At 39.4% G+C, this 57,671-nt stretch carries 38 protein-coding genes; 24 read left to right on the forward strand and 14 right to left on the reverse strand.

Translation table 11 applies throughout. The annotated features are described in order from the left end of the window. Positions 1-69: 69 nt before the first annotated feature. From J2746_RS07140 to J2746_RS07155, 4 genes are all read left to right on the forward strand, one after another. Entirely contained in the window at positions 70-528 is a 459-nt protein-coding gene (locus J2746_RS07140; RefSeq protein ID WP_209618404.1) for a universal stress protein, read from the forward strand. A 149-nt stretch (positions 529-677) separates the two neighbouring features. Next, the gene (locus tag J2746_RS07145; RefSeq protein ID WP_209618407.1) at positions 678-1,604 is read left to right on the forward strand and encodes a replication factor A; all 927 of its coding nucleotides are present in this window, start codon (positions 678-680) and stop codon (positions 1,602-1,604) included. Between the two features lies 1 nt (position 1,605). Further along, on the forward strand, positions 1,606-2,172 hold the full coding sequence (locus tag J2746_RS07150; RefSeq protein ID WP_209618409.1) for an RPA family protein: 567 nt from the start codon (positions 1,606-1,608) through the stop codon (positions 2,170-2,172). A gap of 106 nt (positions 2,173-2,278) precedes the next feature. Then, positions 2,279-2,512: a hypothetical protein gene (locus J2746_RS07155; protein WP_209618412.1), complete on the forward strand. Its 234-nt coding sequence runs from the start codon at positions 2,279-2,281 to the stop codon at positions 2,510-2,512. Positions 2,513-2,526: 14 nt separating this feature from the next. Here J2746_RS07155 and J2746_RS07160 read toward each other — a convergent pair whose 3' ends face one another. Genes J2746_RS07160 through J2746_RS07170 form a run of 3 tightly spaced genes read right to left on the reverse strand, consistent with a single transcriptional unit; the run spans position 2,527 to position 4,366 of the window. Continuing rightward, the gene (locus tag J2746_RS07160) at positions 2,527-3,057 is read right to left on the reverse strand and encodes a metallophosphoesterase (protein WP_209618415.1); all 531 of its coding nucleotides are present in this window, start codon (positions 3,055-3,057) and stop codon (positions 2,527-2,529) included. 8 nt (positions 3,058-3,065) lie between these two features. After that, positions 3,066-3,854, reverse strand: coding sequence for a DUF7839 domain-containing protein (locus J2746_RS07165; RefSeq protein ID WP_209618418.1), 789 nt, complete (start codon positions 3,852-3,854; stop codon positions 3,066-3,068). Then, the gene (locus J2746_RS07170; RefSeq protein ID WP_209618422.1) at positions 3,851-4,366 is read right to left on the reverse strand and encodes an ArsR family transcriptional regulator; all 516 of its coding nucleotides are present in this window, start codon (positions 4,364-4,366) and stop codon (positions 3,851-3,853) included. Before J2746_RS07170 ends, J2746_RS07165 begins: the two co-directional genes overlap by 4 nt. 463 nt (positions 4,367-4,829) lie before the next feature. On the opposite strand from J2746_RS07170, the gene J2746_RS07175 reads away from it, so the two are divergent. The 3 genes from J2746_RS07175 to J2746_RS07185 are packed head-to-tail and all read left to right on the forward strand — an operon-like array spanning position 4,830 to position 6,731. Continuing rightward, complete coding sequence (locus J2746_RS07175) at positions 4,830-5,441, forward strand: hypothetical protein (protein ID WP_209618425.1); 612 nt, start codon at positions 4,830-4,832, stop codon at positions 5,439-5,441. Positions 5,442-5,479: 38 nt separating this feature from the next. Continuing rightward, complete coding sequence (tsaA, locus tag J2746_RS07180) at positions 5,480-5,878, forward strand: tRNA (N6-threonylcarbamoyladenosine(37)-N6)-methyltransferase TrmO (RefSeq protein ID WP_209618429.1); 399 nt, start codon at positions 5,480-5,482, stop codon at positions 5,876-5,878. A gap of 46 nt (positions 5,879-5,924) precedes the next feature. After that, a complete protein-coding gene (locus J2746_RS07185) occupies positions 5,925-6,731 on the forward strand; it encodes a nitrilase-related carbon-nitrogen hydrolase (protein ID WP_209618432.1) in 807 nt (268 codons plus the stop codon). A 23-nt stretch (positions 6,732-6,754) separates the two neighbouring features. Here the strand turns inward: J2746_RS07185 and J2746_RS07190 are convergent, their stop codons facing one another. Together J2746_RS07190 and leuS are read right to left on the reverse strand one after the other, a co-directional pair. After that, entirely contained in the window at positions 6,755-8,449 is a 1,695-nt protein-coding gene (locus J2746_RS07190) for an ATP-binding protein (protein WP_209618434.1), read from the reverse strand. Between the two features lie 152 nt (positions 8,450-8,601). Further along, positions 8,602-11,490 (reverse strand): leucine--tRNA ligase, encoded by a 2,889-nt coding sequence (gene leuS, locus J2746_RS07195; protein WP_209618437.1) that lies wholly within the window; start codon positions 11,488-11,490, stop codon positions 8,602-8,604. 615 nt (positions 11,491-12,105) lie between these two features. Between leuS and cgi121 the strand changes: the two genes are divergently transcribed. From cgi121 to J2746_RS07210, 3 genes are all read left to right on the forward strand, one after another. Beyond that, entirely contained in the window at positions 12,106-12,615 is a 510-nt protein-coding gene (gene cgi121, locus J2746_RS07200) for a KEOPS complex subunit Cgi121 (RefSeq protein WP_209618440.1), read from the forward strand. Positions 12,616-12,743: 128 nt separating this feature from the next. Further along, a complete protein-coding gene (glpX, locus tag J2746_RS07205) occupies positions 12,744-13,835 on the forward strand; it encodes a class II fructose-bisphosphatase (protein ID WP_209619051.1) in 1,092 nt (363 codons plus the stop codon). A gap of 20 nt (positions 13,836-13,855) precedes the next feature. Further along, on the forward strand, positions 13,856-15,148 hold the full coding sequence (locus J2746_RS07210; protein WP_209618443.1) for a tRNA (N(6)-L-threonylcarbamoyladenosine(37)-C(2))-methylthiotransferase: 1,293 nt from the start codon (positions 13,856-13,858) through the stop codon (positions 15,146-15,148). Between the two features lie 55 nt (positions 15,149-15,203). Here the strand turns inward: J2746_RS07210 and J2746_RS07215 are convergent, their stop codons facing one another. Beyond that, positions 15,204-16,955 (reverse strand): chloride channel protein, encoded by a 1,752-nt coding sequence (locus J2746_RS07215; protein ID WP_342451813.1) that lies wholly within the window; start codon positions 16,953-16,955, stop codon positions 15,204-15,206. A 488-nt stretch (positions 16,956-17,443) separates the two neighbouring features. Here J2746_RS07215 and J2746_RS07220 point away from each other — a divergent pair, with 488 nt between their 5' ends. From J2746_RS07220 to J2746_RS07240, 5 genes are all read left to right on the forward strand, one after another. Further along, positions 17,444-22,186: an Ig-like domain-containing protein gene (locus tag J2746_RS07220; RefSeq protein ID WP_209618448.1), complete on the forward strand. Its 4,743-nt coding sequence runs from the start codon at positions 17,444-17,446 to the stop codon at positions 22,184-22,186. 282 nt (positions 22,187-22,468) lie between these two features. Further along, the gene (locus J2746_RS07225; protein ID WP_209618450.1) at positions 22,469-24,907 is read left to right on the forward strand and encodes a PGF-pre-PGF domain-containing protein; all 2,439 of its coding nucleotides are present in this window, start codon (positions 22,469-22,471) and stop codon (positions 24,905-24,907) included. 235 nt (positions 24,908-25,142) lie between these two features. Beyond that, the gene (locus J2746_RS07230; protein ID WP_209618452.1) at positions 25,143-34,070 is read left to right on the forward strand and encodes an Ig-like domain-containing protein; all 8,928 of its coding nucleotides are present in this window, start codon (positions 25,143-25,145) and stop codon (positions 34,068-34,070) included. Between the two features lie 111 nt (positions 34,071-34,181). Further along, positions 34,182-36,281 carry an acetate--CoA ligase family protein gene (locus tag J2746_RS07235; protein WP_209618454.1) on the forward strand — a complete coding sequence of 700 codons (2,100 nt, stop codon included), beginning with the start codon at positions 34,182-34,184 and terminating at the stop codon, positions 36,279-36,281. Between the two features lie 13 nt (positions 36,282-36,294). After that, the gene (locus tag J2746_RS07240) at positions 36,295-37,374 is read left to right on the forward strand and encodes a phosphotransacetylase family protein (protein WP_209618457.1); all 1,080 of its coding nucleotides are present in this window, start codon (positions 36,295-36,297) and stop codon (positions 37,372-37,374) included. Between the two features lie 54 nt (positions 37,375-37,428). Here J2746_RS07240 and acs read toward each other — a convergent pair whose 3' ends face one another. Both acs and J2746_RS07250 read right to left on the reverse strand, forming a co-directional pair. After that, on the reverse strand, positions 37,429-39,372 hold the full coding sequence (gene acs, locus J2746_RS07245) for an acetate--CoA ligase (RefSeq protein ID WP_209618460.1): 1,944 nt from the start codon (positions 39,370-39,372) through the stop codon (positions 37,429-37,431). Between the two features lie 156 nt (positions 39,373-39,528). Beyond that, positions 39,529-40,092 carry a flavodoxin family protein gene (locus J2746_RS07250; protein ID WP_209618463.1) on the reverse strand — a complete coding sequence of 188 codons (564 nt, stop codon included), beginning with the start codon at positions 40,090-40,092 and terminating at the stop codon, positions 39,529-39,531. 195 nt (positions 40,093-40,287) lie between these two features. Between J2746_RS07250 and J2746_RS07255 the strand changes: the two genes are divergently transcribed. Next, entirely contained in the window at positions 40,288-41,523 is a 1,236-nt protein-coding gene (locus tag J2746_RS07255) for a phosphoglycerate kinase (RefSeq protein ID WP_342451823.1), read from the forward strand. 51 nt (positions 41,524-41,574) lie between these two features. After that, entirely contained in the window at positions 41,575-42,210 is a 636-nt protein-coding gene (locus J2746_RS07260) for a TIGR00296 family protein (protein ID WP_209618467.1), read from the forward strand. A gap of 48 nt (positions 42,211-42,258) precedes the next feature. Here J2746_RS07260 and J2746_RS07265 read toward each other — a convergent pair whose 3' ends face one another. From J2746_RS07265 to J2746_RS07285, 5 genes are all read right to left on the reverse strand, one after another. After that, positions 42,259-42,687: a nucleoside 2-deoxyribosyltransferase gene (locus tag J2746_RS07265; protein ID WP_209618470.1), complete on the reverse strand. Its 429-nt coding sequence runs from the start codon at positions 42,685-42,687 to the stop codon at positions 42,259-42,261. A gap of 95 nt (positions 42,688-42,782) precedes the next feature. Next, complete coding sequence (locus J2746_RS07270) at positions 42,783-43,412, reverse strand: GbsR/MarR family transcriptional regulator (RefSeq protein WP_209618473.1); 630 nt, start codon at positions 43,410-43,412, stop codon at positions 42,783-42,785. A gap of 170 nt (positions 43,413-43,582) precedes the next feature. Continuing rightward, positions 43,583-43,864, reverse strand: a complete 282-nt coding sequence (locus J2746_RS07275) for a carboxymuconolactone decarboxylase family protein (RefSeq protein WP_209618476.1) — start codon at positions 43,862-43,864, stop codon at positions 43,583-43,585. A 2-nt stretch (positions 43,865-43,866) separates the two neighbouring features. Continuing rightward, positions 43,867-44,202 carry a winged helix-turn-helix domain-containing protein gene (locus J2746_RS07280; protein WP_209618478.1) on the reverse strand — a complete coding sequence of 112 codons (336 nt, stop codon included), beginning with the start codon at positions 44,200-44,202 and terminating at the stop codon, positions 43,867-43,869. 295 nt (positions 44,203-44,497) lie between these two features. Further along, entirely contained in the window at positions 44,498-47,974 is a 3,477-nt protein-coding gene (locus J2746_RS07285) for a PAS domain S-box protein (protein WP_209618481.1), read from the reverse strand. Between the two features lie 346 nt (positions 47,975-48,320). Between J2746_RS07285 and J2746_RS07290 the strand changes: the two genes are divergently transcribed. The 7 genes from J2746_RS07290 (at position 48,321) to J2746_RS07320 (ending at position 56,792) form a co-directional block, all read left to right on the forward strand. Beyond that, the gene (locus J2746_RS07290; protein WP_209618485.1) at positions 48,321-49,502 is read left to right on the forward strand and encodes a PQQ-dependent sugar dehydrogenase; all 1,182 of its coding nucleotides are present in this window, start codon (positions 48,321-48,323) and stop codon (positions 49,500-49,502) included. A gap of 151 nt (positions 49,503-49,653) precedes the next feature. After that, the gene (locus J2746_RS07295) at positions 49,654-53,037 is read left to right on the forward strand and encodes a PAS domain S-box protein (protein WP_209618488.1); all 3,384 of its coding nucleotides are present in this window, start codon (positions 49,654-49,656) and stop codon (positions 53,035-53,037) included. A gap of 154 nt (positions 53,038-53,191) precedes the next feature. Beyond that, positions 53,192-54,244 carry a GTP-binding protein gene (locus tag J2746_RS07300; RefSeq protein ID WP_209618491.1) on the forward strand — a complete coding sequence of 351 codons (1,053 nt, stop codon included), beginning with the start codon at positions 53,192-53,194 and terminating at the stop codon, positions 54,242-54,244. A 114-nt stretch (positions 54,245-54,358) separates the two neighbouring features. Continuing rightward, positions 54,359-54,907, forward strand: a complete 549-nt coding sequence (locus J2746_RS07305; protein ID WP_209618494.1) for a ferredoxin domain-containing protein — start codon at positions 54,359-54,361, stop codon at positions 54,905-54,907. 193 nt (positions 54,908-55,100) lie between these two features. After that, entirely contained in the window at positions 55,101-55,547 is a 447-nt protein-coding gene (locus tag J2746_RS07310; RefSeq protein ID WP_209618497.1) for an arsenate reductase ArsC, read from the forward strand. 61 nt (positions 55,548-55,608) lie between these two features. Then, on the forward strand, positions 55,609-56,070 hold the full coding sequence (locus tag J2746_RS07315; RefSeq protein WP_245250039.1) for an arsenate reductase ArsC: 462 nt from the start codon (positions 55,609-55,611) through the stop codon (positions 56,068-56,070). 263 nt (positions 56,071-56,333) lie between these two features. Further along, positions 56,334-56,792 (forward strand): hypothetical protein, encoded by a 459-nt coding sequence (locus tag J2746_RS07320; protein WP_209618503.1) that lies wholly within the window; start codon positions 56,334-56,336, stop codon positions 56,790-56,792. Between the two features lie 235 nt (positions 56,793-57,027). On the opposite strand, the gene J2746_RS07325 is transcribed toward J2746_RS07320, so the two are convergent. Beyond that, complete coding sequence (locus J2746_RS07325) at positions 57,028-57,660, reverse strand: hypothetical protein (RefSeq protein WP_209618506.1); 633 nt, start codon at positions 57,658-57,660, stop codon at positions 57,028-57,030. Between the last annotated feature and the right edge of the window lie 11 nt (positions 57,661-57,671).

Here is a 57,671-nt window from a genome sequence, read left to right on the forward strand (position 1 = left end):
CCTTTGTGTTTTCGGTAGCAGATAATGCTAAGGGGACTAATCCTTTTTAAATTATTATGTTAAAATAAAATGGAAAGTAGGTTTTCTACAAAGCCGGATAATTCAAACTATGGATTGTATCTTTCCAAAAGATTATCAAAGAATACTGGTGCTGAATTACATGTGATAAGGGTCATACAACCAGATATTGATAACGAAATGCATGAACTTATTGAGGATGACCTTGAGAAAGTTTCAGAAGACAAGTCTATCTATGGTATATCGACTCACCTGATTGAAAATATCTCTGTTGAAAATGCAATACAAGACTTCCTTGAAAAGGATGACATATTGGTAATAGGTGATTCTGGAAGACGTTTTAGTTTCTCTTTAATAGGTGATTTACCATGTGTTCTGGCTAAAAGTCATAAAGGTCCTGTGTTGATAATCAAAAAACACAGGCCAATTTCTTCCGGAGGGCTGATGTATGTGGTCATGAAAAAAGTAAGGCGTATTATGTCATATGTCATGCATGTTTTCAAAAAGTAATATAATATTCGGATAACTGATTATGCATGATGCTTTATATTCTTTATATATTACTTTCACCTAGCTTAGGGTTAGGTTATATAGGCTGAATACATACTGAGTATTGCCTCTCCATAAGAAGAAACAAACAAGAGGCTTGAGGATTTGAAATGAAAGAATTAGCACATGAAATTAGTGCCAGGTTCAGCGAACTTGGAGTGGAGATCCCAATCGGGGAAATTGAAGAGCGTCTTGACAAAATGATCAACAAGTTCAAGGTGCCAAAGGACGAAGCACGCAGAAGCGTTGTGAACTACTTTTTGAAATCATACAACATCAAGAGGAATGAGTTCTACACAGGACAATCAGAATCACCTCTTATCAATATCTCCGACGTGGATGATGGTAAATGGGCAAATATCAGGGGAAAAATAGTCCAGCTATGGGATAACACCCATGAATCCATATCACAGGTAGGTCTTATTGGAGATGAAACCGGAACTATCAAATTCACAATATGGGAAAGTGCCGGATTGCCCCAGGTTGACGAAGGAAAGAGCTACTTTCTGAAGAATATAGTTGTGAACGAGTGGAACGGTAAGTTCCAGATCAATGTTAACAAAAGCAGTTCCATAGAATCTCTTGATGAGGACATAGAAGTTGGAAATGCAACTGTGGAATTTAAAGGTGCGATGGTGGACATACAATCAGGGTCTGGTCTGATAAAGAGGTGTCCTGAGTGTAATCGTGCTCTTACTAAGGGTGCATGCATGGAGCATGGTAAGGTAGATGGGGTATATGATCTTCGTATAAAGGCTGTCATGGATGATGGAAGCTCCATACAGGATGCGATTCTTAAAAAAGAACAGGTTGAAGAAATAACAGGTACGACTCTGGAAAATGCAATTGCAATGGCTGCAGATGCTCTTGATCAGGGAGTTGTCCTTGAGAAGATGAAAGATTCACTGGAAGGAAGATATTATTTAGTAACCGGTTCGAGGGTTGACAGATATCTTATCGTTGAGTCAATTTCTCCTATATTTGAATATGACTCTTCCGAACTTGATGAACTTATTGCAGCAGCAGAGGTGATCTGAAATGGCCGGATACACAAGGGAAGTTGCCAGAAGGATCTTTGCACAGGAGTTCAGAGAATCAAACCTGACCTTTAAGGACGGGGATGATCAGTATGCTCCCCAGTATTTGCTGACACCAACCGGTGCAAAAGTTAATAGAGTATTCATAGTGGGCACTCTAATAGAAAAAGAGGATATCGGTACGGATTCCGAGTACTGGCGCGGTCGTGTGACTGATCCAACAGGCTCATTCCTGATATATGCAGGTCAGTATCAGCCGGAAGCTGCACAGGTGCTTGCAGAATGCGAAACTCCTGCATTTGTTGCAGTGGTTGGTAAACCAAGTACATATACAACAAATGAAGGCGATGTCCTGACCTCAGTAAGACCGGAATCTCTCCATGTAGTTGATGGGGAAACAAGGGATATGTGGGTAATTGAAACTGCAAGATGCACTCTCGATAGGCTTAGATCACTGGAGGATTTGTCCCCTAATGCTCAGAGGGCAAAGGAATATTATGATCCTGATGTAAAACATTATTCTTCAATGGTTTCTCAGGCATTGAAGTCCCTGAAGGAAACCTACTGAAGTATCTGAGCTGATATCAGGGTTTTTCCCTGATTTTCTTTTTATGTATTAAGTTTCAACCAAAAACTCCATAAATAACATAATCATTGATTATAAATGGGGTTTTATGAAAACTTATTTAGTACTCTGGTTCAATAGTGATGGTGCCATGCCTTCAGAAATAGACAGGAGCCTTATGTCCCTGGGATTTAATGCAGTTCAGGGAAATTATGATTATGTCTATGACTGGGGAGATAATGTTAATCTGGATGAGATACTTCGTTTCACTGACAAGATTCAGATGACTCTGAAGGGCACCGGTGTAATGTTTAAAACAGAAACTGTAAATGGCCAGAAATAGATTCTTGAATGTTATTATTCGTTCTCTCCGAGACTGCGGGAAAAATCAATATATTCACAGGACTGGCCGGTTATAGGGATAACATTAGTTTTGACTGAACCATTCTCTATCTCAAGTTCTACTGCACATGGATCAGACATACGTGGTTTTGTAGGTGAACCCGGACATATCAGAAGAACATCACTTTTCTCGATAACAGGTCTGTGTATATGGCCAAAAACAAGTATATCGACTCCCATTTCAAGGGCCATGTACCTGGTTGCCGTATTGTCGACAATTGAAAGGGATGCCTGGTGTATAACTCCTATCTTCACACCTTCAACTTCAAATATCAGTTTTTCAGGAAGGATGTCTCTTACGGCAGGTTCATCTGAATTTCCATGGACCGCTTTAAGCTTTCCTGTTGATTCAAGTGCTTTATAAAATGGGAAAGTGTCAAAATCACCTGCATGAATAATCATTTCATACTTCTCAAAAAGCTCAGACAGGTAAGATGGGATTTCTTCCGAATCCAGATGTGTATCAGATATAACAATGATTTTCATAGTTACTATTATTGTATGCTGAGGTCGACAAGTTCATATTCAAGATTCTCAGTCTCAAGTCTGCTGAGTATAGAAGGTACTTCTTCATCGATGGCAAGAACAAGCGATGACAGGCCATGGTAAGCCGCTTCGATAACGGATTCTTTAGCTCCGAACATCACATGTGGTTCACGATCTATTTTACGAAGCGCGATCAGGGATTCAACTCCTATAATGGCAATATATTCTTTAGATTTTGCCAATGATCTGAGTCTTTCCACATCGACATTATTAGACCCTCCTCTTTCTACCCTTGGAATTCTGCAAACAGTAATACTGGCATTCTCAAGGTCTATAAGTCCCATGAGGTCAGTAACACCAACATCTTCACCCTGCTTTGCAGCAGATATCGTTGTTCCTGTGGCGTTTGTAACATCCGTGCTACTTACATAAAGGAGACCATTCTCCATTTTAAGATAGACTTCTTTCCCTTCTTCAAGGTCTTCTCTAGCAATTGCAGTCCAGGTGGAAACATGACTGATTATATCACTCATTACATAGCGTGCATATCTCTTCATGTCTGCAGCATTCTCAAGTACCCATTCAACGCCCTGTTTTGTGATTCTGTATCGTACTCTGCCTTCGGAATAGATCAAACCTTCAGCTACCAGTTCTTTGATGTACTCAGAAACTGCCTGAGGCGTGACACCAATCTTCTCAGCTATTTCTTTTTGTCTTACATTAGGCTGATGTGCAGCTACTTCTATCAGAATCTGAAATTTAGTAATACCGCTTTTGCTATGAAGAAGTTCTATCATTCCGCCTCACCATTCTGGAGTAATTTGAGCCTTTGACCCATGACAGAAAGCTTATCGGATCTGCGGGCAACCGCACGTATATACAAAGGACTCTTGTTCAATGCTCTTGTAAGACTGCTCATAGAGTCATTGCCCTGCTCCACCAATATTTCGAGTTCTTCAATGGCATCCTTTACTTCTTCATACGGCATGAAAGTAAGCATAATAATGTCGCTCATGTCCTCAAAGGAACACTGGAAGTTAGTCTGGACTTTAGAATATGATGTACGATACTCTTTTTCAGGTGTCTTACCAGGTTCAGGCATGTGCCACTGGCTCTCTATAAGACCACTTTTTTTGAGTATATTAATGCTCCTGGTGACATCTGTTCCCAGAAGTTCCTCTAGTTCTTCCTTTGTCATCCAGAGGTTCAGAAGTGCATCAAATACTTTTTTGTGTCTATTGGATCCAAAAACCTGAAGTAGAGGTACGAGTTCGGAAGGGTCATTAATAATTCTTGTTCGTTTACTCATCTAATTACCTCGTATACGCCAACGGACCAGGTGCAAATAGTCACATTCAGGCTCTCAACTACGTTTAATGCAAAGAGCATAGCCTGCATGCCTTCTATTTTAGCACCTATCATATGGAGGTTAAACTTAATAAATGTGTTGTGATTTCATGTTGTTTTGAAATAGATGCTGGCTTTTTCAAGTCCTGATCAGAAGTTCGGCACAAGTCTTAGCTTTTTACTGATGCCATGAATGCATAGGCTAATCTCCACTATCCAATGTATGCTGATCTCAGAGCAGAACCGTTTTTATATGCCAAATCAAAACCGCATAAACTACGACTTTACAGTTATCTATTTCTTCATTTTGAGAGGGACTCCTATAACGTCATTATTCTTATTAAATCTACCTGTTTTCTGCTAAATATTATTTGGGGGATACCGGTAAATATATCAGGTTTGTTATCAATTATGATACAGTCATTATGTCTGATAATATCTATTTACTCATTAATGATGTTCTTAAAGGAAGGCAGCTTTCAATAAGCGGTGTTACCCGTGAACTTAAGGAGAAAGGTATTGATGAACACCGTCTTGTTATGACTGGTTATCTGCGTGCTTTGAAAGATCTCAGAAAACTTAGTGAGGTAGAGATTCCTCCATCGAAGGTTTACAGTCTCCTAGAAGCCGAACAAGCGGATACCAACGACATATATTCTCTTATAGGCGAACACATTAAAAGTGTAGATCCCGAATATATGGTTCCTGTGGCAGCATATGTCCTTTCAAAAACTCTTGAAAGGCCCGTATTTAAAGAAGAATTTGCACGCATGGGTATCAGCTCAAAGATTCTGAATGATTATCTTACAACATCGGGTTGTATCCTGGAACCTGCAGACAAAAGTCCAAAAGAGTATGCGACAGGTATAACTAAACTGAAGATAAGTTCTGGAGAAGCTGCTTTTGAGCTGGGGGGAATAAACGAAAGTATACTTAAGCATTCAAATTGCATACTTCTCAAGATAGTTAGAAACTCGGTTGATCTAAGTGGTCTGATACCAAAAACAAAGTCCACATCATTGCAGGATTTCAGCTGATTATGTGTGAAATAGAATAATATTCCGAAGTGTTTCTTATGTCTGAAAATAATAATGAGACTATTATAATGCATCCAATTGGTTTTGTTAGCAATGATATTTCCGATCCTGCTTATGCCAGAGAGAAAAAGGACACGGTTTCCCAGATTGTTCTGAAAGATGAATATATTGAAGCTCTGGAATACATAACAGATTTTGACAGGATAGAAGTTCTTTTTCATTTCCACCTTTCTGCGGGTTATTCCATGATTCAGAAACGCAGATATGATGGCAAACTGGCCGGTGTCTTTGCTTCACGAAGTCCTAAAAGGCCAAACGGGATAGGAGTTACTCTGGTCGACCTCCTGCAAGTGGATGATAATATTCTGTATGTAACGGGGCTTGATGCAATAAATGGTACCCCTGTTCTGGATATTAAACCTTATATTTCTGAATAGTTTCAGTTTAAGCGGATATGAATTTTGTTTTTGAGGTTTGTCTTTAATGAATAATGAATCTATTATCAAAGTAGCCTGCATCCAAATGGGCATATCAGATTGTGATAAAAAAGCAAATATCACAAAAGCACTGGCTATGGCAAAAGAAGCTTTATCCAGGGGTGCAGAAATTCTTGTGTTTCCTGAAGTTTTCTCCACCGGTTTCTGTTATGATAATATGGAACTGGCCGGTGAAGACGAAAATGGTGAAACTGTCAGAGAAATGTGTGATTTTTCAAAGGAACATAAATGTGTAATGATTTTTTCCATAATTGAAAAACAAGTTTCTTCAACAGGACCTGATTATTTCAATCTGGGTTTTTGCATGGAAAATGGTTCTGTTGAGGGGATATATCGAAAAACACATCCTTTCAAAAAAGAAAAGCAATATTTTTCAGCAGGAGATTCTCTATTTCCCATTGTACTTGAGAAAAGAGGGATTACAATTGGTCTTCAGATATGCTATGAGATACGTTTTCCAGAGGTATCCAGAAAACTTGCTTTAATGGGATCTGATATTCTTGTAACAATAGCAGAATTCCCAAGTCCCAGGGGACATATCTGGAGAACACTTGCGATTGCAAGAGCAATTGAGAACCAGATTCCTCACATTGCATGCAACCGGGTAGGGAGTAGCTCAGATTCATCGTTCTTTGGAGGTTCACTGGTCGTGGGTCCATCAGGCAATGTGATTGAAGAAGCTGGTGATAATGAATCTATTATTATTAGCACTCTTGATCTTGGAGCAACTGGTAAGATCAGAAATGAGATTCCTGTATTTGAAGATAGACGGACTGATCTGTATTTGAAATAATGATATAAGTTAGTGCCGTAATTTTATATCTTAGTTTTTTGCAAAGTTACCCTGAATGTTGTTCCTTTCCTATCGTCCCTGTCAAGAACGTCAACTGAACCTTCATGAAGGTCAACTATACGCTTCACGATTGCAAGACCTATTCCGGTTCCTTTTATGTTGACTTTATGTGCCCTTTTAAAACGATCAAAAATAAATGGCTTTTCTGCATCAGGGATTCCTTCACCTTCATCTGAAATCAATATCTTCCAGGCGTCATCAACGTCTTTGACACTTACGTAGATATTACTTCCTGTTGGGCTGTATTTAATGGCATTGCTGATTATGTTGGAAAACACATCTTCTATTGTTGTATTTACATCAGCCGGGTAGTTGCCTGTGGGATTAAAGGTAATTGTCATATCCTTTTCTTCAAGTTTTGGCTCTAAATGATTAATGACATCTTCTATTATGTCTTTAAGGTCGAATGTTTCAAAGGTCATTTCATCTGTGTTCTCAAGTTTGGCAAGATGTGCAGCATTCTCAATAAGCTCTATCAGTTTCTTGTTATTTCTTTCGATTGCTTCCAATGCTTCTTTTTTTCTGGACTCTTCTTCAACTTCAATAAGGAACTCGACATAACCTTTGATGACAGTTGCAGGATTTATCAGATCATGTCTGAGTATGTCAGTGAAAAGATCTTTAAGTTCATTGGAGGTTTTAAGGTCCAGTGAATACTGCTTCAATTTTTCTTCTGCTATCTTCCTCTCCCTGATTTCAACTTCAAGTTCACGGTTCTTGGAATTTAGTTCGTATGTCTTTTCTTCAACCTTGTTTCTGAGTGTAAGACTTAATATGACAAATATAAGAAGAAGTCCTCCACCAATACCGACTGAAAACTTAAGCCACGAAGGACTTTCCCATGTAGAAAGATTATTTTCAGTATCTTCCTCTGCAGTGTTGTCCTGCATGTAGTGTATGGTTCCGTTCTCAGTGATCATCTGGGATATGTCTGCATCAATCTGCCTGGCAATCTCCGAATCGGTATAATACGATAATGCAAAAACCATGTCTGTAGGTGATATTACAAAAGGGATTTTTTGCAGTTCAAATTGATCCTCATGTACTTCTCCATATGACCTTGGTATTATTCCTGCATCAACTTCCCTGTTATCCAGAAGCTCGAATATCTCAACATAGCTACCAGCGCTTATGAATGAATAATTGCTGTTTGAATTTCCGGGACTTGTGTTGAAATTTTCATAGAATAGATCATCCACATGGGCGATTCTTTTCTCGTTAAGGTCATTCATGGAATTGATTCCTGAACCTCTGTAGGTGTAAACGATTCCCCAGTCAGTATATACTGCTTCAGAGGTCAACAAGTAACGTTGTTCCATTTCAGGTATGTAGGGAACTGCAGGGAGAATATCTATGCTGCCATTATCAAGCCTTTCATAGTTCTGGTTGAGTGTTCCGGGTATGTATTCAAGTTCCCATCCCTCTTTTATGGCTATACTTCCCAGTATGTCTGCATAAAGGCCAACAGGTATTCCGTTCTTATCCTGCGAGATGAGAGGCTCATTTGGGTAAATTCCCACTTTGAGCTCCATGGTGGAATTGGCACCAGCGCATGTGATAAGGAGGAAGCTGAATAATATGAAAACAACGAAAGGTCTGAATGGGATCTTTTTCTTTATTTTGATGCTTTCATCTGATCTTGGGTATCTTCCGTTCATTTGATGCTCAATAAGTGATGCTCAATAGCTAGTCTTATTTTATTGGCTTCAAATTTATATTTATCGTTTATTTTTCTTTAAATAGGTCATCAAACTGACACAGAAGTTTAAATAGAAAAAAGAAAAAGAAAAGCCAGTCAGAGACCAGCTTTTTACTCAAGGTATATAGCAGGCCTGAGTGGTGCTGCAAATCTCGATTTATTCTCCGGATCGTATTCCGGTTCATCGGCATTGTATACTTGTATCGGGCAGCCGATCTCATTTGCAAGGCACTCTATATTCTCTTTGATTATTGTCATCTCATCAAGACTCATTCCCAGCAACATTTCAAACCTTTCTGTCTTCATACTGCACATATCAGGCACAAGTTTCTGGACATACTTTGGTATTTCTTTTCCATACTTGCGGTTCTCAGGATCTGACATCAATGTTTTGATAAGCTTTCCCGGGTTCAGGTCTTCATCATTCTTCATTTCAAGAGCCATCTTGAAAGCTTTGATCTTCCATTCCGGTGCAGTGTAGAGGGCAACCATCTTTGGCTCCATCTTTGTGACCTTGATAATCTCCTCTATATCTGAAAGTGTATTGCACATGAGCTCTTCTGCAAGCTCTGCATCATTATCGATGAACCTTGGACAGAATATCGGATATGGCGCCTGAGATACAAAGTCTCCGTCACCATGACCAATTTCAGTCCACAGTTCTTCACAGATATGTGGTGTGAACGGAGCCATGAGGCGTACCCATACATCAAGTACATCGTAAAGAAGTGCTGTGCCACCTCTTCTCTGATACCATTTTACATCGTTGTAGAGCAGGAAGAACGCATTCTGGAGTGCACTTCTTGTCCTGATCGATGTCATGTCATTGTTTGTTTCCCTGACACACTGCTGCAGTCTGCTGAGCATCCAGCGGTCAATAAGTTTCAGTTCTCCGTCAATTCCTGACTGTGCACCTGAATCAATTATCTCTTTTGCAAGTTTGTAGAATCTTTCAACCTGCTTTTTTGCACTTTCAACACCAACATTTCTCCAGTCGGCATCCTGGGTCTGTTCTGCACTTGACAGGATGTACATACGGGAAATGTCTGCACCATAGGTATCCACGGCTTCCCTGAGAGTAAGTATCGGTCCCTTGGACTTACTCATCTTCTGTCCTTCAAGAGAAACAAATCCATTGACTGCAAGGCTGCGTGGCCATTTATTCTCATCAAATATCGCAACATGGTGGAAAAGGAAGAACAACAAATGGTTTGGTACAAGGTCTTTTCCTGAAGATCTCAGATCAACCGGATACCAATAGTCAAAGTCTGATTTTATGTTTGCAATAAATTGCTCGGAAAGTCCGGTATCGATAGCTGTCTGTTGGACCGAACCTTTTCCAAGAAGCACATAATCAAAGAGCGAAGGTTTCAGTTGTTCGACATCAACACCCTGTGCAAAGAATTTGTTTGTAATGTAATATGACATGTAGATGGTCGAATCACCAAGGGATTCGATGAGCCAGTTCGTGTCAAACGGGAGTTTTGTTCCAAGACCTTTTTTCCTGGCGCATGCCTTGTCCTTAAGCCAGTCTACCTTGTTATTGAACTCAACTCTTATTTCCTCTGGAATGATGTCCATATTCTCAATACATTTGTAGACCTTTGCTTTCCATTCAGGGTCTGAATAATTGAGGAACCATTGTCCTTTAACCATGTTCACGACACATTTTGTTCCGCAGCGGCATACAACAGGCTCACTGAATTCGTAAAACACTTCCCCTATTCCTTCGTCAAGCAGATCACGTGTAAGTATGTCCTTGATCTTTGAAACAGCCACACCTGCATATTTGCCTGTGTTCTCTTTCAGGACACCACCATGGAACTCACGGCGGTAAACCATCTTTGTTGCTTCCTCAGCTTTCGGATCATTCTGGTCTTTTACTTCAAGCTGTTCAACTGCTTCAACAGCAGGGTATTCTCCGAATTCCCTGGCCTGAATAAGTGATATAAGTTTAATATCCCTGAGGTTTTCTTTAATTCCATATTCTGAAAGGTCTTTGTCGTAAAGGTCCTTGAGTGCCAGATAATCATATGGTGCGTGGGCAGGCACACTCATTACAATACCACTGCCGTTTCCGGGTTTGACAAATGATGCTGGGAGTGTTATAACTTCATTACCGGAAAGTGGATTCCTGACTTTAATTCCTACAAGCTCTTTACCGGGAACATTCTCTATGAATTCAATTGTCCTGTCTGTAAAAGTGAGTTTATGATACGCTTCCTTGCTGACAATCCATATCTCTTCGCACCCATCCTTGCTGACCTTTATCTTTGCATGTTCCACATCCGGATTTATCCAGAGATTCGTAACACCAAAAATGGTCTCGGGTCTGAGAGTTGCACATGGAAGTACCATGCCGTCATAAGTGAATTTGACAAGTGTGAAATCAACAATAGTGGCTTCTTCCCCGTGAAGGATGTCATGATCTTCTACCGGGTTGTTGTCGTTAGGGCACCATTTAACAGGGTGTGCACCTTTGACGATATGTCCTTTTTCGTGAAGAAGGTTGAATTGCCATTCAATGAACTTTTTGTAAGTAGGGTCGGTAGTGGTGAACTTGCGTCTCCAGTCAATGGAATAGCCAATTGAACGCATTGCTTTTTCGGCTTCCACACTGAAGTATTCAACAATTCTTTCAGGTGTGGTAAGAGTTACAAGAATATCCTCAGGAATTCTGTGCAAACGCGAGTAAACGTCCATTGTCTGTGGGTCCTGGTTTGCAATAAGTTCTGCAAGCCCTACAATAGGTGTCCCTGTAACGTGGAATCCCATTGGATATAGTACATTGTAACCAAGCATTCTCTTGTGCCTGGCAATCACATCACCGATGGTGAATGTCCTTGTGTGCCCGGCGTGTAAATTGCCGTTTAAATATGGGTATGGGATGGTGATAAAGAATTTTTCCCTTTCGTCAGGCTCTGGCTCGAATATCCTGCTTTCATTCCAACGGCTTTGCCATTTGTCTTCTATTCTCTGTGGATCATAATCCTGTTCCATTATAAGCACCTCTCACACCGGGTGTAATCAACCTTAAGAGTTTGTATATTAACTCAATCAGGTTAAATATTAACTTTCTGTATTCATTCTGAAGAAGCTTTCATTTATAGCTATCATTCATAGGGTCTGATGAGTATGAAGTGCTTAAATGCCATGGGAAAACTTCAGGATGAACTTCAATTGTTTATTTTCAGTAGTATTTGATGTGGTAATAAATAACAACCTACATAAACCACACGGAAACGCAAGGTATGCTTACTTAAAAGTACTTTCAAATTTTTGCCTGAAATTCTTCAGGCATTGATGCCAGAACAGCTTTTAATTACCATTTCTTTATCATCTGCTCTCCACAGAAATAACACATGAATTCTCCTTCTCCGCAGCTGTGACAGGGGTTTAATATTTCCATGTTATAACCACAATTAAGGCAATGATAGCGTTGTCTGACAGGTGTTGAATTTTCACAATATTCATTCATAGTCCCATCTTCTAACTATGCATCTGATTTAATATGTGATAAAGTTTACTTGTTGCACAAAATCATTATTATGATGAGCATTATATTTTTAGATTTGACCGTTATGCTTATTCTCGGTTACCTTTGTATTCAGTATTATGGTATTCAAGACTATAGGTGGCTCTGTATTTATTCAAAATGTCCCTGCTTTTCTAAAAGAACTTGCAGCTATATCTTCTTCATGTAACACCACTGTTCAGGCGATGGATTCTGATAAAATTGCAGGTGAGAATCATATTGGCTTTGCTGTTGAAAAAGCTTTAAGGGCAATGGAAAACGAATTAAATATTGCACGGGACACTGGTGTGGAGATAATGAGATATGCTTCAGGAAAAAGACAGATAGAAGAAGCATTTTCAATGGGTGTTAGAGAAGGTGAGATGAATGTTGTTTTTGTGGTCCTCGGTGAAGCAGAGAAAGTTGATATTGCAATAAAGGATCTTGCAAATCTCATAGAGGAAAAACCTGTTGTTGCTTACTCTGAAATCAAAAATAAGGCTCTTTTCACACAGTTCTCCATAACAGAACAGGAAATTGCAGCAGCCGGAAAAGACCGTATTCCTCAACTGGTACTGGAACGGATTGCTCTTGTTGACATATTAAAATAAGCTACAATAAACCTGATTTGGTGCTGTTTATGTTTAAAGCATAAAAGCCTCGCAACCCTAATATAGTAAACATTAATACATGTGTCACATAATCATTTATGAAAGAAACCGATAAGGAAAAGATAATTATGCCTCATCCTAAAACCGCAGAAGCTCTTATTAAATGTGCAGGACCAATTGAATGTTCCCTTTTGCCCAGACTTTTACATGTCACGGAAGCAGCAGCAATTGCAGCTTCTTACCAGATGGGTCGTGGCGACAAGAACTACGCAGACCAGGTTTCAGTGGAAGCCATGCGCAGGATGCTGAACTGTCTTGATATGAAAGGTGTTATTAAGATCGGTGAAGGAGAGCGCGATGAAGCACCTATGCTTTTCATCGGTGAACAGGTAGGTACTGGCGAAGGAGAGCTTGAAGTAGACATAGCAGTTGATCCTCTGGAGGGAACAAATCTTGCTGCAGATGGAATTCCCGGCGCAATATCTGTAATGGCTATGGCAGAGAAGGATGGACTTTTCCACGGACCTGACATCTATATGGATAAGATCGTAGTTGGCCCGGAAGTTGTCAAATATGAAAGTGCCAATCCAGGTGAGGAAATCGATCTTGATGCACCTGTTATTCATAATCTTGAGATACTTGCAAAGGCACTTAACAGGAATATCGATGAGCTTGTTGTGGTTATCCTTGACAGGACAAGACACAAAGACAAGATTAAAGAGATCAGGGAGACCGGTGCCAGGGTAAATCTCATAAGTGATGGTGACCTGATGCCTGGAATTGCAACTGCTATTCGTGGTTCAGGTATTCACATGGTTCTTGGTGCAGGTGGTTCCGGTGAGGCAGTTCTGACAGCAGCAGCAATGAAAATACTTGGTGGCAAGATGCTTGCAAGACTTGTGCTACCAACCGTTGCAAATGGTGGTACGCCTGAAGAGATAGAAGAGGAAAAGGCTGAAAAGATGCCAAGGCTCAAAACCATGGGAATTACCGAGGAAAATATAAACGATGTAATGGGTATTGACAAACTTGCTCCTGGAAAGGATATTATATTCTCAGCAACCGGAGTAACTCCTGGAATCCTGCTGAAAGGTGTAAGTCTTTTCGGTGAAGGTGATGCCAGAGTTCACAGTATTACCATGGGAAGTTCCGGTGTTGTAAAATTCAGCGACACGATCTACATCCATGACAAGGAAAAGACTCCTCTCAGGATGGGCTAATAAAGTTTCAGTAACTTAGAATGAAAGTACATATTTCTACATACGGCTGCTCTGCCAGTCAGGCATCAGCCGAAATTATGAAGGCAAGTGTCAGGGACAAGGGGCACGAACTTGTTCCTGAGAACGATGCCGAGGTTGTTGTTATCAACACCTGTACTGTAAAGTATAGTACGGAGCAGAAGATACTCCATAAGATACGGGAGTTCGGAGAAAAAGGAATATCCGTTATAGTCACAGGTTGTATGCCTGAAGTACAACTGGAAGACATTATGCACCAGAATCCTGATGCTCACATTTTAGGTGTAAATTCGATATCCCGTTTAGGTCAGGTTCTTGATTCTCTTTCTCGAAATGAACTCACAGGCGGTAGTGTAAAACTCTTCCTTGAAGAACCAGAGGGTTTCCAGAGCGTCCCGAGAATCCGCTATAATTCAAACATTCATATCTGTCAGTTATCACAGGGATGTAACTATGCATGCGCATATTGTATTGTGACAATTGCACGAGGAAAATTGTCTTCTTTTGAACCGGAGGATATTATTGATGATATTCAGAAAGCAGTGGATGAAGGTTGCAGAGAGATATGGTTGACTTCACAGGACAACGGACAGTACGGGACTGACAAAGAAGTCTTGCTGCCGCAGTTGTTGAAAATGATATGCAGTATTCCCGGTAATTACAGGATACGTGTGGGAATGATGAATCCTTTTTCAGTAGTTCCTATTCTTGATGATCTGTTAGATGCATTTGAAGATGAAAGGATATACAAGTTCCTCCATCTGCCTGTACAATCTGCTTCTGATGATGTTTTGGAGAACATGAACAGGTATCATTCAATTTCAGGGGCTAATACTATCATTGAAGCTTTCAGGAATCGTTTTCCAGACATGACCATTTTCACAGATATTATTGCAGGTTATCCTGGCGAAACAGACAGAGATTTTGAAAGAACGGTGGAATGGATAAAGGAGTGGAAACCGGAAAAGGTGAACATATCCCGCTTTACTCCTAGACCGTATACAAAAGCATGGGACATGCGTAAAATAGATTCACGCATCATTGTAAACAGGTCCAATGAGCTTCATGAGGTGTGTGAAGCTGTCAAGCTTGCTTCCAGGGATGGAATGATCGGAAAAGAAGTAGAAGTTTTCCTGTCAAAACCTGCAAAACAAAAAGGTATGATGGCACGAACTGCATCATACAAACCAGTTGTTATTCCTGAATGTGATCTACAGCCTGGAACCACCTGCATGGTGCATATTTATGATGCAACTCCCGGTTATTTCCTTGGCAGAATTGTCAGCAAAAACTAACATGTGTTTTCCAGAATAAAATATTGATGTCAGTTTGAAAAGATGACATCTATTTTTACTGATCAGGATTTATTCTTTGTAATCTCTGGACTTTATCCAGTATCTTCTTATCATAGAGTTTTACAATATCACTGCGGGTGATTATACCAAGTAATTTTGTGCTGTCTGACCTTGATACTACGGGAAGCCTGCCAATATCTTTTGCAGCAAGTCTTTTCAGCACAGTATCCAGTGTTTCGTCCTGGTATGCTACTTCCACATCTTTGCTGCATATTTCAGTTATATTTTTTTCAAGTTCATCGTGACCCACTTTATCTCTTACATCTTTAAGAGTTACTATTCCGGAAAGCTGTCCATTGGAGTCAAGCACGGGAAACCCTGCATGCCTGCTGGATTGCATGAGTGCAACGAGTGCTCCTACGTTCTTGTTCTCGGAGACTGTCTGAACATTGTGTTTCATTGCATCTTTAACAAGCAGTGATTCCATTATGTCAACCTCTTTGCCTTTTCTGATGGTAAATCCTCTGCGGTGTAACCCTTCTGTGAATATGGATTCGGAGTCTATGGAGCTGGATATGACATTGCTTACAACACATGCCAGCATTATAGGAAGTATCATATTATAGTCCCTTGTCAGTTCGAACAATATCAGGATGGATGCAAGTGGTGCCCTGCTTGTTCCTGCAAAAACAGCTCCCATTCCTACCAGGGCATAGGCCCCGGATTCTGCAGTAACTGACGGAAACATTCCATGGACTATTGATCCGTAGCTTCCTCCCATCATTGCACCGACAAATAGTGCGGGTACGATCGATCCACCTGATCCTCCAGAGCCCATTGTGAATGAGAAAGCAATGATCTTTAAGAATATGAGCAGGAACATGAGTTTTAATGTGAGGCTTCCAGTAAGTGAATCAGTTATTACATCATACCCTACACCAAATACCTGGGGATAAAAAAATCCGATACATCCTACAAAAAGTCCCCCTACAGCAGGTTTTAAGACGGGATGTATCTGTAATGAATCAAAAGCTTTATGGGTGCTGAAAAGTGCACGCATTAATAATATTGATGTTAATCCTGCCAGGATTCCCAATATTAGATAGAGCGTAAATTCGTACAGTGGATTAACAAATTCATAAGAAGCAACTTCAATGTTATCAACATCAAAAATGAGAGTTGAAACAATTGTTGCAAAGACTGCTGAAACGACAATTGGTATGAAACTACTGGCTTCCAGTTCTCCCAGAATCACTTCCACTACAAAAACAACACCTGCAAGGGGAGCATTATATGCAGCAGCAATTCCACTTGAAGCACCACAACCTATCAGTATTTTTACTCTGTTTCCTTTTATCTTCAGTATTCTGGAAATAGTTGATCCAATTCCTGAGCCAGCCAGTACCACAGGTGCTTCTTTTCCTGCTGATCCTCCTGAACCTACTGATATTATGGATGCAAGCACTTCAAGAAAAGCATTTCGAGGTGACATTTTGCCTCCCCTCAGGGCAGTTGCTTCTATTATTTCTTCAATATCATATCTTCTCGTGCTGATAAGGTAGTGAGCAATAAGTCCGACAATGAGTCCTCCTATTGCAGGTAGAAGTATTATGGAATATTTTGAAGTATAAGATAAAGTTCCAAAAAAGGAGCTATGACTGAAGTCCAGTACAGTATCATATAATACTATGGCAAGTCCTGTCAGAACTCCAATGATAACTGCAAGTGAGTTTGATATCAGTGACTCTGTATTAAGCCACTGGATCATATTCTGCTTGAATTTTTGGAAGCTTGTTTTTTCATCCAAATTTTTCATCTCTATTAATAATAGGTGGCAGGAGTAACATGTGCATAATAGTTATATCTTGTGAATAACAGTGGTTAATTATTATTTCTGCAATTTCCCTATGTTTGCGGATAGTTCAAGATAAATTTCTTGAGCATTCTATATGCTATTAGTATAGTATTAATTAATATGTAAATTGATTATAATTTATAAAAAATGAAAAATTGAATACTTTTATAATATATCAGGATATATTGATAAACGTGGAGTAATGTGGGGGCGTCAGTGACACTACTGTATGCCCACAAAAATGAATATATGTAGTTGTATTTATGGTTGTGTACAGCTCAAAAATCATTAAATGATATATCGGACTCAGATCACGGATATATTAGGGTGAGAGTATGCATCCCTTTATGAAAAACAGTAAGGAAAACGGGGTATTAAATTATATCAGGGTTTTATTGTCGATCTCTATAGTGCTATCGATATTTAACCCGGTTCTAATAGTGAGTGCAGAATCGGTAGTTGACGTTTCAATCAGTTCAGACAAGATTATTCTGGATGATGTTGCCAATGTAGTTGTTTCACTTTCAAATTGTGAGAATATTACTGGTATGAACATGACACTGGTATATGACCAGAGTATAGTTTCTCTGGAATCTACAGATAACATTACATTAAACAATTCAGTTTTGACAGGTCATTCAGTGACTGCAAGTGTTCTGGAATCTGGAAAAGTTTCTATCAATGTAACCGGGCTCGATTCCATTACAACAGCTAAAACACCGATAATTGATTTGGAAATGCTTGGAGTGGCTAGTGGTACAACTGACATGGAATTAACGTACATTGAGTACTTCACTACTGACAGTAGTATTCCAACTGATACCATTAGTAATGGCCAGATTATTGTGAACTCTGCTCCTGAGCTTGCAGAGATTGGCGATCGGGTTATAAATGAAACTGAAACTCTTAATTTCTCCCTTAGTGCAGCCGATGCAGACAATGATCCACTTACATACTCAAAGAATGTAAGCTTCGGTAACATTACAGGTAATGAGTTTACCTGGACTCCTGATTCAGGGGATAATGGTACCTATGCAGTAAGCTTCACGGTTTATGACGGTTACGAAGAGGATACAGAGAATATCACAATTACAGTAAACGTAAAACCAGTCACAAATAATCCACCTGTGTTTGATACTATTGATGATATCAACACAACTGTAGGAAGCCTCGTGAACTTCACAGTTTCTGCAAACGATGCCGACAATGATGATCTTGCATATTACAATAATTCTGTATTGCCAGAAGATTCTGTGTTTTACCCTGACAACCAGAGCTTCGCCTGGACTCCGACATCTAACGGCACATATACTGTCAATTTTGGTGTAGATGACGGAAACGGTGGAAGTGATTCTCTTGATGTAAAGATTACAGTAGATGATGTTGTTGAAACCAATAACCCCCCTGTTCTTGCCCCAATAGGAGACTATACTGTAAATGAGTCCGAACTTCTTGAGATCACACTTAATGCTACTGACATAGAAGGTGATTCACTTACATACTCAAAGAATGTCAGTTTTGGTAATATTACAGGTTATGTTTTCAGCTGGACTCCTGATTACAATTCTTCAGGAACCTATGCTGTTGAATTCAATGTAAGTGATGGCAATACAAGTGACTCTGAAATTGTCAATATCACAGTCAACGATGTCGTTGTTGTTACCAACAGTGCTCCAGTTTTCATTCCAATAGAAGATAGCAATGTAAATGAGTCTGAGCTCCTGGTAATTACGCTCAATGCAACTGATGTTGATGGTGATTCACTTACATACTCAAAGAATGTCAGTTTTGGTAATATTACAGGTTATGTTTTCAGCTGGACTCCGAATTCATCTGAGATTGGAACCCATTATGTGAATTTCAGTGTCACTGACGGTGAACTATGGGACCACTACGTTGCAAATATCACTGTAAATGAAGTAGCTTCTTCGGTTTATACACCGGAAGATCCGTTTAACTTTGTCAGTAATACAGGAAATTTTTGGGTACTTCATGACTGGGAAGCAGGAAATGGCAATGTAACTGATGGATACAATGTCAGTTACAACGGCACCTGGTACAATACTACTGTATCAGAGTTCAATGATTCAGTTCGTCTTAATGCCCATGATTGGTCAAACATCACCGCATATGCTTACAATGCCACCAGTTCCGTTCTTTCATCTGGAATTGAAAGTAAAGTTCAGATTCCAAACAATCCAATACAAATCACTGATGTAGCTTCCTCTTATTCAATTAGTGAGGGAGATACGCTGGCTATAGATGCAAATTATACTGATCTTGATGGAGATAGTGCCACATTTGATTCCAACGATACTTACATTTTCAACATCGATGAAACAAGTGGTATAGCCAGCTGGTCTACAAAACATAAGGACGTTGGAACTCATTATGTTAATTTGACAGTAACAGATGGATATGGTTCTGAAGATTATCAGCTTGTAGAGATTACTGTAAGTACAGTGAACTCTGCTCCTGAACTTGCAGCAATTGATTCTCAGTCTGTAAATGAGTCTGAAACATTGTCTTTCACTCTTTACGCAACGGATGATGACAATGAAACTCTGACATATTCAGCAAATGGTCTCCCTTCCGGAGCAACTCTGGATGTATCTACTGGTGAGTTCTCATGGACTCCCGGATATGATGACAATGGGAGTCATTATGTTGAATTTATAGTTACAGATAGCAATAATGCTAATGATACCGAAGGAGTGACGATTACAGTCAACAATGTCAATCGCATCCCTTCAATTGAATCAATAGACGAACAGTCTGTCTATGAAGACCATGAACTTACCTTTACTCTTGTTGGTAGTGATGATGACAGTGATGATACTCTCACTTATTCCATGAATGGTCTTCCGCCAGAAGCAACTTTGAATGAAACAACAGGTGAGTTTTCATGGACACCTGAGTATACCACAACTACCGAATATCGTACATTCAATGCAAATTTCATGGTTTCTGATGGTGAAGATTCTGTATCTCAGTATGTGATAATAACAGTTTACAACACTAACAGGGCACCTGAGTTCCCAGAATTCACAAATATTAGTGCATCTGAGGGTACAGAACTTGTTCTGAACATCAGTGCAGTCGACCCAGACGGTGATTCTCTTGAATACACTAAAGATGTAAACTTTGGTATTATAAACGATACAAACTTCGAATGGACTCCTGATTATAATGATTCAGGCATCCACTATGTCGAGTTCAATGTTTCAGATGGGTCACTGAGTAATACAACGGTTGTTACTATAGATGTAGCTGATGTTAACCGTGCACCTATTCTTAATTATATACCTACTGTGTCTGTGAATGAAACTGAATTAGTTACTATTATTCTTAATGCGACTGATCCAGATGGTGATTATCCACTATATTATTCTATGGATTCAAGTCTAGGTAATCTCTCAGATAATGTATTCACATGGATTCCTGATTACAGTTATCAGGGTACCACTAATTATATTAATTTCACTGTGAATGACAGTTCTCTTTCAGATACAAGAATGGCTGTAATTGGTGTAAATGATACCAATAATGCACCAGTATTTAACTACGTAGGACAGCAAAACATCAATGAAAGCGAATATCTATCTTTCACTGTAAATGCAACTGATCCAGATATTAACGATGAACTGACATATTATGTGTCAGGTAACCCGTCAACTGCAGTTATATCTTCGAACTCTGAAGGAATGACATTTACTTGGACTCCTGATTACACTGAGTCAGGTACATACGATGTTAGATTCATAGTTGAAGACGAAAAACATTATTCAGATACTATGGATATACGTATAGTTGTTTCAAATGTCAATCGTGCTCCTACATTTGATTCACTTCTACCAAATTACACTATAAATGAAAGTGATATATTAGAGATTACTCTTGGTTCAAATGACCTTGATAAAGACGACTCCATTTCGGTATGGGTCAATGATACGGGTAATGCATCAGGAACACTTAGTGATGATGTATACACCTGGAATACTGATTATCATGACAACGGTACTTACAATATAGAATTCATAGTGTCGGATGGTATCATCATTACATCAGGAACAACTACGGTGTTCATTAATGATGTAAATGCGCCTCCTGAACTCTCATCCATAGGTTCAAAGAGCGTTGAAGAGAAAGAGGAGCTCACCTTTAACATCACAGCAACAGATGTTGATGAGGATATTTTGACATATTCTGCTCAGAACCTGCCAGCCAATGCAACTCTTGATAGCTCTACGGGGGAGTTCAGCTGGACACCAATAGATGGCGAAGCAGGAACATATTCTGTGATCTTCTACGTCAATGATAGTATTGACAGTGATTATGAGACAGTCTCTATTACTGTAACTGAGACATCATCCAGTTCCAGCTCAACCACCTCCAGCTCCGGTGGTGGAGGAGGAGGCGGAGGTGGAGCTCTGACCTCAGGAGAGGAATTCGATAACATCGATTTCAAGGATTATACTCTGAAGTCTGTTATAAAGGATGTTGAAACGATATTCGCCTTCTACGAGGAGAACAACAGCATCGTTTCCCTGAGCTTTACATCCGAGCTCAATGGTGGACAGGTTAAGGCAGTTATCGAAGTACTGAAGGATACTTCTTCTCAAGTGGAGTCTGTAGCACCTGGTGTTGTTTACCAGAACATGAATATCTATGTCGATTCCAATCTTGGAGACGATGTAATAGGTGACCGTGTGATTAACTTCAAAGTGGACAAGGCCTGGGTAGAAGAGAATAATATCGATGTGTCGTTCATCACACTCTGCAGATACAACAGTGGTGAATGGGATACGCTTTCAACTGAAGCAACGGAGGAGGATGAAGAATACTACTACTTCACTTCCAAAACACCTGGATTCTCTCCGTTCGCCATATCAAGTGTGGATCCATCTGCAATTACTGAGGAAGCTTCAGCTGAGAAGATTGCAGAAACTTCAGTGGATATAGAACAATTGAAGTCTACAGAGGATGACGATGGAGTACCACTGGAATCAGTTGCAGATCTTCAACAGAAGGAGAGTTCATCATTCCCATACCTGCTAATTATAGGACTTATCGGGCTGGTGGCTATCGGATTAGTTGGTTACAGGAACAGAGATTATTATGACAAGTTGCGCACGCAACTAGGAAATCCTGATGGAAAACGTTACAGGCGTATTAAGAAATAAGAATTCAGTAGGCATATCGATTTGGCAGCGCATTTTTACAGGTGATCTGCCATTTCCTTTTTTTATTCAGCATTCATGACCTCCATGGCTTTGCAAATATATTTAGCAATGCATATTCAATTAAGTTTATTATTTTAAAAGCTCAAGATAAAGTACCATGGAGGGGATTTTATCTTTAAATACGTCAGGTGCGGATTTGCACATATAGCTGGAAGTTTGATTAATTCTAAGAATCCAAATAATTGCATATATTTGTTAAAGATGCTATTAATTCTTGTTTTTGTGACAGGGCTGCTAATTTCGGAATCAACTGCAGCAAGCACTTCTCCTGTACTGGAAGTAATTGGGGACCGTTCTGTTAATGAGGACAACCAGATCTCATTTACTCTTTCTGCCACAGATCCAGATGATGATTCTCTTCTATTCTCTGCTTCAGATATGCCATTTGGTGCCATGTTGAATAATTCTACAGGAGAGTTCAGATGGACACCAACCTATGAACAGGCAGGGACTTACCTGACAAAGTTTGTTGTATCTGACGGATCAAATGTGGATTCGGAATACATCACAATAACTGTGAATGATGTTAACCGTGAACCTGTGCTCTCCCCTCTGAGCACTATTCAGGTAAACGAGAATGAAGAGATTAATATTACACTTTCTGCCACAGACCCTGATGGTGATCTTCTTGTTTTTGGTAAGGATGTTTCTTATGGAAACATCGAAGACAATATTTTCACCTGGACACCAGGATATACTGATCAGGGTATACATACAATTGAATTCAGTGTAAGTGATGGTCAGTCAAAAGTTACGCGAAATGCGGAGATCAATGTTACAAATGTAAACAGAGATCCTGTGTTATATCCAATTAGTGATACGATTGTCCAGACCAATGAAGATATTATCATTGAATTGAATGCTTTTGATCCGGATGGAGATTCTCTTAATTACACAAACATTACTGAATTGCCCGGAGGAGCAACACTCGATCCCTCAACAGGTGTTTTCATCTGGACAAATCCAGCAGAACTTGGCACTAAAGCATTGACTTTCAAAGTAGATGATGGTTTTGAATCAGATACAGAAACTGCCACAATAGTAATAGTTGCAAGTAACCCAAATCTCCCTCCTGTGATAGATACACTGGATACACTCTATGTAAATGAGAATTCCACTCTGAATTTTGAATTGTCAGCGACAGATCCAGAAGGGGATTCACTGGCTTTTTCATGGCCTACAGGATTGCCGAATACCGCATCTATATCTATGCAAAGCTCTTCGGTTAATGTCAGCTGGACTCCTACATATGAGGAAGCAGGTAATTACCATGCTGTATTCAGGGTAGCAGACAGTCATTCCAGCTATCGGGTGGTGGATATAGTTGTTTCAGATATCAACCGTGCTCCAGTGATTGATTTAGTGGCAGATAGTACAGTTGCCGAAAATGATGTACTATACATCAATCTATCCGCTTCTGATGAGGATAACGATGATCTTACATTTACTACTAACAGTAGCCTTGGAATTATAAGAGGTAACACTTTCATCTGCAAACCGGATTATAGTGATGAAGGCTCTCATGATGTGTTATTCACAGTTTCCGATGGAAGTCTGAGTAACAGTACAGTTTCAAAGATTACTGTCACAGATGTTAATATGCCTCCAAAACTCAATCCAGTGAGTTCAAAGGAAATAGATTATAATGATACTCTGGAGTTTAATTTATCAACAGAAGATGTAGATACTGACGATAGTTTAACATATACTTGTCTTGAAACACCTGCAAATGCCACTCTGGATAGTTCATCAGGATTATTTACCTGGACCCCTGTTGAAAGTCAGGTGGGCACTTATTCTGTAAGCTTCTATGTTACTGATGGTAATGCAGAAGATTATGAAACAGTTTCTATAACAGTTACAGAACCTTCTGAATCTGAAAGTAAAAGCACTTCATCTTCCGGAAGCAGTGGTGGAGGTGGTGGAGGTTCGCAGAACACAGGAGAAAAGTATGAGAATATTGATTTTAAGGACTATGCGCTTAAATATGTCATGAAGGACAAAGAAACAATATTCGAGTTCGATGAGCCTGCTAATAATATAGTATCCATTAGTTTTGTATCCCAACTGAATGGTGGCCAGACAAAAGCATTGATTGAGATTTTAAAAGGAACTTCAAGTCTTGTAAGTTCAGCTCCTTCCGGCAATGTATACAGGAATCTCAATATCTGGGTTGGGGATTCAAAGTTTCCTTCTGATGTTATTGACGATGTGGTTATAAGGTTCAAAGTTGAAAAGTCATGGGTCTATTCAAATGATATTGAACCGGAATCAATAGTTCTTTCCCGCTATTATAGTGAAAAGTGGAGTCCTCTTGAGACGTCTTTTGAAAGTGAAGGCGATGATTATCTGTATTATGCAGCCAAATCTCCTGGTTTTTCACCTTTTGTCATTCTTGTTCCTGAGATCTCTGAAACGGTTCTAAGTGAAGACATATCTGATGAAAACACAACAGTCATGTCTATGGGTGATGAAATTGTTCCTGTTGAAACAGGAGTAAATCAGGATAAAAAGAGCATTAAAACTTTACTATTCTTTTTGCTTGCAGCTATAATAGCTGCAGTGGGTGCAGTGGGTTACAGATACAGGGGTCATTATGAGAAATTGTATCTTCAGATAAGTAATCCTGATGGGAAAAGATACAGACGCTTTAAGAAATGATGATGTGTTTGAAATCGATACTTTCTATCATTTTTTAGATACAACGTAGTAAATATTCAGATTATGTTGCTGCGTAATTATTATATCGATGTAATTAAAAAAATATATAATCTATTAGCGATTAGAATATAAATGGTGGGTGGTAGTGCTTTCTTCTTTAAAGGTACACCAATGATAAAAACGTTCAGTTAGAAGGCAGTTTCATCCTCCTTTAAGAATGCTTTGGGGGAAAAGCATGCTTCCTAAAGGAACAGAAAAATGTAAAAAAATACCTTTTATTTTCTTAAGTATAGCTTTATCAATATTACTGCTGTCGGTACTTGCCAGTGCATATTCGAACGAAACAGTAGGTGTGGGGTCAACTGTTGTAAATCCGGGAGTTCCATTTTCTCTGCCAGTTTTTATAGATAATATCACAAATATCAGTTCATTGTCCCTAGATCTTATTTTTAATAGTTCGTCTCTTCAAATAGATGATATTGATGGTAATAGTTCATCGTCAGTATCAGATACTCAATTCCATCTTGATAATTCCACAGGTTTTGCCAACATGACACTTGAGTTTGATGATCTTTCAAGTGAAGAAGAAATTAATGTTGCAAATCTTATGTTCATATCACTGTCCAGTGGGCATTATGACATAATGCTACACGACGTTTCTTTCTCAAACAATACAACTTCATTTCCTGCAAATTTTGTTGTCAATGGTTCTGTGAGGGTAAACTATCCTCCTGAAATAGTTAATATTGAAAATATGACAGTAGATGCAGGGTTCAATTTGAATTTTACTCTCTCTGCCACTGACCTGGATGATGACAATCTGATTTTTGGTGTGGAAGGAATTCCGGATGGCTATTCTCTCAATTCCAGTAACGGATCATTTTCATGGACTCCAACAGCTACAGATGCTGATAATAACTATAGTGCTAATTTCTCGGTTTCTGACGGCTATGCATCAGACTTTACTTATGCAACTATTTTTGTAAATGAGATAGTTGATGACATCGATAATCCACCTGTGATTAAATTCATAGGCAACAAGTCATTAAATGAAACAGAAACTCTTTCATTTGTGGTCGAAGCGACAGATGCAGATAATAATCCCATATCATATTCTGCAAATGCACTTCCAGGCAATTCCACATTGAATGAAACGTCAGGTGAATTTAATTGGGTTACTGGATATTCCGATGCTGGAGAGTATTCTGTAGAATTCCTAGCATCATCTACTAATCTTACAGACTCGGAACTAATCACAATATTTGTTGAAAATCTAAATCGCCCCCCTATTCTTTCTGTAATCAATGATGTTGAGATAAATGAAAATGACTCTCTCTCAATTACATTGTCAGCTAATGACCCCGATAATAATGATTTAACATATTCATCCAATGTTTCGTTTGGAAATATGTCGGGAAATATTTTTACCTGGGTTCCTGCTTTCAATGAAGCTGATACTTATGTTGTTGAGTTTACTGTAAGTGATGGTATCGATTCTGACTCTAAAAATACTGTCATAACTGTAAACAACGTAAATCGCCCCCCTGTCCTTGGTGAAATAGGCACTCAATCAGTTTCTGAGAATTCTCTTCTTGAGATCACTCTTTCAGCAACTGATGATGATTCGGCAGGGATTCTTACATATTCCACAAACGCCAGTTTTGGAAATCTAACAGACAATGTTTTCACCTGGACTCCGGGCTCAGAGGAATCTGGTGTTTATGCTGTTGAATTCAATGTAAGTGATGGTTCTCTGGCTGACTCGGAAATTGTAACAATCAATGTTACTAATGTCAACAATGCTCCTGTTCTGGAGGAAATTGGCGAACAATATGTTCACGAAAATGAAACTCTGACCATTAACCTTTCAGCTACAGATGATGATTCCGGGGCTACTCTAAGCTACTACACCAATGCTACATTTGGGAATCTGTCAGACAACGTTTTCACCTGGATTCCTAATTACGATGCTGCAGGATCTCATATTACAGAATTTACTGTCAGTGATGGCACTGATTCGGATTCTGAAGTAGTGACAATTAATGTACAAAATACTAATCGTGCTCCTGTTCTTTCCCCTATTGATGATGTTGAGGTTAATGAGAATAATTCTTTTTCAATCACTTTATCAGCCTCAGATCTTGATGGCAATAATCTGAATTATTCTACAAATGCCACATTTGGTAACATATCTGGAAATGACTTTAACTGGACACCGGATTTTGATGATGCTGGTACATACAATGTTGAATTCACTGTCAGTGATGGCACTGATTCGGATTCCGAAGTTGTAGTTATTATCGTAAATAACGCAAATCGTCCCCCTATTCTTAATTACATAGGTCCACAATCTGTATTGGAAAACAATCTTCTTGAAATTTCACTTTCTGCTACTGATGAGGATTCTGAAGACATTCTGATATATGGCTACAACACCAGTTTCGGAGAACTTAATGATAATGTTTTCACTTGGACACCAGATTCAGAAAACTCTGGTATTTATGCTGTTGAATTCAATGTAAGCGATGGCTCCCTAGTTGACTCAGAAATAGTGATCATAAACGTCACTAATGTCAACAATGCCCCAGTTCTGGATGAGATTGGTGATAAAGATATTAATGAAAATGACACTTTGACAATTTCCCTTTCAGCTAATGATGATGATTCGGGAGATACCCTAAGTTACTACACCAATGCTACATTTGGTGATCTGTCTGACAATATTTTCATCTGGACACCTGATTATGATGATTCAGGTGTTTACAACGTTGAATTTAATGTAAGTGATGGATATCTGGTAGATTATGAGCTGGTAACAATTACAGTAAATAATGTTAATAATGAACCGATTTTGTCATATATTGGTGAGCAGTTTGTAAATGAAAATGAAACTTTAACAATTACTCTTTCCGCGACAGATGCCGATGCCGATGCAAATTTAAATTATTCAACCAATGCTACATTTGGCAATATGTCAGGCAATACTTTCACCTGGAGCCCGGATTATGATTCAGCTGGAATTTATTCTGTGGAGTTTACTGTGGATGATGGCATGGATTCAGATTCTGAAACAGTAATCATTAATATAGAAAACATTAATCTTGCTCCTGTTCTTTCCCCTATTGATGATATTGTGGTCAATGAAAATGAACTTCTGTCAATTACTTTATCGGCTAATGATCCTGATGGCAATAATCTGAATTATTCTACAAATTCCACATTTGGTAATGTGGCCGGTAATATCTTCACCTGGACTCCAGATTACGATGCTGAAGGAATATATGTTCTTGAGTTCACTGTAAGTGATGGTCTTGATTCTGATAGTGAGTTGGTTACAGTCGAAGTGAACAATGTTAACCGAGCTCCAGTCCTTTCTTCACCGGGATCATATTCTGCTGCAGAGAATTCTTCCCTTGTGATTACACTTTCAGCAACTGATCCTGATACAGGTGATTCTCTTTTTTATAGCCACAATGCTACATTTGGCATTCTGGAAGACAATGTCTTCACCTGGGTACCTGATTTTGATCACTCAGGTGTCCATACTATCGAATTTACTGTTAGCGATGGCAACCTTTCAGATTCGAAGGTTGCTGTTATCACTGTAAGTAATACAAATCGTCCACCATACATCGAAATAATTGATGATAAGTTGTTAAATGAAAATGAAGAACTGATTATCGACATAAATGGAACTGATCCTGATGGTGATTCTCTTACTTATGAGACAAATGTAGATTTTGGTACACTTGAAAATAACATTTTTACCTGGACTCCCGGTTTTGATGATAGTGGAATCTATGATGTGAGCTTCACAGTAAGTGATGGCAACCTGTCATACACAGAAGATATCAAAATAGCAGTTGGTAACACCAATGTTCCTCCTGTTTTGAATCCAATTGGTGGAAAAACTGTAGACGAAAATAATTCTCTGTCATTCACCATAAGTGCTACCGATGAAGATTCAGGAGACACTCTGACCTATGCTGCTTCCGGGCTTCCTTCAGGTGCATCATTCAATGATCAGACACGTCAATTCTTCTGGAAACCAACATATAACCAGTCAGGAACTCACAATGTAGTTTTTGAAGTTAGTGATGGAACTTTCAGTGACACTGAACTTGTGCAGATTGTTGTTAATAATATTAACATTGCTCCTGTCATTGGTTCTATAGGTAACATGACAGTTAATGAAAATTCTGAAATCAACTTTATTGTAACAGCTACAGACCATGATAAGGATAGCCTGGTATATTCGGTTTCAAATCCATCCCAGGTGGGCAGCTTCAATTCAATAACCCATGAATTCAGCTGGACACCTGATTATGGTGAATCAGGTGTCTATTCTCTTACATTCACGGTAGATGACGGCGACCTTTTTGATTCAGCGACAATCTACATTGAAGTATTAAATGTTAATCGTGTTCCTGAGCTGGATAACATTGGTAACAAAGCAGTCAATGAAGCAGAAGAACTATCATTCACAATAAGTGGTAGCGATCCAGATTCTGATCCCCTTGTTTATTCAGCCAGTGGAATTCCCGATGGTGCAGATTTCGATGAATCCACACACATTTTTACCTGGACGCCTGATTACGATGACTCAGGAACTTATGATGTAACTTTCACATTGAGCGATGGAAGTCTTACAGATTCTGAAACAATTACCATTAGTGTTGGTTCAGTAAATCTTCCCCCTGAGCTTGAATCCATTGGTGACAAAACTGCCATTGAAGGTTCAGAAGTTAGTTTCAGTATAAGTGCCATTGACCCTGATATGAATGACCTGACTTACTCCACATCTGCTCTTCCACAGGGCGCGTATTTTGATGAGTCCACTCTTGATTTTTCATGGACTCCTGACTATAACCAGTCAGGTATTCATTCCATAACTTTCACAGTAAGCGATGGTGAACTTACTGATTCCGAAACTATATTCATAGATGTTGAGAACACAAACCGCGCTCCTGTAATGGGAGACATCGGCAATAAAAATGTAGATGAAAATACAACATTGGTTTTCAAGGTCAGTGCTGATGATCCAGATTTGGACTCTCTTACATATTCAGCTACAGGTGTACCGGATACGGCAGATTTTGATTATTTGACCCGGGAATTTACCTGGACTCCAAATTATGGTGAATCAGGTACTTATTCTGTGACTTTTAATGTTACAGATGGTGCCCTTTCCGATTCTGAGACTATTGTTATAAGTGTTGGTTTTGTGAACCGTGCTCCTGATTTTGAATCAATAGGGGACAAAACTATCAGTGAAGGCTCAGAACTCAATTTCAGTATAAGTGCTACGGATCCTGATGAGGACGCTCTTGCATACTCTACATCTGAACTTCCTGAAGGTGCTGATTTTGATGAAATTACTCATTTATTCTCCTGGACTCCAGATTACGAACAGGAAGGCAGCTACTCCATAACATTCACTGTAAGTGATGGTGATCTTTCCGATTCTGAAATAATATCCATAGATGTTCAGGACACAAACCGTGCTCCTGTCCTGTCAGAAATAGGTAACAAGGAAACCGCAGAAAATACAGAACTATCATTTACCATAAATGCTGAAGATCCTGATTCTGATTCTCTTACGTATTCAGCTGACAATCTTCCAAATGGTGCCAACTTCGATACGTCAAGCCACAGTTTTGTATGGACTCCCGGATATGATGATTCCGGCACTTATGAAGTAACTTTCAAAACAAGCGATGGTGAGCTCTCTGATACAGAGACAATTACCATCACAGTAGGCTCGGTGAATCGTCCACCAGTGCTCGCATATATAGGAAATAAGCAAATAAATGAAAACTCTGAGCTTGTGTTCCAGATTGCTGCAGCAGATCCTGATTCTGATTACCTTATATTCTATATTGAAAATAAACCAACAGGTGCAGCATTTAACGGAAATACAGGTCAGTTCCGCTGGACTCCGGACTATAATGCATCAGGAACTTACTCCGTAACTTTCGGAGTAAATGATGGCTCTTTGAACGATTCGGAAACTATCTACATAACCGTAAATAATGTAAACCTTGCTCCGGTTCTTGATAATATCGGAAATAAACAGGTAGATGAAGGTTCTGAACTTTCATTTAATATATCTGCAATGGATCATGATGGTGACAATTTGATATATTATGCTACCGGTATTCCACAGGGCGCCAGTTTTGATCCGGATACCCATGAATTTAGCTGGATTACAGATTATGATGATTCAGGTACATATTCTGTAACATTCTATGTAAGTGATGCTTATCGTGTTACTTCCAAAACTATATTCATCAGTGTTGGTTCAGTCAATCGTGCTCCTGAGCTTGTTCCTATTGGCAATAGAACAATTGATGAAGGTTCTGAACTCAGGTTCACGGTGACAGGCTCAGATCCTGAAGCAAGTGATTTGACTTATTCCGTTACAGGAATACCCGATGGTGCCGATTTCGATGGAGATACGCATGAGTTTATCTGGATGCCTGATTATGACCAGTCCGGAACATATAATGTCACTTTCAGCGTAAGTGATGGTGAGCTTTCGGACTCTGAAACAGTCACCATTACAGTCGAACATGTAAATATTGCGCCTGTTCTGTCGGTCATAGGTGACGTATATATAGATGAGAATCAACTTTTGACAATAAGTCTTCAGGCAAGTGATGATGATGATGATTCAGGTGACACATTACATTTCTCAGTAAAGGATGCTCCGGTGGGTTCCGCAATAAATGAGTCTACAGGTATCTTCACCTGGATTCCATCATACGAAGATGCTGGAATCTATGATATTGTATTCTCTGTATCAGATGGTACAACTGAAGATACTCAAAATGTGGAAATTACAGTTATTAATATAAACAGACTTCCACAAATGAATGTATCTTCTCAGGTATATGTGGCTGAGAACAGTACACTTAACCTTGATTTGAACGCTTCAGATCCTGACAATACTCCATTGTCAATTACTACTGATTTCTCAATTGGTAGTTTAAATAATGGTATCTTCACCTGGACACCTGGTTATGAAGATGAAGGAAGCTACGATGCTACCTTTACTGTCAGCGATGGAGAGCTAGAAGTAAGCCAGACAGTTGAGATTATAGTTACAGGTTCAAACTCAGCCCCGGTGCTCTCTCCCATAGATAGTATTGTTGTTAATGAACTCGAAACGCTATCGATTAATCTTACAGCTAAGGACATAGATGATGACGAACTTAACTTTTCAAAGAATGTGGAATATGGTGAGCTCGCAGACAATTTATTTACATGGACTCCCGGAATAAATGATAAAGGAATTTACTATATTGTTTTTACAGTATCAGATGGCCAGCTTTCTGACTCTAAGACTGCCATGATTGCTGTAGGTAATACGAATATTCCCCCAACTATAGTAAAAACAGGAATTCAATATGGTAAAGAAAGCGAAACTCTGGAGTTTACTATTAATGCTACTGACCCGGATAATGAGACACTGATTTATGCAGTCACAGATCTTCCATCCGGTGCTACCTTTAATACTTCCACAGGTTCTTTTGAGTGGACTCCCACTTACGAGCAATCAGGTGAATATAGCATTGAATTCCGTGTATCTGATTTGCTATACACAGCTTTTGACACTGTACTTGTCAATGTTGAAAACGTCAATCGTGCGCCATTATTTGACCCAATACCCATGTGTAAGGTAAATGAGACCGAACAGGTAAAGATAAATCTCAGTGCGACAGACCCTGACAGAGATACCATTTCATTTTCAACAGACTTTGATAATGGACAGATAATCGGCGATACATTCGTGTGGGATACGGGTTATTACGACAGTGGGGAGTATTATATACTTTTCAATGTTACAGATAATGATCTTAGCAGTAGCACGACGGTTCATTTAAAAGTGAATCCAACTAACATGCCTCCGGAATTTGATAATATAGGTTCGCATTCAGTTTATGAGAACGAAACCATTGAGTTTTCTGTAAATGCAACAGATGCTGACAATGACACTCTTACATATTCCATTAGTGGCAAACCGTCAGGTTCTTCCTTTGATCCGAAAACAAGATTATTCCGTTGGACTCCGGATTATCGTCAATCAGGGACATATTCGGTAGAATTCCATGTGACTGATGGTGAGCTGAATGATTCAGAGGCTATAACAATAAGGGTCTATGATAAAGATAACACAAAACCAACCGATTACAGTGGTTTTTCATCTTCTGAAAGTAGCGGTAGTGGCGGAGGTGGTTCTTCCAGTGGTGCTGAAGACTATGATAATGTTGCATACAAAGATTACTCTATTAAATATGTGACCCAGGGCAGACAGATAGAATTTGCTTTCCCTAATTCAGAGAATGATCTTGAAACAGTAGGTTTCACTGCATTGAAGGCAGCTGGTCAGGTTAAAACAGTTATTGAAATACTGCATGATCGTTCTACTCTTGTAAACACAAACCCGCCGGGTAATGTGTATCGCCATGTTAACATATGGGTGGGAGATACCAAGTTTAATTCCGGAGCTTATTTCTCATCAGCAGAGATTACTTTTAAGGTACAAAAGCAATGGCTTGAAGAGAACAATGCTGAACCCTCCTCTGTAAAGCTTTACAGATACTCCGGAGGTTCATGGAATCAACTCACAACGTCCAGAATAGGTGCTGATGCTAAAAATTACTATTTTAAAGCTTATTCCCCTGGCTTCTCTCCATTCGCAATCGTGAGTACTGGCAGCACTCAGGTTCTACAAAATTCTGTTCCAGAACCATCGGCACAGAATACACAGGTGATATATAAGAGCAATACAGATCTAAATTCCGTGACGGCAGTTACTGATTCAGAAATTATGAGTAAAGCACTGGAAAATGAACCAGCAAGTCCCTTCAACACAAGGATCTTCTTCATAGGAATTGTAGGTATTTTGTTAATAGGCTCTGCAATTGGATACCATTCAAGGAATGAATCACCAGTCCTGAGAAGGTATTATGAAGCAATTCACACCTTTGTGCTTGGAATAAAGAACGCTGTAGAATGGACAAGTCATAAATTAAGTTCAGAATCCATTCATGAGGATTATACAGCTCTCAGTGTGAAACTTAATGAGATCAGGAATGTGGACTATAAGGCAATTTATGAGAAAAAAATAGCCCTAATAAAAGAAAGACAAAAACAGTAGCTTCAGAGTTTTCTTCTAACGAGGAAATCTCTTTTCTTTTTTACTTTCTCCCTTAATTTTATCTATTATTGAACAGTATTAATAAAAAGGGAATAATCACAGGGAGAAATCATGCTGGAGAAAATGTTCAATCCTGATTCTGTAGCCGTTATCGGTGCGTCCAGGAAAGAAGGTAAAGTAGGGAGAGCTGTACTTGAAAATCTGATGCAGAACAGTGAGCTCACCATCATACCTATTAATCCTAATGTTGACGAGATACTGGGGCTTCCATGTTATCATAATATACTGGAGGTTCCGACTGAAACACAGGTCGACCTTGCAATAGTCGTGGTTCCGGCAAAGTTTGTGCCTGGTTCCATTGATGAGTGTGGCAGGGCCGGCGTTACAAATGTAATTGTTATATCTGCCGGTTTCAAGGAAGCTGGTATTGAAGGTTCACGCCTTGAACGCGAATGCATAGCTTTATCTAAAAAATATGGAATAAACCTAATAGGTCCCAATTGTCTGGGTATAATTGATACCGCTTCAGGACTTAACGCTTCTTTTGCGGCTAATATGGCATATGAAGGAAATATTGCAATGATGTCTCAGTCAGGTGCTATATGTACTGTGACTTTGGACTGGGCTGAAAGGATTGGCGTTGGTTTTTCCAAATTCATAAGTCTTGGTAATAAAGCCGTACTTGCAGAAAATGATTTTTTACAGTTGTTTGAAAATGATCCTTCAACAGCAGTTATTGCAGCGTACCTTGAAGGTGTAAAAGACGGCCCTGAATTCATCAGGATTGCAGAAAGAGTATCACGTTCCAAACCAATAATTATAGTAAAATCAGGACGAACCTCAGTTGGTTCCAAAGCCGTATCATCACATACCGGTACACTTGCAGGTTCGGATGCTGCCTACAATGCCGCTTTTAAACAGGGTGGAGTACTGCGTGCGGATTCACTTGAGGAAATGCTCGATTACAGTCGTGCTTTCTCAGTTTGTCCTCTGCCGGAAGGCAGGAATATTGCAATAGTCACCAACGCAGGTGGTCTTGGTATTCTGACAGCGGATGCATGTTATAACTCAGGTCTTTCAATAGCTTCATTTGAAGAGAAGACTGTGGAAAGATTAAGAGAAAAACTGCCACCGGCAGCAAACTTCTATGACCCTGTTGACGTGTTGGGAGATGCAGGTGCAGACCTTTATGAGCATGCTCTTGATGTTGTTCTGGATGATATAAACGTAAACGGAATTATAGTTCTCGTGTCACCTCAGTCAATGACAGATGTTCCGGGAATTGCTGAAAAGGTTGCAGAAAAGATCAAGGAATCTAAAAAGCCAATCCTATGTAACTTTGCAGGTGGAAGCAGGATCGCAGAAGGAGAGGAAATCCTCAACAAATATGGAATTCCAAATTATTCCTCTGCAGAAAGAGCAGTTGCAAGTATGAATGCTCTCTGCAACTATTACACGATAAAGAATCACAAACGTGGTAAGCCTGCAGAGACAAAAGCAGACTGGGAATATGCCCGCTCATTCATGGATGAAGCATCTGAAAATAAAAGAAGGATGCATGGCCTTGAATCACTGGATATCCTGAAAGCATACGATATCCCTGTTGTGGATTCCAGGATTGCAAAGACTCTTCCGGATGCAATCAAGGCAGCAGAAGATATGGGATATCCTATTGTCATGAAGATCCTGTCACCTGACATCTCGCATAAGAGTGATGTAGGTGGTATTCGCCTGAATCTCAGGCATGCAGATGATGTGGAACGTGCTTACAATTCAATGATGTCAGATGTAAGACACTATATGCCCGATGCAACTATAACAGGCGTCCAGCTACAGAAGATGATAAGCGGAGGAAAAGAAGTAATCATCGGAATGGACAGGGATCCGCAATTTGGTCCATTGCTCATGTTCGGACTTGGAGGAACTTATGTGGAGTTCCTGAAAGATGTTTCTTTTGCAGTTGCTCCTATAACAGAGGCTGAGGCGAGACATATGGTATCATCAATTAAGACTTATCCCTTAATTGCAGGTGTAAGAGGGGAGGCGTCATCGGATATCGACTCAATAGTTCAGACACTTTTGAAGGTGTCACAGCTAGTTACGGATTTTCCGGAAATATTAGAATTTGAAATTAATCCTTTAATGGTAATGCCCGAAGGTCAGGGATGTGTTGCAATGGATATCAGGTTCACACTGAATCTGAATGAGTAAGGAGATGGTAAATATGGTTTCAATATTGGTTAGTTCATCAGAAGAGTTCTCTGGTAAGAGCTCTATATGTATGGGTTTGGGGAAAATATTCCAGAAAAGCGGTTTAAAGATCGGCTATATGAAACCGGTGGGTAATCTCCTGATCGATGTGGACGGTTCACTTACGGATGAAGATTCCGAAGGCATTAAGAACTTGTTGGGGATTGCAGATTCTGCTAAATATGTAACTCCAATCCATCTTACAGACAGTCTGATAGACGATGCACTCAAAGGTGTTGAGAAAGATCTTGATAAAAGACTTTCAGATGCATTTTCTGTAATTTCAAAGGATAAAGATGTAATATTCGTTGAAGGTACCGGTTGTATCGGTGGGGGTTCAATGTATGGCCTTTCAGACCCTGAAGTGGCATCTAAACTTGGAATACCAATGATGCTTGTCACACGTTTCGATTCCATATCTGCAATTGACAGGATACTTTGTGACGTGCGTATTGTTGGCGATAAAGCAAATCTCACAGGTGTGATACTCAACGAAGTTCCACGCAATATGGAAGACAGGGTCACCGAGATAGTTGTTCCTTTCCTTGAGCGCAAAGGAATAAAGGTTTTCGGAGTTATTTACGAAGATCATACTCTTCGTTCAGTGTTTATTTCTGAGATCGTTGAAGACCTGCATGCAGAAGTCCTTGTAGCTCCTGATAAACTGGACCAGCTTGTCGAGAACTATCTTGTAGGTGCAATGGAAGTCGGTTCTGCGATAAAATACTTCAGACGCCAGCCAAACAGTGTTGTAATCACCGGTGGTGACAGGGCAGATATACAGATGGCTGCAATTGATTCAAGAGTGAAATGTCTCATTCTCACAGGAAATATGCGTCCAAGTGGTGCTGTTCTTGCAAGTGCAGAGGAAGCCGGAATTCCTGTAATTCTTGTGCGTGGAGATACCATGAACACCATTGAAAGAATGGAACACCTAATCGGTCATGCACATATAAAACAGCAAGTAAAGCTTGACAGAGTTACCGAACTTCTGAGAAATCATCTGGACATTACTGCTATTGCAGAAAGTATTGGCGTTGAATTAAATGAGTAAAGGAGATTCTAAAATCTCTTTTTCATCTCCTTTTTATTTCCATAGCAACTTTGCTTATTTTTCCAGTTTCATTGTTTTTTCTTTTAGTGCTTTTACAACATCCGGATCCTGCAAAGTTGTAAGGTCTCCCGGATCTTTTTCGTTTGCAATTGCTTTGAGAACTCTTCTCATAATCTTACCACTTCTTGTTTTTGGGAGGTCATCTGCAAAGATTATCTGTTTAGGTCTGGCAAAGGGTCCAATATTCTTTTCAACGTAAGTTCTGAGCTCTTTCTTGATATCTTCACTTTCCTCAACGCCAGTTCTGAGTGTCACATAACAGTAGATGACCTCACCTCTGAGCTCGTCTTCTTTCCCTACAACTCCTGCTTCGGCTACTGAAGGATGTGAAACCATTATGCTTTCAAACTCTGCACTTCCAATACGGTGTCCTGAAACTTTGATAACATCGTCCACACGACCAATAATCCAGAAATAACCATCTTTATCTCTTTTTGCTCCGTCACCTGCAAAATAGGTCTTGTTATCCCATTTGCTCCAGTAGGTCTCGATGAAACGTTCTTCATTTCCAAATACAGTGCGGACCATGCTTGGCCATGGATTGAGAATTGCAAGATAACCATTCTCTCCGGGTGCAACTTCTTTTCCTTTATCATTCAGAACCGTTGCTTTAATTCCAGGGAATGCCATTGTGGCACTTCCTGGTTTTGTCGTGGTGATACCTGGAAGTGCTGATATCATTATCATTCCAGTTTCGGTCTGCCACCAGGTATCAACAACAGGACATTTTCCAAGTCCGATGTTTTCATGATACCAAAGCCATGCACCGGGATTTATTGGTTCACCCACAGAACCGATAAGCCTGAGTGTTGATATGTCATGCATCTGAGGCCATGATGGTCCCCACTTCATGAACGTCCTGATGGCTGTTGGTGCGGTGTAAAGTATCGTTACCCTGTGCCTTTCGATTATATCCCAGTACCTGTCCTTATCAGGATAATCCGGTGCACCTTCATAGGTTACAAGGGTGGTACCGTTGGCAAGTGGACCATAGACAATGTATGAGTGTCCTGTTATCCATCCGCAATCTGCAGTACACCAGTAGATATCATCTTCTTTAAGGTCAAAGATGAATTTGCTGGTTGTCTGGGTTGCCACCATGTATCCACCGGTGGTGTGAACTATTCCTTTTGGTTTTCCTGTTGTACCGCTGGTGTACATCAAAAAGAGCATATCTTCGGAATCCATGACTTCAGGTTCACATGAAGTGCCTGCTCCTTCCATGACATCATGCCACCAGATGTCTCTTCCTTCCTTCATCTGTACATCGTTTTTCTGGTGGTTGACAACTATTACTCTGTCAACGATTCCACAGGAGCGGATTCCGTCATCGACCTTGTTCTTTTGTTCGACAACTTTTCCTCGGCGTGAGTATCCGTCACAGGTCACAAGAATCCTACTATTGGCATTTCCAATCCTGGTTGCAAGTGATTCCCCGGAGAATGCTGCAAAAACAACACTGTGCGGTGCTCCTATACGTGCACATGCCAGCATTGAGATGATAACCTCAGGTATCATTGGGAGATATATTGTAACAATATCTCCTTTTTTCACTCCAAGGTCTTTGAGGACATTTGCAAATTTACAAACCTCATCAAGCAGTTCTCTGTATGTGTATCTCCGAATCTCACCGCCTTCGGATTCCCAGATAAGTGCATTCTTATCTGCACGTTCTTTCAGATTAGTATCAAGACAATTGTAGCATGCATTGAGCTTTCCTCCAACGAACCACTTTGAATGTGGAGGCTCCCATTCCAGCACTTTTTCCCATTTACTATACCAGTCAATATTCTCTGCATTCTTTTCCCAGAACGCTTCCGGGTCTTCATCGGCTATTCTGTAAATATCAGGATCATTGATATTTGCATTTACAGCGAAATCTTCCGGTGCTTCAAACACAGCTTCGCTTTCTTGAGATTTTTCTGATTTTTCTCCCATGATAACACCCACATGGACAATTTGTCCCTAAGTAAAATAGTATCAATTTATTTATATGGTTTTTTGTGGGCTGATGAGAGGTAGTTTAAAATAACTTTTACAGAGAAAGCCGGAAAAATAATGTAAAATAAAGAATGATGATGTGAAGAAAATATTTCATTTCTTCATCATTTCAAGTACGTCACAGACTTTGTTGATTGTGTCAACTGCTGTTTTCATACCTTCTTCATCTTCTGCAGCAGGTTTCCTGAGAATTCCACCAAAGTGTCCGCCGTCACCGACAACTATCATTCCGTGTATGTGCATCCATTCATGTATAGACTGGATGGTCTTCTCCTGGCCACCGTTCCTTGAACCGCCTATTGCCATGGCTGCACCAACTTTGTTGCTGAGCCTGAATCCCTGTCTCCTGTGTACAACGCTTCTGTCACAGAGTGCTTTAAGCTGTGCTGTCATTGTTCCGAAATAGACCGGAGATGAAACTACTATTGCGTCTGCTTCTAACAGTTTATCATAGACTGGCTTCATATCATCATCAATTACACACTTTTCTCCTTTAGCGCAAACACCACATGCAGTACATGGAGCAACTTTTGATTCAGAGAGGAATACAGCATCTGTTTCAAAACCTCTTTCACCTGCTATCTCCAGCATGTTCTTGATCAATGTATCATTATTCTGGCCTGCTTTAGGGCTTCCTGATATTCCGAGTATCTTCATAAGATCACCACTTTGCAATAGAAGGCAATCAATATTAGTTTTTGGCTGTTTTGATTTACAGAAAAGGTATAATACGATTAGTTCATTATGACAAAAAATCAGACAATATATGTCATTTATATACTTAAGTGGACTTATTTACTCTATATATACTATAATGATCAGCTCATTCAGGTTAAAAGAAGCGGTGATGGAATTTTGACTAGCAGGGACTATCTTACTATTGATGATTTTGATATAGACGGTAAAACCATACTTGTACGGGTGGATCTGAACACTCCTATGGATACTGACGATAATATTCTCGATGATATGAGAATTAAAAGCCACATACCTACCATAAAAGATCTTGAGGATGCTAAGGTTGTTCTTATGGCTCATCAGAGTCGTGCAGGTAAAAACGATTTTACAACCATGAAACCGCATTCTCAGCTAATGTCCCAGTATCTTGGTAAGGAAGTAAAGTATGTGGACGATATTTTCGGAACATATGCACGTACCTCCATTGCTTCCATGAAAAAAGGCGATGTGATTTTGCTTGAGAATGTCAGATTCTATTCTGAAGAAAGCATAACAAGGCCAGCAAGTGAACACTCAACCACTCATATGGTAAGAAAACTTTCTCCTCTGATTGATATTTACCTTAATGATGCTTTTGCTGTTTCCCACAGAAGTCATCTTTCCATCATGGGCTTTACTGAAACCCTGCCAACAGGCGCCGGACGTGTAATGGAGAAAGAGATAACATCACTTGACAGGGGTGTAAAAGGTGGTGAGAGGCCATGTATCTTTGTACTGGGTGGTGCAAAGGTTGATGATTCCCTGACGGTTGCCGAGAATGTGCTCAGTAATGGAGGTGCTGACAGAGTGCTTGTAACAGGTGTTGTTGCAAATGTTATGCTTGCAGCATCAGGTGTTGATATTGGTTCCACAAATCTGGATTTCATAGAATCACAGGGTTATACTGACCAGATAGAAAGAGGAAAAGAAGTTCTTGCAAAATTCAATGGTAAGATCGGACTTCCTTCAGATGTTGCTTTTAATGATGGTGGAAACAGGGTGGAAGCTCATGTGAGCGAGTTACCTGACGGCAACCTCCCCATAAATGATATTGGTCTTGAGACGATCGTTTCTTTTTCTGATGAAATTAAAGCTGCAAAGACTGTGGTTCTTAACGGTCCTGCAGGTCTTTCAGAAGTTGAACCATTTGCACTTGGCACTCACGAGATTATCAAAGCGGCTGTGGAATCGGAATATTCTATAGCAGGCGGTGGTCATATTTCTGCCGAAGTGAGAAACCTTGGTTATGAAGAAAAGTTCTCCCACCTCAGTACTGGTGGTGGTGCATGTATTGACTATCTTGCAGGGGCAGAGTTGCCGGGAATTGAAGCTCTTAAGTCTGCAGCCACTCGATACAGACTTAACAGATAAGAACTAAATTTATTTGCTGATCATAAAGTCAGCAAAAAAGGAGTTTAGTTTATGAGTGATGGGATAAAATTACTTTCAGATACCGAAGGTCAGGCAGCTGTGCAACTTGCCAGAGATGCCATTGAATTATATTTAAGAACAGGTGAGATGATGGATGGCTCGGAGATCCAGCTCCCTGCTATATTTGAAGAAATACGGGGTGTTTTTGTAACCCTCACTAAAAGCCATGATCTCCGAGGCTGCATAGGCCATCCTTATGCAGATTCTTCACTAAGAAATGCAATCACAGATTCAGCTCTCTCAGCAGCACTTCGTGACCCAAGATTTCCTCCGGTTAAAAAGGAAGAGATGGATGAGATCACTGTTGAAGTTACCATACTCACAAAACCTGAGCTTGTTGATGTTCCTCCAAAGGAACTACCATCTTCAATTGAGATAGGAAAACACGGATTGATAGTGAAAAGTGGTTACAGGCAGGGTCTGCTATTACCTCAGGTGGCTCCTGAAAATGATTTTGATGAGATAGAGTTCCTGAACCACACATGCATAAAAGCTGGTCTTCCACATGATGCATGGGTAACAGGTGCTGAAGTTTACGCTTTTGAAGGCCAGATATTTACAGAGACCAAACCCCGTGGCGAAGTCAAAGAAAAAGACTTCAAGGACGGCTCATGTTCAGGTAATTGATCGATTACCTGACATGAATATTTTGTTATATGATTTTTCATTTTTGTTTTAAAGGTAGCTTTCAAGCACTTTAAGAATAGAATCCACATCTCTTTCAAGTGCCTTTACTGCCATTTCCATCATCAGGTTGACGATGCCTTCGTCACCGAATGTCCTGAAATCAGTCTTAAGTCCAAGTACCGGAATTCCTTTTGCATAGGCATAGCCCATTTCCCATGCTGTCCCTGAATCCACATCACTGCCACCATCAAGCACCGCCAGCACAATATCCGATTCGTCAATTCCCTGTACATCATTATCAAAAATAGTTTTCTGCCTGTCCTCCATACGGCTTGATTCGGTATCATTACCGTCCTCCTGTGGCAGAAATACAGAGAATCCCATCTCAACCAGCCTGTCCCTGAGCAGTACGTTAAAATCCCTCTCCGCCTGTGAAAAAAGTGGCCCTGCTAAGTATATCTGTTTTTTTCCATCCATTAATTATTCCATCCATTTAATTTAAGAGAAATGTATAATTGACCAACTGCTTAATAATTGTGTTGTAAGCAGGGTGAAAATAATAATTCGTTTGTCTATTCTTCGTCTGTATCGATGTTTTCCATTTCATCAAGGAATTTTTTGACAATTGACTCGAGCTTCAGTATCTGCCTGTAGTAACGGGCAACTATTTCCATTTCACTTGTAGTTTTATCTGATCCGTCACGCTCGTATTTTTTGATGATATCCGGTAATATCTTTTTTGATGGAAGGATTACATTATCATATTTCATTCGCAGTGCCTGTGCACCGATAGCTGCAAGATTCTTGTCAAGGAAAAAGAAAGCTTTTTTTGAACCTGGCTTTTTGAATCTTTTTATGATATGGAATTGTGAGAGGTTTTTCATAGCAGTACTGACGGCTGATAAACTGTATCCGGTTTCTATAGATATCTCTTCAAGTGACATTTCTTCAGGCTCTATGAAAAGCACTCCGACAATTCTTGAAGAGATTTCGTCAAAACCCTCAGATTTTAAGTTCTGTGTTATGAGTTCTGTAAATTCTTGCTTTGGGCTTTCCAGATCAGAAGGTATCCAGAATACATTCCCGGGTTCCCTTTTTCTTGTAGGATAGAGCAAAGATGATCGTTCTCTTGTATTACTACCTCTTTCATCACCTGGACGAAGGGGTGTAAGCTTTGCTGTCTTTTTTTCTTTGTCACCCATGGAACTGCCTCAATATCGAAATTGTCGGACATTTAAAAATGTGCAAAAATACGATATTTTAGTCATGAATTCCATGCCTATAATGTTTTCTATGAAAAAAGTGCTGGAACTTGCCAATTTCAGTTGTTTTATAAAAGTTTGTTCCGAATCTGCAAAGTTTGTTCGATCTGTTATTCATCGATTATTTTCCACGTATAGTTAAGCCCTGACCCCATTCTTATCAATGAGGCTACTAGTATTGCTTCATCGATTTCCTCTTCTGAAATTCCTGCTTCTTTTGCAAGTTTTCTATTTACTGAAAAACATTTGTCACAACCAACTGCAACAGCACTTGCAATTACAAGGAGTTTCTTGGTTCTGCTGTCGATCGCACCATCTTTCATAATGTTTTTTTTCATTGCAGAAAAGCCGATCTTCCTATCAATTTCGTCAAATTTTTCCAGGTTATTCATTATCATGTCTCCTCTACATTTTCAAGAAAAGCTTCTCCTCTTGGTGATATCTGATACATTAGCGGCTCACTGTTCTCAACTCTGTCCACGTAAAGAGCATTTTCCAGCATTTCAACGTGAAACTTCGCCATAGAGCTATTGAGGCTCAGATTATCCCCTATCTCCACAACACTAAGAGAGTTATTATTCAACATTTTGAGGATCTTGCGACGTGTAGGATTTTGCATTGTCTGGAGTCCTATCTTATGATCTTCAGTAGGATTTGTCTTCAGTCTTCCTTCTTTCTCTAACCTGTTGAGCCATTCCTGTTTTTTCGTTAAAGTGTCCTTTCCACTCATTTGACCACCTGTTTATATTTTAAATTACTGAACTTTCAGTAATCACTGAAATTTATAAAACTTTAATTTATTTAATGTTATGGGTCAAGCTCGATCACCTGAAATAGGAGTACAAAAACTATTATTTCCCGGCTCTGACAATTAACAAGGATTGCATGCGTCACAATCATCATTAGGTTTGAGTGTTTGATGGGAGCTGTTATTTTTTATATCAATACTATGTATTATGTTCGCTAAAAAATATATGAAAGTAAGTGGATATTGTAAAGCTGGTTTACAGCAAGGTACGATGCAATCAGTTTGAGAGATGCAGATTGAGAGGTATCTCAAAAGTAAAGTTACTACCTTTTCCAGGTTCACTTATTACATCGATAGTTCCACCATGGAGCTCTATGAACTTTTTAGTGAGTGCAAGTCCAATTCCTGCTCCACTATATTTTCGGGCAATGGAACCATCTATCTGAAGCAATGGCTTGAATATAGTTTCAAGATCGTCTTTATTTATTCCTATTCCAGTATCAGTTACTGATATTTGCAGCATATGGCCGGATGTTGAGGTCTCGATGGTAACTGCTCCTCCCTGGCCTGTGAACTTGACAGCATTTTCAAGAAGGTTGTGTATTATCTGGGTCAGTTTATATTCATCTGCATAAAAGGTCCCAATTGCTTCTTTTCTTTTAAATGAAAGGTTGATACTCTTATCTGCTGCCCTTTTTGAGATCAGCATGATTATTTCATTGATAAGAGAATCCAGTGTTATCTTTTTAAGATTAAGATTTTCCAGGTCATTGATCTCATATCTGGAGAAATCGATAATTTTATTAATCAGGTCAAGAAGGTCTTTCCCACTGGTATTGATGTACTCAATATACTTTTTTTGTTCATCGCTAAGTCCTTTATACTCCTGCTGCAACAGCACATCTGAAAAACCAATTACTGCGGTAAGTGGTGTTCTCAGTTCATGTGATACATTCTTCATAAATTCACTTTTGATACGGTTTGTATCTTCAGATATGATCTTTGAATATATCAAAGCCTCTTCTGCCATTTTTCTTTCTGTGATATCCCAGTTTGTTCCTATTATTTTTAATGGTGTTCCGTTTGTATCACGTTTGACAATGGAATGTGCTTCCAGAAAACGAATATCTCCTTTAGGGGTGATTATACGAAATTCTGTTTTAAAGTCTTTTATTCCGGAAATTGCATCATTAAGCTCTTTCAGAGCTTTTTCTACATCATCCGGATGAACTCTTTTTTCCCAGTAATTGAACTCTCCTGTAAACTTACCTGGATCGGATCCGTATAATTCATGCATTTTTTTATCCCATATAAGGGAATTAGTTTTGAAATCCCATTCCCATATGCCGATTTCAGCACTTTTTGTTGCAAGAGAAAGTCTTTGAGTTGCAGAACCAAGCATTTCTTCTGCATTTATCCTATCACTAATATCAGTGTGTACTCCAAGGAAAAGGTTATCTGAAAGACTTACTATGTCCAGTGACCAGTAGCCTCTTGTACCATCCTTTTTTATGAATGGCAATTCAGTAGAAAGGTATCCTTTTTCGTGTAATTCATGGAACAGTTTTTCATAGCTGTATTTTTCTTCAGGTGGAAAAGTATCTTTCTGGTTCATTGATAGCAATTCTTCCCTGGTGTAACCTGTTATCTTACATGCTGCCGGATTCACGTCTATATACTGCCCGGTGTCATCCGCCACAATAATTGCGCTGGGTGAATTATCCACATAACTACGGAATTTTCTTTCATTTTCCTTGAAAGCTTCCTCTGCTTTTCTTCTTTCTATTTCTGCAGCAGCGCGTGAAGCAAAACTACTGAGTATGGAATACAAGTGTTCAGAACGTTCCATTGGTTTTTCGTCAATTATTGCAAGTAATCCAATTATCTCATTGGAATTGTTCTTTAGTGGAAGTCCCCAGTAACTTTCTGCTTTCAATCGTTGAAGTGTCCGGCTTTTCGGGAAGAATTGTTGTACGTTTGAAGGACAGAACCATTCTCCGTTCAGGATTACATTTTCACATAGAGTTCCTGTAATTTTGAAATCAAAGTCTTCTGTGTAATTTCCATGGCTCCATACTGCAATCGTAGATGCTTTTTCTCCTCCTTCTGTGCAGTATTCAGCCAGAAACGCAGTGTCAATATTCTGAGAAACAGAAAGTTGACGGACAAGGATCCTGAATATATTATCTCCACGTTCAAATCCTGTTTCAGCAATGGTGGTCAAGGTGTCTCTGAAATTTTTTCTTTCGGTTATATCACGAACAATTGCAAGTACATTATCTTCATAAAGAGGACTCAGCCTTGCTTCGAAAAAGGACTTTTTCCCATTGCTGCTGAGCTGATATTCAACTGTCTGCATACTCCCTGAATCTATACATTTGTTGCACATTTCTATATACTTACTTGCTTCTTCATCAGAGAATACATCTTTTATGTTCGAACCAATTATATTCTCAAAAGGAACCGCAGGCTTTGAGTCATCTCCCGGATAGTATTCTCTGCAATATCCTTCCCTGTCAATAACAAATAGCATATCGGGTAATGTATCGATTATCGCTTTATCCCTTTCAGCCTGCAGCTTATGTATTGTTTCTGCTTTTTTGCGTTCAGTTACATCTGTTATTATGGTTGCAAACTGACCTTTTCGCGGCCTGTATGCTACAACTTCGTAGAACCTGTCAAGTTCCTGTGAATAATTTTCATAAAATAAGGGTTCACCGGATAATGCTACATTTCCGTATTTATCTATCCAGTAATCTTCGGTATTAGGTAATACTTCAAGAACAGTTCTGCCAATGATAGCTTCTTTTTTAAGGCCCGTTATTCTTTCAAAACTATCATTTACGTCAAGGAAGCGATAATCTATAACTTTTCCATCATAATTCGTAATTATTTCATGAACTGCAAGCCCCTGCTGCATTCCGGAAACCAGTGTTCTGAACTTTTCCTCGCTTTCCCTTAGTGTTGTTTCAGCTTTTTTCCTTTCAGAGATATCAGTACATACACAAAGTACAAGGGTCTTATTTTCATAATAAATATTACTTGAACTTATTGACACATCAAAAGTACTTCCATCCTTACGGCGATATATGGTTTCCAGATCCTCACCAGACATTCCAACGGAAGTTATTATTTTTTCCAGCTCACTTCTGGTCCATTTTGCATCCCAGTCCCATACATGTAATTGTTTCACTTCATCAAGAGAATAACCAAGCATATTAGCATAACTCTGGTTAGCATCATAAACACCACCTTTTTGGTCAAGAATGACAATCCCATCTCTTGATTGATTTATCAGAATATTCCATCTATTTGCTGCTTCTGACAGTTTTTCTTCATTCCTTTTCCTTTCAGTTATGTCAAGAGCTGTGAATGTTACTCCTTTTTTCAGATCGTTTAAATCAATGGGCGTTGAGGAAAGTAACACATCAATGATGGTCCCATCTTTTTTTATCCATCTTGTTTCAACTGTTCCTGTTCCTTGTTCAGCTATCTGACGATATTTTTCAGAACCTACATATTCAAAATCAGAATCAGTTGGATATAATTTTCTGGCACTGTACCCTATAAGTTCTGTCTCAGTGTAGCCGGTCATCTCGCATATTCGGGAGTTAACCTCAGTAAGAATCCTCTCAGATACAACTCCTATTCCGATGGGTGCGGCTTTGAATATACTTCTGAGTCTTTTCTCACTTTCAGATAAGCCGTTGGGTTCACTTTTTATGTTTTTATGTAACCTGGCTGTTTCACCCATATTTATCACTCTATGGAATTTCCGGCACAGATCTTTTATCAATCCACAGTTTCTTTATTTGATCATCAAAATAAGACTTCTCTTCAAAATTGATGTATGAGTGTTTGATGTGAGCAGTTAACATAGGAGAATATTATTTTGTCCGATCTTCAAATGTAATTATGCGAGGGAATCTCCTGTATTTACATTTGACATTAAGAAGTATATATTTATTTTGCTATCTTTTAGTTAGTATATATTGCACATTTGTATTGAACAATCTGTATAATAACATCAGATGTCTGGTTTTTGAAAGATTGGAAAACCTTTTATTTCCTGATTTCCAAATTTGAAAGGGGGTTAACAAGTGGAAATCAGTTCAGGGAAGAAAATCTGGTGGATAGTTTTTGTATTTATAGCAATTATCGCAATCATTATCCTGTCTGCCAATTATCTGGGTGTTCGCCCGACAGTTACAGGCTCAGGAGTTGATGGAATTACTTTACCTGAGGGCTTTGTTATCGATGTATATGCTGATGATCTTGGCAAGTCTCTGCTTTCTTTCGGTGGTCCGTCCCCCGGTCCCCGCATGATGATGATAAAAGATGGCCTTCTCTTTGTCTCTATTCCTAACAAAGGAATCATAGCAATCCTCCCGGACAGGAATAATGATAACAATGCCGATGAACTTCTGATTTTCATTCAGGACCTTAATAATCCACATGGAATTGACTACTATGATGGCTGGTATTACATTGCAGAGGAAAGCAGAGTTATTCGTGTAAGGGATGATGATGGAGACCTTGTAGCTGATAATAACAGCCTTGAAGTGTTGATAGATAATCTTCCAACAGGAGGACATTACACAAGGACCATCAAAGTTCATGATGGTGAACTGTACCTGAGCATGGGTTCTTCATGTAATGTCTGTGATGAGTCCAATGAAATGAGAGCTGCCATATCAAAAAGTGATCTTGATGGCAGTAATCTGACAATATTTGCAAGCGGACTTCGTAATTCTGTAGGTCTGGAATTCCATCCTGAGACAGGTGAATTATACGCAACTGAAAACGGAAGGGACTGGCTTGGTGACAACACTCCGCCTGATGAGATCAACCTGATAGTTGAAGGCGGTGATTATGGATGGCCGGACTGTTATGGTAAGAATATCTTTGACACTGATTTCAATAATAGTAGGTACACCGGAAATCCCTGTAATGAGAGAGGTAAAATCCCGAGTTTAATTGACCTTCAGGCTCATTCCGCACCACTTGGACTGACATTTTATGATGGTGACATGTTCCCTGAAGAATATCAGGATGATCTGTTTGTGTGCTACCACGGTTCCTGGAACCGTAAAGAACCTACCGGATACAAGATCGTCAATATTGACATGGATACTCATCAGGTCAATGATTTTGCAACAGGATGGCTCAAGGCAGCAACAATAAGCGGCAGGCCGGTTGATGTGATCGTTGCGGATGATGGTTCGCTTTTTGTGAGTGATGACAATGCGGGGAAGATATACAGGATACGTTATGAAGGCTGAAAAAGGAACTACTTTAATATAAGAGTTTGATACAGTTATAGTGGAGTCGTTTATTTCATTCCGATTGCGATATTGGATTCCACATTCATATTAGCGGGGTTATATAATTACTATACAGAATATCCGGTCAGATATTGATTTTACAGAGGATTTGACACAGGGCAATTCATTCTCCCTGCTTTATGACACAACAGACCAACTTGTAGATGTTGTTGCTTCCTTTTTTGATGCTGGACTCAGTAACAATGAGTGTTGCCTCTGGGGTGTAGCGGGACAGCTTGATATCGATGATGTGAAAGACCTGCTCAGGGATGCAGGACTTGATGTTGACAGATATGTTGAGAATGGACAACTGATATTCTCAGAATGCAATGAATGTTACATTGCCGGAGAAGGCTCTGTTTCTGACATGGACCTTCTGAAATGGCAGGAGATATACAACATTGCAATGGCTGAAGGTTACAATGGCCTGCGTATAGTTGACAAATTCACGATTGTAGATGGCGATTCCTGGGACAGCTTTGTGGAATATGAAAAACAGGCCATGGGACTTATCAGGACTAAGAAGATCACAGGTCTTTTTGCTTTTCTCCTCGAAGCACGTTCAAGGACGGAAATGATTGAAATTATCAGCATGCATGACGGGACCATTATTGAGAAAAATAGCAGGTGGACACTGCTTCAGAGTTCTTCCTCATGCAAGACAATTAGCAGGAGTCAGTATTTCAGGGATGAGATCCTTGAAAATGTGTGGACAGGTTTCTGGGCTGTCGATGAAAATGACAAGATCGTCTTCTTCAATAAGGGTATGGAATCTATATCCGGCCTGTCTAAAAGTGATGTATGCGGAAAGAAACTGACAAATTTCATACCTCAAAGTATTGAGGGTGAAGATCCCGGATTTGCAGATGTTTTCCAGGCAGTAAAGGAAGACCTGCAATCAAGAAGTTATGACGTTTTCCCATTTGTCAAACCCGACGGTCAGTTCATTTATCATAGTGGCTTTTTACTTCCTCTCACAGATGATGAGGGTAATTACAGTGGTATGATAGGTACTATAGGCAAGCTTGTGGAGCAGACAATCAACCATGAAACATTGCGTGATAAATTCAAATCAATAGAAAAACTGGAAGATATATACAGAAAAAGTCCTGTTGTGGCATTTCTATGGAGTGCGGAAATGGGCTGGCCTGTTGCTTTTGTTTCTGAGAATATCTCACAGTTCGGTTATACTCCCGAGGATCTGACTTCAGGTAAAATGAATTACGGAGACATAATCCATCCTGATGATCAGTATTATGTACGCAGCGGTGTAGAAGAGCTTGAAATTCAGGGAAAGATGTTCTTCTCAAAGGAATATCGTCTTATGACAAAGTCCGGCAAGGTACGCTGGGTTACGGAAAGATCACACCTTATAAGAGATAAAAAAGGGAATCCTGCTTATTACCAGGGCATAATAATAGATATCACTAAAAGGAAAAAGGCAGAAGAAACCGCTCTTAATTCTGAGAAAAAATACCGTCTCATTTTTGAGAATTCCCCTCTTGGTATTTTCCATTTCAATGAAAAAGGAATTATCACTCATTGTAATGAAAAATTCCTGAAAATAATGGAGCTGAAAAGTAAAGAAGATATCATTGGTTTTGACCTTGGAGCATCAATTGTAGATAAAAATATGAAAAAAGCAGTTGATGATGCGCTTTCAAGAAAACAGGGTTTCTTTGAAGGTGAATATCACACGGTTTCTACTGATATTACAATCTACATAAAAGCATATTACAGTCCTAATATTGCAGAAGATGGTTCCTTCCTTGGTGGGATAGGTGTTTTTGAGGACATATCCGAAAAGAAGAGAGCCGAAGATGCCGTACTTGAGGCTGAAAAGAAATACCGCCTTATCTTTGAGAACTCTCCTGTAGGGATTTTCCATTTCAATGCAGAGGGTATTGTCACCCATTGTAATGAGAAGTTCCTTCAGATCATAGGAGTGAAAAATAAGGACTATGTTATTGGTTTTAATATGGTCACTCAGATACAGGATAAGGATATGAAAAAGGCTATTTCGGATGTCCTTTCAAGAAAAACAGGTCATTTTGAAGGTAAATACCATACTGTCATAAGCGGCAAGGAGCTTTATCTCAAAGCAGATTATAGTCCTAATGTTGCAGATGATGGCACTCTTTTGGGAGGTATTGGTATCTATGGCGATGTTTCTATTCGTAAAAAGGCAGAAGAGGCTTTGCGGCTTGATGAATCCCGCCTGGAAGCATTACTGAAGATAAGTCATGTCACAGATCTATCTCTGCGAAGTGTAGCAGATTTTGTGCAGGAAGAAGCTGTACGCTTGACCCAGAGTAAGATAGGTTATCTTGCATTTCTCAATGATTCCGGTGCCAAGCTTACAATTTATTCATGGTCTCAGAGTATCATGGACAAATGTAAGGTTAAGGGAAGGAAGCTTGAATACCCGATCGAGGAAATAGGTCTCTGGGGGGAACCTATCAGGCAGAGAAAAGCTGTGATTGTAAATGATTTCGATGCTCCCAATCCATTGAAACATGGTTACCCTGAAGGTCACATCAGACTTAAGCGTTACATGAGCATCCCTATATTTGACGGGAAGAAGATCGTAGGTGTTGCCGGTGTTGGTAATAAGGAAGCTGATTACGATAAAACGGATGTAAGGCAGCTTACATTGTTCATGGAAGGCATGTGGAAACTTATCCAGCGCCAGAAATCAGAAGATACTTTGCGTGAGTATGCAGACGAGCTTTCCAAGGTCAATAAGGAGCTTTCAAAGACCAATGAAGAACTTTCACAGGCTAACGAGGAATTGAAATCCCTGGACAGGATGAAGGATGATTTCCTCTCGAATGTAAGTCATGAATTCAAGACCCCTCTGACATCCATTCAGGGATACAGCCAGCTTATTTCTGACGGAACACTTGGTGATGTGAATGAACAGCAGCAAAAGGCTGTGGAGACTGTGCTCAGGAATTCAGAACGGCTTAGAAGACTTGTGGATTCTTTGTTATATCTGAGCCGTGCACAGTCCGGTAAACTGAACTATTCTTTTGAAATGCTTGATATCGGGGACATACTGGATCATTCGGTTCAGGATCTTGCACTTCAGGCTGCAAGTAAGAACATAGAACTTGTGACAGATATTCCTTCTGATCTCCCACAACTTGCTGTTGACCGTGATAAGATGATGGATGTTTTTGTGAACCTGATCGACAATGCAGTTAAGTTCACTCCCGAAGGTGGCAAAGTTACGGTTTCAGCACATGTCTCTGAAGGCTCAATGTATCTGGATGTAGAGGATACAGGAATTGGAATTCCTGAAGATAAAATACCAATGCTTTTCCAGCGTTTCTATCAGGTTGATTCATCTGTTAAGAGAAGATATGGTGGCACCGGACTTGGTCTTTACATCTGTAAGAAGATAGTTGAGGATCATAAAGGTGATATTTACGTCAGCAGTGAAGAAGGGAAAGGAACCTCAATTCATATTCGTCTTCCTCTGGAACGATGAAATCGTCTGAAACACTTTTAAATCCTGCATCAGGAATGATTTTTCAAAAAGCTTTTTAGTTTAGTAACCTGATTTATGGATATATTTTCTTTCGGATCCATGATTAGTTGCAGACAGGAATAAGGGTATAAGGTATTTAATCCAAGGTGAAAAAATGAAAGTCATAATCATAGGCGGTTTTCTGGGAAGCGGTAAAACAACTACTTTAAGGAATCTTGGTAAACATCTCATTGATAAAGGCCATAAAATAGCTATTATTGTCAATGAGGTAGGTGAGGTTGGAGTGGACGGTGCAACCATTTCGAGCAGCGGACTTGTAACAAAGGAACTTACAAGCGGTTGTATATGTTGTTCACTTAAGGTTAGCATGGAGTTAACTCTGGATACTATTATCGAGGACTATGGACCGGATGTTATTATTATAGAACCAACCGGAATTGCATTTCCTCTTCAGATCAAGGAGCATATTGAGCTTATGGACCTTGGTGACATTTCATTTGCTCCGGTTGTTACTATTGTGGATTCAAGCAGGTTTGTTGCTGAGTTCGATCAGATCCCTAAATTTATCGAGAACCAGATCAAAGAGTCTGAAATTGTTTGTATCAATAAGATCGACCTTGTAGACAGGGAGACCATTGCCTCCTCAACTCAGAAAGCACTTGAAATAAATCCTGATGCTATTGTTGTGGAGTTCTCTGCAAAGAACGCCGATGAAAAGTTTGAGAGATTTATGGACCTGCTTACAGGTGAAAGTGAGATACACCAGGAACGTGAGGATATGAATTCCATGGAAGTCTCAGGTGTTGGAACTTATGCGGGTGAGTATTCCATTACTTCCAATGGCAAGGATGTGGATAAGATAACTAATATGCTGGTCCATACACTTGTGAGTATCAAGGACAAGGTAAAGGAGCTAAATCCTGATTTTGTTGGTCATGTCAAGATAAGTTTCAAATCTTCATCCGGTCTTGTGAAAGGTAGCCTGACATCTTCAGATGGCGAACCTGTTGTTGAGATACTTGATGAGAAGGGCGATGGAGAGGAACATCTCAAGTTCCTCAGCGCTGTTACAAAGGTTGATAAAGAGGATCTTGTTAGTATTGTGGATGAATGTATCCAGGATAATCTCAAAAAAGAAGCCGTAGAATTTGAAAAAGCTCATTCTCATGTCCGCGATGAGCCTAATTTCCTGAGTCTTGACCTGTAATTGTTGCACATTTTACATTTTGTATCTTTTCCAGGCAGGAATAGTTCTCCTGTCTTACTTCTTTTTCTTCATTTTATGTCAATATCTAAATATCATTGAAGCATTTTTTATTTTATGAAACAGAATCCTGAAACCGAAGTACTTGAATCGCTTGCAAATACCATTCTTGTGGCTGCAAGAACAGCTCCTAAAGGCAAAGGTGTCGATGATATTGTGACATATTTGTTTAATGAAAAGGACAGAATGGAGCTTGCGGATAAAATGGAGGAACTTAGTGATATTAAGGGTATGAAATTCCTGATACGTGATGCTAAGAATGTCAGGGATGCGGATTCTCTGGTTATAATTGGCCTGAAGTCTTCAGGTGTGAGTTCACTTAACTGTGGTGCATGTGGGTTTGAAACATGTGATGATATGGTAAAGCAGAAAAAAACTAAGGTTGAATTCACCGGTCCGCACTGCATGATCAAGTATATGGACCTCGGAATTGCTATTGGAGCAGCAGCAGCAAAGGCTAAGGATCTGTGTATTGACAACAGGGTTCTCTACTCTGCAGGTGCAGCAGCATGTTATTTTGATATGATAGATGCCGATGTTGCAATGGCAATGCCGCTGAGTGTCAAAGGCAAGAATATATTCTTTGACAGGCCATCCACAAGGTGAATGGCCGTTTGGACAGGCACAAGGTGAATGGCCGTTTGGACAGGCACAAGATGAATAGTATTAATTGCTTGTTGGTGTTGAACACCAGCTTCTACTTCTTTTCATTATGGGGAATGTATGTGTTTTCAAACATTTATTCTCTATAATCTATATAGAGTAGGTTTATATCACTGTCTGGTGACAAAGCTACTACATGATGTCAGATGATAACAAAATCAAAGTCCTTTTTATTTGTGTCCGTAACAGTGGTCGAAGTCAGATCGCTGAAGCTTATCTGAAAAAGATTGGCAGCGAAAGATTTGAGGTTGAAAGTGCCGGTTACAAACCAGAGGCCATAAACCCGCTGGTGTTGAAAGTTATGGAAGAGGATGGTTTTGACCTGAGTGGGAACAAACCTCAGTCAGCATGGGACCTTTTCAAAGAGGGCAAGCTATTCCAGTATATAATTACAGTATGTGACAGGGCACATGAAGAGGAATGTCCACTTTTCCCAAAGCCATTTGTTCAACTTCACTGGCCTTATCCTGATCCTGAAACATTTACCGGAACTGATTCAGAGAAACTGGAACAGACACGTGAACTCAGGGATGCGATCAAAGAAAGGATCGAGAAATTTGTTGCAGACATTGATAATTCATAAATCCCGATCGTTTTCATATTAACCATTTTTTGATGTGTTTGAGGGTATGAAGGGTGAATTTATGGAAAAGCAGGATAAAAAGAAGATTCTTTTTGTGTGCTACCACAATTCTGCAAGGTCACAGATGGCTGACGGACTAATGAGGTCTATTTATGGAGATAGTTATGACGTTTACAGTGCAGGTGTGGAAGCCACTGATGTAGATCCACGTGCGATTCAGGTGATGCAGGAAATTGGTATTGACATTTCTGCTCAGCGTTCCAAGACATTAAGTGAGTACCAGGATATTGTTTTTGATGTTCTTGTAACAGTTTGTGATAAAGCAAAACAGGCATGCCCTGTTTGTAACACACCGGAACTTACAGGTGTAAATGTAAGAAGCGACCAACCACTTGCCAGAAAACTAATGCATAGAAGTTTTAAGGACCCTTCAGGGGCCTCAGGTTCTGATACAGAACAGCTTGAAGTTTTCAGGAAGCTCCGTGATGAGATAAAGGAATGGATCATTCAGACATTTAACTGAATCTTAGTTTCCTGTTGTTTTATCCATAGCTTTTTTAATTTAATTTTTAACTTGTCTTGTATCTGGTAGTATACTATTTGCTGCATGATTGTTCGCTATTAGTGTGTGAATCCCTACACTTGCATAATATTTTCCAATCATAGAAAAAAGTATAATTAGAATTATTACATATGTGTGTTATGTAATATTTCACTGTATATTACATGATTTGAATTGATTCAGATCGTGGGTTCAAAATACAAAATGAGGAATGGAGTGAGCGGATGAAAAAAATAATAGTAATTTTGGTTCTGCTAATGGCAATGATGATGCCTGTTGCCAGCGCAGATATTGTTGATGATCTTGAAAATGATGTTGATGAATACAATGCAAATGTGGCTGCGGTCCCATCTTATCTTGTAACTCTTCTTGGTGATGAGGATATTAAGCTTGTAATAGTCGATGATGACGGAGATGAGGTCTACATCAAAGCCATTACAGAAGATGCAGTTATCACAACATTTGAAGAAATAGATGCGGACGATGATTTTGACGCAAGCATGATTGTCGGTGCAAACGAATTTACCGTAAGGTCAGTTCTCAGAGCATCAGACCCATTGTCAGAGTTCATCGCAGCAAAGAACAACGGCGAGATAGTTGTGGAACCTGTGGGTGTCACAAGCACCGTGAAATATACCGTTGCCAGTGTGGTAATGGACGTAACATCACTGTTTGGATTTTGAGATTGAGTTGTGAGAATGGTTTGTTTAACCATTCTTTGTTTTCTGTTTTTTGGAGTATTTTCTAGAATCTGAATTTCTGATTTGTCAACATAATAGGAAAATAATTTCCACACCTTCTACCGATTCAATAAAATCCGAGATTGCATATAAACAAAAAAGAGATTTAATAGCGGTTGTTGGAAGTTTTTCCTTTATTGGGTGATTTCGGAATTATTTGTTTATATTTGAACTTTGATTAAAAGGGTGAGAGTATTTTATCGATAATTTTTATAAACAATGGTTCAGATTGTTGAATAACAGATGCATTATTGATTATTTCTTCATTCATTCCATGTAATAAATCGCTACATGAGGCATAGTAAACAGTGAGCAATAAATAAATCAAAACGAGAGATGTTGTCACCTTCAAAAAAGATGCCCAATTAATTTTGTCGCTTTCTGTTTTTATATATTTTTTTATATCCATATATATACTAGAGTTTTTAATTGGTTCAATAAGAGGTAAACCTTCTATCAAAAAAAAGAATAGGCTAAAAGAAAGAAATGTTGCAAAAATTGCTGCAATATTAGAATTCAAACTCATTAAACCTTTTATTGCAAAAAACGGTGTAAATGATAAACCAAAAAAAATTGAGAATAAAAATGAAAATATTAAATAAATTAATGGTATTTTCTGCACAAAAGACAAATGCAAAAAAATAGCAAATACAAAAAATCCCATGACAAAGTATGTATAAACTGTAGATTTGTTGAGTGTTTCGTTTGTGGATGCTGCAAAGATTATTCCTACAGTGAGTATTAGAACATTTATTACTTGATTTTTGTATGTAAAAGTACTACAATCATCAGTATTTTCTTCATGAGTCATATACTATTAAT

This window comes from Methanolobus bombayensis (assembly GCF_017873415.1).
Lineage (GTDB): Archaea > Halobacteriota > Methanosarcinia > Methanosarcinales > Methanosarcinaceae > Methanolobus > Methanolobus bombayensis.

Coding starts and splice junctions, on each gene's coding strand:
- J2746_RS07140 (WP_209618404.1), top strand. CDS start 70: ATGGAAAGTAGGTTTTCTACAAAGCCGGATAATTCAAACTATGGATTG.
- J2746_RS07145 (WP_209618407.1), top strand. CDS start 678: ATGAAAGAATTAGCACATGAAATTAGTGCCAGGTTCAGCGAACTTGGA.
- J2746_RS07150 (WP_209618409.1), top strand. CDS start 1,606: ATGGCCGGATACACAAGGGAAGTTGCCAGAAGGATCTTTGCACAGGAG.
- J2746_RS07155 (WP_209618412.1), top strand. CDS start 2,279: ATGAAAACTTATTTAGTACTCTGGTTCAATAGTGATGGTGCCATGCCT.
- J2746_RS07160 (WP_209618415.1), bottom strand. CDS start 3,057: ATGAAAATCATTGTTATATCTGATACACATCTGGATTCGGAAGAAATC.
- J2746_RS07165 (WP_209618418.1), bottom strand. CDS start 3,854: ATGATAGAACTTCTTCATAGCAAAAGCGGTATTACTAAATTTCAGATT.
- J2746_RS07170 (WP_209618422.1), bottom strand. CDS start 4,366: ATGAGTAAACGAACAAGAATTATTAATGACCCTTCCGAACTCGTACCT.
- J2746_RS07175 (WP_209618425.1), top strand. CDS start 4,830: ATGTCTGATAATATCTATTTACTCATTAATGATGTTCTTAAAGGAAGG.
- tsaA (WP_209618429.1), top strand. CDS start 5,480: ATGTCTGAAAATAATAATGAGACTATTATAATGCATCCAATTGGTTTT.
- J2746_RS07185 (WP_209618432.1), top strand. CDS start 5,925: ATGAATAATGAATCTATTATCAAAGTAGCCTGCATCCAAATGGGCATA.
- J2746_RS07190 (WP_209618434.1), bottom strand. CDS start 8,449: ATGAACGGAAGATACCCAAGATCAGATGAAAGCATCAAAATAAAGAAA.
- leuS (WP_209618437.1), bottom strand. CDS start 11,490: ATGGAACAGGATTATGATCCACAGAGAATAGAAGACAAATGGCAAAGC.
- cgi121 (WP_209618440.1), top strand. CDS start 12,106: ATGGTATTCAAGACTATAGGTGGCTCTGTATTTATTCAAAATGTCCCT.
- glpX (WP_209619051.1), top strand. CDS start 12,744: ATGCCTCATCCTAAAACCGCAGAAGCTCTTATTAAATGTGCAGGACCA.
- J2746_RS07210 (WP_209618443.1), top strand. CDS start 13,856: ATGAAAGTACATATTTCTACATACGGCTGCTCTGCCAGTCAGGCATCA.
- J2746_RS07230 (WP_209618452.1), top strand. CDS start 25,143: ATGCTTCCTAAAGGAACAGAAAAATGTAAAAAAATACCTTTTATTTTC.
- J2746_RS07235 (WP_209618454.1), top strand. CDS start 34,182: ATGCTGGAGAAAATGTTCAATCCTGATTCTGTAGCCGTTATCGGTGCG.
- J2746_RS07240 (WP_209618457.1), top strand. CDS start 36,295: ATGGTTTCAATATTGGTTAGTTCATCAGAAGAGTTCTCTGGTAAGAGC.
- acs (WP_209618460.1), bottom strand. CDS start 39,372: ATGGGAGAAAAATCAGAAAAATCTCAAGAAAGCGAAGCTGTGTTTGAA.
- J2746_RS07250 (WP_209618463.1), bottom strand. CDS start 40,092: ATGAAGATACTCGGAATATCAGGAAGCCCTAAAGCAGGCCAGAATAAT.
- J2746_RS07260 (WP_209618467.1), top strand. CDS start 41,575: ATGAGTGATGGGATAAAATTACTTTCAGATACCGAAGGTCAGGCAGCT.
- J2746_RS07265 (WP_209618470.1), bottom strand. CDS start 42,687: ATGGATGGAAAAAAACAGATATACTTAGCAGGGCCACTTTTTTCACAG.
- J2746_RS07270 (WP_209618473.1), bottom strand. CDS start 43,412: ATGGGTGACAAAGAAAAAAAGACAGCAAAGCTTACACCCCTTCGTCCA.
- J2746_RS07275 (WP_209618476.1), bottom strand. CDS start 43,864: ATGAATAACCTGGAAAAATTTGACGAAATTGATAGGAAGATCGGCTTT.
- J2746_RS07280 (WP_209618478.1), bottom strand. CDS start 44,202: ATGAGTGGAAAGGACACTTTAACGAAAAAACAGGAATGGCTCAACAGG.
- J2746_RS07285 (WP_209618481.1), bottom strand. CDS start 47,974: ATGGGTGAAACAGCCAGGTTACATAAAAACATAAAAAGTGAACCCAAC.
- J2746_RS07300 (WP_209618491.1), top strand. CDS start 53,192: ATGAAAGTCATAATCATAGGCGGTTTTCTGGGAAGCGGTAAAACAACT.
- J2746_RS07305 (WP_209618494.1), top strand. CDS start 54,359: ATGAAACAGAATCCTGAAACCGAAGTACTTGAATCGCTTGCAAATACC.
- J2746_RS07310 (WP_209618497.1), top strand. CDS start 55,101: ATGATGTCAGATGATAACAAAATCAAAGTCCTTTTTATTTGTGTCCGT.
- J2746_RS07315 (WP_245250039.1), top strand. CDS start 55,609: ATGGAAAAGCAGGATAAAAAGAAGATTCTTTTTGTGTGCTACCACAAT.
- J2746_RS07320 (WP_209618503.1), top strand. CDS start 56,334: ATGAAAAAAATAATAGTAATTTTGGTTCTGCTAATGGCAATGATGATG.
- J2746_RS07325 (WP_209618506.1), bottom strand. CDS start 57,660: ATGACTCATGAAGAAAATACTGATGATTGTAGTACTTTTACATACAAA.